At 62.8% G+C, this 57,671-nt stretch carries 46 protein-coding genes and 3 pseudogenes (1 of these 49 running past the window's edge); 34 read left to right on the top strand and 15 right to left on the bottom strand.

Annotated features, from left to right (window positions below; genetic code table 11):
- From P775_RS25940 to P775_RS25920, 5 genes and pseudogenes are all read right to left on the bottom strand, one after another.
- Positions 1-823 carry the 5' portion of a bifunctional alpha/beta hydrolase/OsmC family protein gene (locus P775_RS25940; protein WP_099913696.1) on the bottom strand. 389 nt of this gene lie to the left of the window's left edge, so only the first 823 of its 1,212 coding nucleotides appear in the window; the start codon lies at positions 821-823; its stop codon lies beyond the left edge, outside the window.
- Between the two features lie 236 nt (positions 824-1,059).
- A pseudogene (locus tag P775_RS25935) lies at positions 1,060-2,078 on the bottom strand (dihydropteroate synthase).
- Positions 2,079-2,132: 54 nt separating this feature from the next.
- On the bottom strand, positions 2,133-2,795 hold the full coding sequence (locus tag P775_RS25930) for an HAD family hydrolase (protein ID WP_099913695.1): 663 nt from the start codon (positions 2,793-2,795) through the stop codon (positions 2,133-2,135).
- Positions 2,796-2,822: 27 nt separating this feature from the next.
- On the bottom strand, positions 2,823-3,752 hold the full coding sequence (locus tag P775_RS25925) for a methylenetetrahydrofolate reductase (protein WP_099913826.1): 930 nt from the start codon (positions 3,750-3,752) through the stop codon (positions 2,823-2,825).
- A gap of 74 nt (positions 3,753-3,826) precedes the next feature.
- Positions 3,827-4,076, bottom strand: a pseudogene (locus P775_RS25920) (virulence factor).
- Positions 4,077-4,401: 325 nt separating this feature from the next.
- On the opposite strand from P775_RS25920, the gene P775_RS25915 reads away from it, so the two are divergent.
- The 3 genes from P775_RS25915 to P775_RS25905 all read left to right on the top strand — a co-directional run bounded on the left by P775_RS25915 (position 4,402) and on the right by P775_RS25905 (position 7,410).
- Positions 4,402-5,514 carry a Ppx/GppA phosphatase family protein gene (locus P775_RS25915; protein WP_099913825.1) on the top strand — a complete coding sequence of 371 codons (1,113 nt, stop codon included), beginning with the start codon at positions 4,402-4,404 and terminating at the stop codon, positions 5,512-5,514.
- A gap of 166 nt (positions 5,515-5,680) precedes the next feature.
- Positions 5,681-6,427: an RlmE family RNA methyltransferase gene (locus tag P775_RS25910; protein WP_099913694.1), complete on the top strand. Its 747-nt coding sequence runs from the start codon at positions 5,681-5,683 to the stop codon at positions 6,425-6,427.
- A 557-nt stretch (positions 6,428-6,984) separates the two neighbouring features.
- Entirely contained in the window at positions 6,985-7,410 is a 426-nt protein-coding gene (locus P775_RS25905; protein ID WP_099913693.1) for an OsmC family protein, read from the top strand.
- A gap of 78 nt (positions 7,411-7,488) precedes the next feature.
- On the opposite strand, the gene P775_RS25900 is transcribed toward P775_RS25905, so the two are convergent.
- From P775_RS25900 to P775_RS25885, 4 genes are all read right to left on the bottom strand, one after another.
- Entirely contained in the window at positions 7,489-8,418 is a 930-nt protein-coding gene (locus tag P775_RS25900) for an AEC family transporter (RefSeq protein WP_099913692.1), read from the bottom strand.
- Positions 8,419-8,506: 88 nt separating this feature from the next.
- Positions 8,507-9,307 (bottom strand): MBL fold metallo-hydrolase, encoded by an 801-nt coding sequence (locus tag P775_RS25895; RefSeq protein WP_099913691.1) that lies wholly within the window; start codon positions 9,305-9,307, stop codon positions 8,507-8,509.
- A complete protein-coding gene (locus tag P775_RS25890; RefSeq protein ID WP_099913690.1) occupies positions 9,304-10,107 on the bottom strand; it encodes a TatD family hydrolase in 804 nt (267 codons plus the stop codon). The genes P775_RS25895 and P775_RS25890 overlap by 4 nt, the downstream gene beginning before the upstream one ends.
- A 145-nt stretch (positions 10,108-10,252) precedes the next feature.
- Positions 10,253-11,458 carry an amidohydrolase family protein gene (locus P775_RS25885; RefSeq protein WP_099913689.1) on the bottom strand — a complete coding sequence of 402 codons (1,206 nt, stop codon included), beginning with the start codon at positions 11,456-11,458 and terminating at the stop codon, positions 10,253-10,255.
- Positions 11,459-11,617: 159 nt separating this feature from the next.
- Here P775_RS25885 and P775_RS25880 point away from each other — a divergent pair, with 159 nt between their 5' ends.
- From P775_RS25880 to P775_RS25850, 7 genes are all read left to right on the top strand, one after another.
- Complete coding sequence (locus P775_RS25880) at positions 11,618-12,427, top strand: ferredoxin--NADP reductase (RefSeq protein ID WP_099913824.1); 810 nt, start codon at positions 11,618-11,620, stop codon at positions 12,425-12,427.
- A 142-nt stretch (positions 12,428-12,569) separates the two neighbouring features.
- A complete protein-coding gene (locus tag P775_RS25875) occupies positions 12,570-13,415 on the top strand; it encodes an FAD binding domain-containing protein (RefSeq protein WP_099913688.1) in 846 nt (281 codons plus the stop codon).
- Entirely contained in the window at positions 13,408-16,152 is a 2,745-nt protein-coding gene (locus P775_RS25870; protein ID WP_099913687.1) for a molybdopterin-dependent oxidoreductase, read from the top strand. Before P775_RS25875 ends, P775_RS25870 begins: the two co-directional genes overlap by 8 nt.
- Positions 16,145-17,623 (top strand): 6-hydroxynicotinate reductase, encoded by a 1,479-nt coding sequence (locus tag P775_RS25865; protein WP_099913686.1) that lies wholly within the window; start codon positions 16,145-16,147, stop codon positions 17,621-17,623. The genes P775_RS25870 and P775_RS25865 overlap by 8 nt, the downstream gene beginning before the upstream one ends.
- On the top strand, positions 17,623-18,471 hold the full coding sequence (locus P775_RS25860; RefSeq protein WP_099913685.1) for a UPF0280 family protein: 849 nt from the start codon (positions 17,623-17,625) through the stop codon (positions 18,469-18,471). The genes P775_RS25865 and P775_RS25860 overlap by 1 nt, the downstream gene beginning before the upstream one ends.
- Positions 18,464-19,048 (top strand): amino acid synthesis family protein, encoded by a 585-nt coding sequence (locus P775_RS25855; RefSeq protein ID WP_099913684.1) that lies wholly within the window; start codon positions 18,464-18,466, stop codon positions 19,046-19,048. The genes P775_RS25860 and P775_RS25855 overlap by 8 nt, the downstream gene beginning before the upstream one ends.
- On the top strand, positions 19,045-19,629 hold the full coding sequence (locus P775_RS25850; RefSeq protein ID WP_099913683.1) for an amino acid synthesis family protein: 585 nt from the start codon (positions 19,045-19,047) through the stop codon (positions 19,627-19,629). Before P775_RS25855 ends, P775_RS25850 begins: the two co-directional genes overlap by 4 nt.
- Before the next feature lie 140 nt (positions 19,630-19,769).
- On the opposite strand, the gene P775_RS25845 is transcribed toward P775_RS25850, so the two are convergent.
- Positions 19,770-20,207 (bottom strand): MarR family winged helix-turn-helix transcriptional regulator, encoded by a 438-nt coding sequence (locus P775_RS25845; RefSeq protein ID WP_245875868.1) that lies wholly within the window; start codon positions 20,205-20,207, stop codon positions 19,770-19,772.
- Between the two features lie 248 nt (positions 20,208-20,455).
- On the opposite strand from P775_RS25845, the gene P775_RS25840 reads away from it, so the two are divergent.
- The 17 genes from P775_RS25840 to P775_RS25760 all read left to right on the top strand — a co-directional run bounded on the left by P775_RS25840 (position 20,456) and on the right by P775_RS25760 (position 39,922).
- Positions 20,456-21,523 (top strand): aromatic ring-hydroxylating dioxygenase subunit alpha, encoded by a 1,068-nt coding sequence (locus tag P775_RS25840; protein WP_099913682.1) that lies wholly within the window; start codon positions 20,456-20,458, stop codon positions 21,521-21,523.
- Between the two features lie 67 nt (positions 21,524-21,590).
- Positions 21,591-22,808 carry an ABC transporter substrate-binding protein gene (locus P775_RS25835; protein ID WP_099913681.1) on the top strand — a complete coding sequence of 406 codons (1,218 nt, stop codon included), beginning with the start codon at positions 21,591-21,593 and terminating at the stop codon, positions 22,806-22,808.
- Between the two features lie 179 nt (positions 22,809-22,987).
- Positions 22,988-24,850: an ABC transporter permease gene (locus P775_RS25830; RefSeq protein ID WP_099913680.1), complete on the top strand. Its 1,863-nt coding sequence runs from the start codon at positions 22,988-22,990 to the stop codon at positions 24,848-24,850.
- Entirely contained in the window at positions 24,847-25,626 is a 780-nt protein-coding gene (locus P775_RS25825) for an ABC transporter ATP-binding protein (RefSeq protein WP_099913679.1), read from the top strand. The genes P775_RS25830 and P775_RS25825 overlap by 4 nt, the downstream gene beginning before the upstream one ends.
- Positions 25,619-26,320: an ABC transporter ATP-binding protein gene (locus P775_RS25820; protein ID WP_099913678.1), complete on the top strand. Its 702-nt coding sequence runs from the start codon at positions 25,619-25,621 to the stop codon at positions 26,318-26,320. Before P775_RS25825 ends, P775_RS25820 begins: the two co-directional genes overlap by 8 nt.
- Positions 26,321-26,605: 285 nt before the next feature.
- Positions 26,606-27,652, top strand: coding sequence for a C4-dicarboxylate TRAP transporter substrate-binding protein (locus P775_RS25815; RefSeq protein WP_099913677.1), 1,047 nt, complete (start codon positions 26,606-26,608; stop codon positions 27,650-27,652).
- Positions 27,653-27,715: 63 nt separating this feature from the next.
- Positions 27,716-28,225, top strand: coding sequence for a TRAP transporter small permease (locus P775_RS25810; protein WP_099913676.1), 510 nt, complete (start codon positions 27,716-27,718; stop codon positions 28,223-28,225).
- 4 nt (positions 28,226-28,229) lie between these two features.
- A complete protein-coding gene (locus P775_RS25805; protein WP_099913675.1) occupies positions 28,230-29,567 on the top strand; it encodes a TRAP transporter large permease in 1,338 nt (445 codons plus the stop codon).
- Positions 29,568-29,597: 30 nt separating this feature from the next.
- Positions 29,598-30,398, top strand: coding sequence for an IclR family transcriptional regulator (locus tag P775_RS25800; RefSeq protein WP_099913822.1), 801 nt, complete (start codon positions 29,598-29,600; stop codon positions 30,396-30,398).
- An 89-nt stretch (positions 30,399-30,487) separates the two neighbouring features.
- A complete protein-coding gene (locus P775_RS25795; RefSeq protein WP_099913674.1) occupies positions 30,488-32,575 on the top strand; it encodes a 3-hydroxyacyl-CoA dehydrogenase NAD-binding domain-containing protein in 2,088 nt (695 codons plus the stop codon).
- 12 nt (positions 32,576-32,587) lie between these two features.
- A complete protein-coding gene (locus P775_RS25790) occupies positions 32,588-33,763 on the top strand; it encodes an acetyl-CoA C-acyltransferase (protein WP_099913673.1) in 1,176 nt (391 codons plus the stop codon).
- 70 nt (positions 33,764-33,833) lie between these two features.
- Positions 33,834-35,030 (top strand): acyl-CoA dehydrogenase family protein, encoded by a 1,197-nt coding sequence (locus P775_RS25785; protein ID WP_099913672.1) that lies wholly within the window; start codon positions 33,834-33,836, stop codon positions 35,028-35,030.
- Between the two features lie 3 nt (positions 35,031-35,033).
- Positions 35,034-36,152, top strand: a complete 1,119-nt coding sequence (locus P775_RS25780) for an acyl-CoA dehydrogenase family protein (protein WP_099913671.1) — start codon at positions 35,034-35,036, stop codon at positions 36,150-36,152.
- A 1-nt stretch (position 36,153) separates the two neighbouring features.
- Positions 36,154-36,579 carry a PaaI family thioesterase gene (locus tag P775_RS25775; protein WP_099913670.1) on the top strand — a complete coding sequence of 142 codons (426 nt, stop codon included), beginning with the start codon at positions 36,154-36,156 and terminating at the stop codon, positions 36,577-36,579.
- Positions 36,576-37,358, top strand: a complete 783-nt coding sequence (locus P775_RS25770) for an oxepin-CoA hydrolase, alternative type (protein ID WP_099913669.1) — start codon at positions 36,576-36,578, stop codon at positions 37,356-37,358. The genes P775_RS25775 and P775_RS25770 overlap by 4 nt, the downstream gene beginning before the upstream one ends.
- 10 nt (positions 37,359-37,368) lie before the next feature.
- A complete protein-coding gene (locus P775_RS25765) occupies positions 37,369-38,364 on the top strand; it encodes an NAD(P)H-dependent flavin oxidoreductase (RefSeq protein WP_099913668.1) in 996 nt (331 codons plus the stop codon).
- A gap of 22 nt (positions 38,365-38,386) precedes the next feature.
- Positions 38,387-39,922: a class I adenylate-forming enzyme family protein gene (locus P775_RS25760; RefSeq protein WP_099913667.1), complete on the top strand. Its 1,536-nt coding sequence runs from the start codon at positions 38,387-38,389 to the stop codon at positions 39,920-39,922.
- A 101-nt stretch (positions 39,923-40,023) separates the two neighbouring features.
- Here P775_RS25760 and P775_RS25755 read toward each other — a convergent pair whose 3' ends face one another.
- Positions 40,024-40,518 (bottom strand): nucleoside deaminase, encoded by a 495-nt coding sequence (locus tag P775_RS25755; protein WP_099913666.1) that lies wholly within the window; start codon positions 40,516-40,518, stop codon positions 40,024-40,026.
- Positions 40,519-40,747: 229 nt separating this feature from the next.
- On the opposite strand from P775_RS25755, the gene P775_RS25750 reads away from it, so the two are divergent.
- The 3 genes from P775_RS25750 to P775_RS25740 are packed head-to-tail and all read left to right on the top strand — an operon-like array spanning position 40,748 to position 47,382.
- Positions 40,748-44,095: a transglutaminase family protein gene (locus P775_RS25750; protein ID WP_099913665.1), complete on the top strand. Its 3,348-nt coding sequence runs from the start codon at positions 40,748-40,750 to the stop codon at positions 44,093-44,095.
- A gap of 4 nt (positions 44,096-44,099) precedes the next feature.
- Positions 44,100-46,496 (top strand): circularly permuted type 2 ATP-grasp protein, encoded by a 2,397-nt coding sequence (locus P775_RS25745; RefSeq protein WP_245875867.1) that lies wholly within the window; start codon positions 44,100-44,102, stop codon positions 46,494-46,496.
- A gap of 4 nt (positions 46,497-46,500) precedes the next feature.
- Positions 46,501-47,382 (top strand): transglutaminase family protein, encoded by an 882-nt coding sequence (locus tag P775_RS25740; RefSeq protein WP_099913663.1) that lies wholly within the window; start codon positions 46,501-46,503, stop codon positions 47,380-47,382.
- Positions 47,383-47,538: 156 nt separating this feature from the next.
- On the opposite strand, the gene P775_RS25735 is transcribed toward P775_RS25740, so the two are convergent.
- Entirely contained in the window at positions 47,539-48,336 is a 798-nt protein-coding gene (locus tag P775_RS25735) for an IclR family transcriptional regulator (protein WP_099913662.1), read from the bottom strand.
- A gap of 466 nt (positions 48,337-48,802) precedes the next feature.
- Between P775_RS25735 and P775_RS25730 the strand changes: the two are divergent.
- From P775_RS25730 to P775_RS25715, 4 genes and pseudogenes are all read left to right on the top strand, one after another.
- Positions 48,803-49,571: pseudogene (locus tag P775_RS25730) on the top strand (SDR family NAD(P)-dependent oxidoreductase).
- Positions 49,568-50,476 (top strand): 2-dehydro-3-deoxygalactonokinase, encoded by a 909-nt coding sequence (locus tag P775_RS25725; RefSeq protein WP_099913661.1) that lies wholly within the window; start codon positions 49,568-49,570, stop codon positions 50,474-50,476. The pseudogene P775_RS25730 and the gene P775_RS25725 overlap by 4 nt, the downstream one beginning before the upstream one ends.
- The gene (locus P775_RS25720) at positions 50,473-51,081 is read left to right on the top strand and encodes a 2-dehydro-3-deoxy-6-phosphogalactonate aldolase (RefSeq protein WP_099913660.1); all 609 of its coding nucleotides are present in this window, start codon (positions 50,473-50,475) and stop codon (positions 51,079-51,081) included. The genes P775_RS25725 and P775_RS25720 overlap by 4 nt, the downstream gene beginning before the upstream one ends.
- Positions 51,078-51,926: an SMP-30/gluconolactonase/LRE family protein gene (locus P775_RS25715; protein WP_099913659.1), complete on the top strand. Its 849-nt coding sequence runs from the start codon at positions 51,078-51,080 to the stop codon at positions 51,924-51,926. The genes P775_RS25720 and P775_RS25715 overlap by 4 nt, the downstream gene beginning before the upstream one ends.
- A 128-nt stretch (positions 51,927-52,054) precedes the next feature.
- Here the strand turns inward: P775_RS25715 and gghA are convergent, their stop codons facing one another.
- From gghA to malQ, 3 genes are all read right to left on the bottom strand, one after another.
- Positions 52,055-54,421, bottom strand: a complete 2,367-nt coding sequence (gene gghA / locus P775_RS25710; RefSeq protein ID WP_099913658.1) for a glucosylglycerol hydrolase — start codon at positions 54,419-54,421, stop codon at positions 52,055-52,057.
- Positions 54,422-54,440: 19 nt separating this feature from the next.
- Positions 54,441-56,072, bottom strand: a complete 1,632-nt coding sequence (locus tag P775_RS25705; RefSeq protein ID WP_099913657.1) for an alpha-D-glucose phosphate-specific phosphoglucomutase — start codon at positions 56,070-56,072, stop codon at positions 54,441-54,443.
- 12 nt (positions 56,073-56,084) lie between these two features.
- Positions 56,085-57,671, bottom strand: a 1,587-nt coding sequence (gene malQ / locus P775_RS25700; protein ID WP_099913656.1) for a 4-alpha-glucanotransferase, incomplete at its 5' end; no start/stop codon positions are given.

The raw sequence follows: 57,671 nt of genomic DNA, 5'->3' as shown, positions 1-57,671 counted from the left end.
CCGGATCTGCCTCCGAGATTCGTATTACGCCTTCGGGCGCGCCGATCGGCGGGGCTGGCGGCGTCAGTTGCAGGTAGCGCCCGGCCCAGGCGGCGATCACGGTGGCGGCGTATTCCGCATCCCCTGGGCGGCTGATCAGATGGTCAGCATCGTCCAGAGTGACAAAGCTCTTGGGATGTTTGGCGGCCTCGAAGATCCGGGAGGCGTTGGAGATGTCTACTCTTGCGTCGCGTGGGGCGTGCAGCACCAACAGCGCCTTTTTCAGATGTGCGAGGATGGGTTCAAGCTGAGCCGCCGCGACATCGCGCACAAAGGCGTCGGTTATGGTGAAGCTGCGACCGCCCAGATTGACCAGCGCGCTGCCGTCGGTGCGGATGGTGTCCAGGGAATCTGCAAAATTGTGGGTGACATGGCCGGGATCAAAGGGCGCACCGAGGGTCACTACGGCCTTGGCCGATGTGATGTCGGGTGCGGCGCGCAGGATCGCAGCCCCCCCCAACGAATGGCCGATCAGCAGGGTCGGAGCAATGCCACGCCGCGACAGATAGTCCGCAGCGGCCAGCAGATCCCCGACATTTGAGGTGAACGTGGTGTTGCCGAATTCGCCCTGAGAATGGCCAAGTCCGGTAAAATCAAAGCGCAAAACCGCGATCCCCATCGCTGCCAGCCGCTCAGAGATGCGGCGGGCTGCAGGGATGTCCTTGGAGCAGGTGAAGCAATGGGCGAAGAGTGCCGTTGCCAGATGCGGCCCGGCCGGAAGGTCGAGCCGCGCCGCCAGCAGATCACCCGAGTGACCCGGAAATGTAATTTGTTCGGTCGGCATGATGTGTCCTTGCGGAAGCTGTGCGGAGCAGCGTTCGACGATTGTTCTGTTACACCGGAACCTGTGCGTTCTGGGGGGCGACTGCAAGGAATGTGTCGTTGATGTCACCTGAAGGTGAGGCGCCCGGCGCGAAGGAAGAGCGCTTCGGGCACATCTAAAGGGCGGCGTATGATCCTGCCAGTTTGGTGCCCGCCAAGGCCAGATGTCCCTCATTTCCGCCTCAGGGGGGGGCGACTCTAGCCCCGGCGACGGCGTCCGCCTGCACCCACATCTGCGGCGGTGGGGGTGCGGTTGAAGGTGATCCATTGTGCGCCGGAGGGGTCATTGTTGGTGAGGAAGTTGGTGGCGCGGATTGCCTCCATTTCCTTGCCAGGGCGTAATATGGTGCTGCCGATGCCAAACGTCTGGCAGAAGGTTTCGTCATCCATATCGGGCGGCAGCAGGACACCGGCCGCTTCGACCGTTCTGCGCTTTTGCGCGATCTTGGACGCACCGATGGGCAGCCCGACCGGGTTCATGATGGCCGAAGCCATTCGCGCCCGATGGCCAGGGGCATTAAGGCGTTGTTGATGTCATGCCGGTCGGGCAGGCCGAAGCTGATGTTGGACGCGCCGCAGGTGGTGTTGACCCCCAGTTCCTCGCGCAGGCGGCGCACAAAGGTGAAGACCTGGAGGCCGGCGATGCCCATGGCGCCCATCGGCATGACCAGAGGGTCGACCACGATGTCATGTGCGGATATGCCGAAATCGGCGGCACGTTCGACGATCTTTTTGGCCACGGCAAAGCGGACATCGGGGTTTTCGGAAATGCCGGTGTCGTCATTGGAGATCGCGACGACCGGGACGTTGAATTTCTTGACCAGCGGCAGGACCAGTTTCAGACGCTATTCCTCGCCGGTGACGGAGTTCAGCAGCGGGCGGCCTTCGCAGGCCTCGAGCCCGGCGAGCAGGGCGCCTGGGACCGAGCTGTCGATGCAGAGCGGCACATCGACGACGGCCTGCACCCGGCGGATCAGTTCGGGCATCAGCATCGGTTCGACAAAGTTGTTGTCGGCGTAGCGTGGGTCTTCGGCCATCTTGTTCGAGAAGACGGCGCCCGAGTTCACATTGAGCATGGTCGCGCCACAGGCAACCTGCGCAATGGCATCGGCCTCGACGCGGCTGAAGTCGTCCTGTTCCAGTTCGGTGGCAAGGATCTTGCGGCGAGTGGAGTTGATACGCTCGCCGATCACACAGAACGGCTGATCAAAGCAGATGATGGCGGTCTTGGTCTTGAATCTTGGACTCGACGATGATGCGGGTCATGCAGGTCAGGTTCCTTGAATAGGGGGGTGCCGGGCCAGAATCTCTGGCAGGATAGGATCTGTGAAATCCGCAATTGTGATCTGGGCCCCGGCGTCGCGAAGGGCGGCGTCAGAGAGGGAAGAGCGGATGCCGACGGCAAAGACCCCGGAGGCGCGGGCGGCGCGCAGACCAGCCGGACTGTCCTCAAACGCGATGCTTTGATCCGGGGACACGCCAAGGCGGTTCATCGCGGCGATGTAGGGGGCGGGGTCGGGTTTACCGCGCACACATTCGTCGCCGATGATGCGCAGGGGCAAGCGGTCGGACAGGCCGATGGCGTTCAGCATCGCCGCGGCATTGTCGCGCGGGGCGTTGGTCACAACTGCCATGGGCCATCCTGCAGCCTCCGCGCGGTTTATCAGGGCCAGCAGGCCGGGCATTGGTTCGGCAGAAGTGCCAAGACGCTTGCGAAAGGCCGCTTCTTTGGCGTCGCTCATTGCCTGTCCGTCTTCACCCGGGAAGTGTTCGGCGAAGATGTCGAGGTTCTGCCGCCCGTGGATTTCGCGCAGGTAAAAGCCTTCGTCGAAGTCGCGGCCATGCTGTTGATACAGCTCGGCAAAAACAGCCTCATGCAGAGGATCGGTGTGCAAAAGCGTGCCGTCCAGATCAAAGAGAAGTGCCAGAGTCATCGTATTTCGTTCCGTGCTGTGGGGGCGTTAGCCGTTGCGAGCGGCAGGTATCCCGGTGGCGCCCCCATTGGCAACTGCCCATTCCGCATTGGTTGCGATCCCGCCCAGTGGAAAGAAATGCACCTGTGCGATGTTGCTGTCTGGATGGGTTGCCTTGTGCGCGGCCAGTTTCGCAAGAACCTTGGTCGGCTCATAGGGCAGCAGCAGCTTGGTCACATCCATCGCCCGTTTCTGCAACACCTTCATCGACGGTCCGACCCCGCAGGTGGCGGCGAATTTGATCAGGGTCTGCAGCTTGGCCGGACCTGCGATGCCGATATGGACGGGCAGGGTGATATTGGCAGCGTGCAGCGCGTCGGACCACGTAATGATTGGATTGGCGTCAAAACAGAACTGAGTGACCAGCGCCATCTTTGCATCGCTGCGCTCCGAGAAGGCCTGTTTCCAGCGCAGCGCAGTCATCACCGCGCGGTCGCCGCCGTCGGGGTCGATGTCGCGGCTGCCCTCGGGGTGGCCTGCCACATGCAGGCGGGTGAAGCCTCCGGCGTCGAAAAAGCCGGTTTCCAGCAGCTGCATGGAATTTTCAAAATCGCCATGAGGTGTTGCGACGCCACCGGCCAGCAGCAGGCCTTGTTTCACATTCGCCTCACCCTGATAGCGGGCGATCCAGTCGGCAAGCGTGGTGCGGTTCTTGATTATCCGCGCGGGGAAATGCGGCATGACGTTGAAGCCATCGGCGTTCAAGCGTTTCGCCGTCGCCACCATGTCGCTGATCGGGGTGCCGTCGATATGGGCGATGTAGACGCGGGTGCCGTTTGGCAGCAATTCGCGGAAATCCGCGACCTTGGCGGCGGTGCGCGGCATCACCTCGATCGAAAAGCCTTGCAAAAAGCCTTCGATCTGGCCGGTGGCTCGCTCGGCGTCCTGGTCGCGTTTCTTGAAGTTGAACAATGCCATCATGGCCTCCCTCAGTCGCAAGGCGCCTGGGCCCAGCCGTCGTTTGCGATCAGCGCCTTGATGTGGTCCTGATCTTATTCCGCCTCAATCTGTGCGGCCTCGGCCTTTTGCGATTTCCGCAGGTGTGCCCTCGACAGTATAGGCAGCAGCCTTGCGCCATTCTGCAAGCTAGTCACCGGTGCCTGCCGCGCCCGTCCTCATGGTGGCGCGGTCGATGGCCTGCTCGAACCGTTCGGGCAATTGCACCTTGGCGCCTGATCGGCAACGACCGACGATGACCTGTGCCGGGATGTCGCGCCAAAACATGATTGTGACGTCCGGCATGGATGATTTCCCCTTTTTGCGATGCTGCCTGTGTAGCGTCGGGAGGACGCAGGGCAGATACGAATTTCGACAGACATAATGCGTTGAGCGACTTTCGCGACCCTATGCAGATTGACACCCGCGCACCACAGCCGCGGAGTGGAAAAAGTCTCAGTGAAAAGATGAAGGACTTTCATGTCCTCCTGCTGCTCCGGTTCTGGCTTCAAGGGGTAAGGTGTCCGCTGAAAGTGACACTCCTTTGTGATCCGGATCGCCAAGAAACTTGCAGGTCTGTGCGCGCCTGCGTATCCTGATGGCAACTTGTATATCGGAAGGCGCAGAAATGATGGCGCCAGAGCGTCCCATGGGTGCGGGCGCATTCCCGAAACCGGTCGAGAGCCCCGCGCCCGACAAACCCGATTCAGCAGAGCTCTATGCCGCGCTGGACCTGGGAACGAACAGTTGCCGCATGTTGATTGCCCAGCCAAAGGGCAGCCAGTTTCATGTCGTTGACAGCTTTTCCAAATCTGTCCAGCTTGGGGCGGGTCTTGAGAAAAGCGGCCGCCTGAGCCGTGCCTCCATGGGGCGCACGGTGGCGGCCCTGAAGGTGTGTCAGCAGAAGATCCAGCGCCACAACGTGAAACGCATGCGTCTGGTCGCGACCGAGGCATGTCGGCGTGCGCTGAATTCGCGCGAATTCATACGCCAGGTGCAGCGCGAGGCCGGGCTGACACTCGAAATCATCCAGCCCGAGGAAGAGGCGCGTCTGGCGGTGATTTCCTGCGCGCCGCTGGTCTCGACCAAGACCGAACAGCTGCTTGTGGTGGATATCGGCGGCGGTTCGACCGAATTGGTGTGGATCGATCTGTCTTCGGTCCCCGGCCCAGAGCGCCCAAAGGCGATCATGCGGCTCCATGCCGGTTTCCATCAGCTCGACAGCCCGTTCCCGGCGGCCAAGGTGGTCGACTGGATTTCGGTCCCGCTGGGTGTGGCGACTTTGCGCGATCAGTTCTCTGATGTGGATGACGATGCGGCGCGCTACGCGCTGATGTCCTGGTTTTTTGAGGAGAATCTGGCCGAATTTGCACCGTACAAGGATGAACAGACCCGTGAGGGATTCCAGATCGTCGGCACCAGTGGCACGGTTACAACCGTCGCCGCGTCGCATCTGGGGCTGCGTCGCTATGATCGCACTAAGGTCGACGGTCTGCGTATGACCTCTGATCAAATCGAGACTGTAATCAACCGCTACCTCGAACTTGGCCCAGTCGGGCGACGGCGTGATCCGCGGATCGGGCAGGATCGTCAGGCGCTGATCATGTCGGGGGCTGCGATTTTGCAGGCGCTGCTGCGCTGCTGGCCCACCGACCGGCTATCGGTGGCGGATCGTGGCCTGCGTGAGGGGCTGCTCTATGCGCAGATGACAGCGGACGGCGTCCTTGAGGAGGGGCCATACTGAAGTTTTTCGCGTTCCACCTCTTTGATTCGAGGTGGCGATAAGGCGATTCATGTCGCTGCCGAAACGCAGTAGGCTTGCAGAGGGAACGTTAAGCGCCTAGCTGGACGTCTTGGCGCGGGCGACGGTGTCGCATTTGCGCATTTGGAAAGAGAAGAAGCGGTAGGATATGGCCAAGGAACCCACGGGTAAGAACACATCTGGACGCGGACAGCGCGAACTTAAGGTGAAGGTCAAGACCGCACGCGGGCGCAAGCTCAGCTCGACCCGGTGGTTGCAGCGCCAGCTGAACGACCCCTACGTCAAGCGCGCGCAGGCCGAAGGCTATCGCGGCCGGGCGGCGTTCAAGATCCTTGAGCTGGATGAAAAATACCGCTTTCTGGTGCCGGGGGCGCGCGTTGTTGACCTTGGCTGCGCGCCGGGAGGCTGGTGTCAGGTTGCCGCGAAGCGCGTCAATGCATTAGGTGAAAAAAGCGGCAAGGCCATTGGGACCGTTCTGGGCGTCGATCTGCAAGAGGTCGATCAAATCCCGGGCGCCGAGATGCATGTGCTGGATTTTCTGGCTGAAGGCGCGGATGATGCGGTCAAGGAGTGGCTGGGTGGCAAGGCGGATGTGGTGATGTCTGACATGGCTGCAGCCTCTTCTGGACATAAGCAGACCGACCACTTGCGCATCATCTCGCTGTGCGAGGCTGCGGCTTATTTTTCTTTCGATGTGCTTGAAGAGGGCGGCACCTTTGTCGCCAAGGTGCTGGCAGGCGGGGCCGAGGGTGAGCTTCAGAAGCTGCTTAAGCAGCGTTTCACCAAAGTTGCAAACGTAAAGCCGCCGGCCTCGCGGTCGGACAGTTCTGAAAAATTCGTTGTCGCCACAGGGTTTCGCGGAGCATTGAACGTGGAGGGCGCAGTGCCCGAATAGGGGCGAAGCGACTCGATTGCGTTCGCCTGCATCAGGCGGGCGAGAACGGGAGAGGGGACACGGTACTCCTCTTCCTCTTGGATATGCGACGCTTGAGCAACGGACTGGTGCACAGGGGCAAAGAACCGATGTTGTGCCGCCGTGCTGTCGTGTTCCACTGCGGGAACTGGACTATCTTGATATTTGCGCATTCCCCAGCCTTCCTGTCGGACTCATCGCTTCGCGCTCTCATGCCCCGGGAATGAGGCGGAATTGCATCCTGAGCAGAGCTTTGATGTGAAGATGCATCTCTGTCGCGGCGTCTGATTCATAAGATTCAATGCAGCGCTGAAAGGAAATTTCCGACCAGCTGTGATCGGTCACTGTTGTTTGCAAATCTTGAACTGGCTTGGCTGCCGCAGAATGTCGTTGTGCGACTTACGGCCCTGGCTGATAGGGATGTACGTGTGTTTTCTTTGCGGTGTCAGCAAAATGTCATGGAACACAGCACGCTCGAGCGGGTTTGTTCGTCAGCACACAGGGAGCCAATCGGTTTCCGAAGTACGAAAGGATATGACATGAAACGTTCCGGTTCCGCACATTGGACAGGTGATCTCAAATCCGGCAAAGGCACCGTCAGCACGCAGAGCGGCGTTCTCAAGGAAAATCCCTATGGTTTTAACACTCGCTTCGAGGATCAGCCTGGCACCAACCCCGAAGAGCTGATCGGGGCGGCGCATGCCAGCTGTTTCTCGATGGCGCTGTCGATGATTCTGGGGGATCACGATCTGACCGCTGACTCGATTGACACCAAGGCAGATGTGAAGCTGGAAAAGCTTGACGATGGCTTCGCAGTCACCGGCGTGCATCTTACGCTCAAGGCCAAGATCCCGGGCGCCACACAGGCGCAGTTTGAGGAAGCCACGAGCGCGGCCAAGACGGGCTGCCCGATTTCGAAGCTGCTGAAAGCCGAAATCACGTTGGATGCAGAGCTCGTCTCCTGAGACGATCCTCTGAGGTAAGCTGATATTCAAGGCGGCGGGCTGGTGATCCAGACCCGCCGCTTTCTGTTTCGGGTGGTCTTACTGCAGGATGGCGAGCCAGCCCCAGACGGTCACAACCGACAATGCGGTGGCGATCAGCACCGATGACGCCGCCACCCGTTTGGCCCGCCCGTACATGTTTGCAAAGACATAGGCATTGATCCCCGGCGCCATGGCGGCAGTGACAACTGCCGAGCGGAAGGCATCCTGTTGCAGGTTGAACGTCTTGCCCAAAGTCCAGGTGATTGCTGGGTGGAGGATCAGCACCACCGCACAAACAAAGGCGATGACGCGCAGGTCGCCTTCGGGGCGGTAACGGTAGAGCACGCCGCCCATGCCGAACAGTGCCACCGGCAGAGCGGTGCGGGTCATCATGTCGAGCGCATCGGTCATGGGGCCGGGCAGGGAAATGCCGGTCAGGTTGAACACCAGCCCCAGCGAGATCCCGATGACCAGAGCATTGCGGAACATCGCGCGCAGCACCTTGAACGGGAGTGTACGCAGGCTGGTGCCGCGCGCGCGGGCAATCTCCATCGCGGTGATGCCGAGGCCGTAGCAAAACGGCGAGTGCATGGCGATGATCGTGAAATTCGCCGACAGCTTGTCCGCGCCATAGGCGCGTTCGGTGATCGGCACGCCCAGCAGGAGCGAGTTGGCAAAAAGACAGCAGAACCCGATGGCGACCGAATCCTCCCATTCCCGCTTGAACACGTAATGCGCGACGGTGAGGCCGAGCACAAAGCCGGTGGCCGAGCCGGTGTAGAAGCTGACCAGCAGGAACGGATCAAAGCTCTGGCCCAGATCCAGTTTCCAGATCGCGCGGAACAGCAGGCAGGGGATCGCAAACTGCTGGGTAAAGGTCATCAGCCCGTCGACGGCGCTGTCGGGCATGAGTTTGCGCCAGCTCGCCAGATAGCCAAATCCGATGACGAGAAAAACCGGGAGGATGACGTCTAGAAGCGCTTGCATGCGGGCATTGTCCGGAACTGTCAGGCGCGGCGCTGTTTGCGGAGGCTGAGATTTGCGTATTTGGAAAGAGAAGAAGCGGAAGAAAGGGTCAGAGCGGCGAGCGGATCACCATGCCATCAAAGGCCGGCGTGATATGGTCGGGGGTTTCGGCGTCGAGTGTGTCGTAATCAAGGTCGATGTGCATGTTGGTGAGCACGGCGCGTTTGGCCTTCACGCGGGCGATCCATTCCAGTGACAAGGCCAGATGGGCATGGGTCGGATGCGGGGTGCGGCGCAGCGCGTCAAGGATCCAGCAGTCGAGGTTTTCGAGCAGGGGCCAGACCTCGTCGGGGATGTCCTTGACGTCGGGCAGATAGGCGGTGTCGCCAATGCGGAACCCCAGCGCGTCGATGCCGCCGTGATTGACAAGGAAGGGCGTCAGCGTGATGTCGCCCCCCGCGCCGGTCACGGTGAAGGGCCCGTCCATATGGTGCATGTCGAGGATCGGCGGATAGGAACTGCCCTCGGGCTGGATGAACGCATAGCCGAAGCGGTCGAGAAGGCTTTGCCGTGTGGGCGTGTCGGCCCAGACAGGCAGGCGGGCGCGCATGTTGAACACGATCATGCGCAGATCATCGATACCGTGCACGTGGTCCGCATGGGCATGGGTATAGGCCACGGCGTCGAGCGTGCCGATGTTTTCACCCAGCAGCTGCGCGCGCAGATCGGGCGATGTGTCGATCAACACGCGGGTGATGCCATCGGGTGTTTCGCGTTCGACCAGCAGGGAACACCGGCGGCGGGTGTTCTTGGGGTTGGCCGGGTCACAGTCCCCCCAGAGCCCGCCAAGACGCGGCACGCCGCCAGAGGAGCCGCAGCCAAGGATTGTGAAGCGCAGTTCCGATGTCATGTGGCGACCCTGTGGGCGGCGACCTTGGCAAAGAGGCGTTCAAAGTTCTGTTCGGTTTGTGCTGCGAAATCGGCGTAATCGAGGCCAAAGACTTCGGCCCCGCGCCGCGCAGTCAAAGCGGTGAAGGCGGGTTCGTTGCGCCGTCCGCGATGGGGCGGTGGCGCGAGGTAGGGGCTGTCGGTTTCCACGAGGATCCGGTCGAGCGGGGCGGTGGCGAAGATATCGCGCAGCTCCCGGCTTTTGGGGAAGGCAGTGATGCCAGACATCGACAGGTAAAAGCCCAGATCCAGCGCGGCCTTTGCCAGTTCGGCAGAGGACGAGAAGCAGTGCATGACGCAAGAATAGGGTTTGGCGCGGTAGGCGTCGCTCAGGATCTGCGCCATGTCGTCATCGGCGGCGCGGGCGTGGATCACCAGCGGCAGGCGGGTTTCCTGCGCGGCCTGAATGTGGATCTGCAGGCTTTGCTTCTGCAGCTCGGCGCTGTCGGCGGAATAGTGGTAATCCAGACCCGTCTCGCCGATGGCGACGAATTTGGGGTGCTGCGCGAGGGCTATCAGCTCGTCCACCGTGGCCATCGGTTCTTCGCCGGCACTCATCGGGTGGGTGCCGGCGGCGTAAAACACCTGTGGGTGCGCCTCGGCCAGGGTGCGGACTTGCGGTTCGTTCCGCAGCCGGGTGCAGATGGTCACCATGCGGTGGACACCGGCTTCGGCCGCGCGGGTGAGGATGTCGGGAAGCTGCCCGTCGAAATCCGGGAAATCGAGGTGGCAGTGGCTGTCTGTGATTTTGGGTTCGGTCATGCCGTTAGGGTTCCTTGGCCTGATGACTGCGGTATCTAGGATGCAGGCCGGAGGGTCAAGGCGGGGCGGCTGTCTGGTCGCGTCGCTGTGTGAATTTGCGGGGGCCGTTTCGTGATCTGCCCCCGCAAGTGGCATCAGGCGGTGGTCAGTGGCCGCCTGCACCGTTGGCAAGGCTACCCTTGACCAGTTCGGGCAGGCGCATGGCGGGCGGTGTGTTGCGCGAACGGCCCGAACGGGGCACGCCGTCGATCACCGTCATGCCGACGCCCGGCAGGTTGCCCTGTTGCACCGATTCAAGCATCGACTTGCCCGGCGCGTGCTGTGCCTGATCCATCAGCACAAAATCCGCCGCTTTGCCGACCTCGATGATGCCGGTGTCGAGTTCGCGCCGCCGCGAGGTGTTGCCGGTGCCAAAGCAAAAGGCGATCTCGGCCGGGACATTGCCAAAGGCGGACAGCATGGCGATCATTCGCAGGATGCCCAGCGGCTGTACGCCCGATCCGGCGGGGCCGTCGGTGCCCAGGATGATCTGGTCCAGCTTTTTCAGCTCGCGCGCGGTGTTCAGCGTGAGGACAGCCGAGCGTTCGTTGCCATTGTGCACGATCTCAAGCGCGGCAGTGCAGTTTTCACAAAGGCAGATGATCTGATCGTCGGGCAGGGCGGTGTGGCCGCCATTGATATGGCCGACCACATCGGTGCCGGTCTCAAGCACCATGTCGGCGTCGATCAGGCCAGAGCCGGGGATCGACGGCCCACCAGTGTGTATCGTTGACTGAATGCCGTATTTACGGGCCCAGTCGACCATCTGGCGGGCGGTCTTGCCATCCTTGACCGAGCCCAGACCGACCTCGCCCATCAGTTTCACACCGGCGTCGGCCAGTTCCTTGAAGTCATGTTCCTCGAGCCCGTGTTCGATGACCGGCGCGCCGGCATGGACTTTGACGCCCGAGGGGCGGAAATTTTCGTACCAGCGCTGCGAAGCGATCGCCATCGCCTTGAGGCCGACGATATCCTTGGGGCGGCCGGGCATATGAACCTCGCCGGCCGAGATCAGCGTGGTCACACCACCGTGCAGGGTCGAATCGATCCAGTTCAGCTGCTGCTGGCGCGGGGTGTAGTCGCCCACAACCGGGTGGATGTGGCTGTCGATCAGGCCGGGGCAGAGGGTGACGCCGTGGGCGTCGATCTCGACCGTGGCGCCTTCGGTGTCCATATCCGCCTCTTTGCCCCATTCGGCAATCTTGCCGTCAATGGCGATCAGGCAGTCGGCGTCCAGCACCGGCTCTTCCATCTTGCCTGACAGCATGAGGCCGATATTGCGGATGACCAGTTTGGCGGGCGTGTCAGTCATGGGATGGGGTCCTTTCGGGGAGGGTGCTTGAAATTTTGGCGATTTCATTTGAACGCTAACGGAAACTGCGGGCCGGTCAAGATCGTAGCCTCGAAGCGCTTGACAGAAAACTTGTTTGCATACTAACAAAATAAGCAAGTGATCAAACAGGAGGCAGACATGACATTCGATACCGCCCCCGCGGAGACCGCGTTTCCCATTCCCGCAGGCGTCTTTGCAGAAACCGTGACCGAGGTGCAGCATTACACCGACCGGCTGTTACGGTTCAGGATCACACGCCCTGCCGCGTTCCGGTTCCGGTCTGGTGAGTTTGTGATGATCGGCCTGCCCAATGCGGCAAAGCCGGTTTTTCGCGCCTATTCAATCGCCTCGCCAAGCTGGGACGAAGAGGTCGAGTTCTATTCGATCAAGGTGCCGGATGGTCCGCTGACCGAGCATCTGCAAAAGGTGAAGGTCGGCGATACGGTGTTGATGCGACGCAAGCCCACCGGAACACTGGTCAACGATGCGCTGCTGCCGGGCAAACGGCTTTGGATGTTCGCCACCGGCACCGGGATCGCGCCCTTTGCCAGCATCATCCGCGACCCTGAGACCTATGAGAAATTTGACCAACTGATCCTGTGTCACACATGCCGCGAGGCCGGAGAGCTGACCTATGGCCGCGAGCTGGTGGCGTCGCTCAAATCCGATCCGCTGATTGGCGAGATGGCGGAAAACCTGACGCTTTATGACACGCTGACACGTGAGGATTGGCCGCGCATAGGGCGGCAAACCGATCTGATGGCCAGCGGCAAGATGTTCGCCGATCTGGGCGTGCCGCCGATCAACCCGGCAGAGGATCGCGGCATGATCTGCGGGTCGATGGAGATGCTGCGCGACACCAAGGCGGCACTAGAGGGCTTTGGTCTGGAAGAAGGCGCAAACAACCGGCCCGCCACTTTTGTGGTCGAAAAGGCCTTTGTTGACTAAGGTTTCTAGAGGCCAATGCACGGTGCCGAGTGGAAATCATTTGACAGAACATCCGGCGCGATTTCTTATTCGTATGCGAACGAATTTTCGGGAGGACTTTGCCCCCGTGTCCGTTTCGAGTCCGCTGAAGTCAGGAGGCGACATGACCTATCTTACACCCACCACGCTGGACGCGGCCCTTGGTGCGCTGTTGGGCACGGGTCCGGTTTCGGTCATCGCGGGCGGGACCGACTGGTTTCCGGCCTTGGGTGAGCGGGCGTATGACGGCACGTTGCTGGACGTGACGCAGGTGGCGGGGATGCGCGGGATCACGGCTGAGGATGAAGGCTGGCGCATCGGTGCCGCGACAACTTGGAGCGATATCCTGCATGCGGATCTGCCTGCAGGTTTTGACGGGCTGAAGCTGGCCGCACGCGAGGTCGGGTCGATCCAGATCCAGAATGCCGGGACGGTGGCGGGCAATATCTGTAACGCCTCGCCCGCAGCGGACGGTGTGCCGCCCTTGCTGAGCCTCAATGCAGAGGTCGAGCTGACCTCGACGCGAGGCGCGAGGCGTTTGCCATTGGCCCAGTTCCTCCTGGGGGTGCGCAAGACGGCGCGGGCGGCGGATGAACTGGTGACCGCGCTTTATATCCCTGCGCTGGCTGAGGGCGCACGGGGCGGGTTCACCAAGATCGGCGGGCGCAAGTACCTTGTGATCTCGGTCGCGATGGTCGGCGCGGTGCTTGGCGTGTCGGATGGGCGGATTACCTTTGCTCAGGTGGCTGTAGGGTCGGCATCGCCGGTGGCGCTGCGCATGACGGATCTGGAGAAGGCGCTGATCGGGGCGGATCTGGCGGAGGCGCTGGAGCGCGTCACGCCCGACAAGCTATCTGCGCTCACGCCGATTTCTGACATACGCGGATCAGCAGAATATCGTGGTGAGGCGGTGATCGAGGCGATCCGCCGGACGCTGACAAAGATCATGCAGGGGCAGGCCAATGGATAAGGCGACAGCGACAGATCTGACGGCCTTCATGCTCAACAACGCACATGTGCAGGTCGAGGCGCGGGTGGGCGAACGTCTATCGCAGGCCCTGCGCGATCATCTGGGGGCGAAGGACGTCAAGATTGGCTGCAATGCCGGGGATTGCGGCGCCTGCACGGTGCTGGTGGATGGTGCGCCGGTCTGTGCCTGCCTCATGCCGGTACAGCAGGCGGCGGGACGTCGCGTTGAAACGCTGGCGGGGCTGGCGCAAACGGACCCGGATGCCCTGCGGCTGAAGGAGAGCTTTCAGCATCACCAAGCAGCGCAATGCGGGATCTGCACGCCGGGGATGATGGTGTCGGCCGTGGCCCTGCTGCGCGATGTGCCGCAGCCGGATGCGGCGCAGGTGCAGGATGCCCTGGGTGGTGTGCTGTGCCGCTGCACCGGCTATCGCAAGATTATCGACGCGGTGGTCGGCGCCCATGCGGCGGACGGTTTGCAGGAGGCCGGACAAGAGCTGGGCGCCCCGGCGCGGCGCTTTGACGGGCTGGCCAAGGTCGAGGGGCGGGATCTGTTCGGCGACGATGTGGCCCCGGCGGGTGCGCTGGTTGCCCGGGTCATCCGTTCACCCTATCCCCACGCGCGGTTCACTTTTGGCGACCTTGCTGCGTTTGAGGCGCGGCCGGACGTGGCGGCGGTGCTGACGGCGGCGGATGTGAAGGGGCTTAATGCCTTTGGCGTCATTCCCGGGTTCATCGACCAGCCGGTCTTTGCCGTCGATACGGTCTTGTTCCGGGGCGAGGCTGTGGCTTGCGTCGTGGGCGAGGCCGCGGCGATGCTGGCCTATGATCCCGCCGAGTTCCCCGTGACCTGGGAGCCGCTTGATGCGCTGATGACCGTGCCCGAAGCTTTGGTCGAGGGTGCAGAGCTGCTGCATTCCGGCCGCGCGGGCAACATCATGTGTGGTGGCTTTGTCGCCTGTGGCGATGCCGAGGCGGCGCTGGCCGAGGCGGATGTGGTGGTTGAAGGTTCCTACGAGACGAGCTTTGTCGAACACGCTTATATCGAACCCGAGGCAGGCTGGGCCGAGGTGGTCGATGGCCGCGTTGTCGTGCAGGCTTGCACACAGGCGACTGGCATGGACCGTGAGACGCTGGCGCAGGTGCTGGGCATGGACCGCACGGATATCCGCATCCTGCCGACCTCCGTGGGCGGTGGCTTTGGCTCCAAGATCGACGTGTCTGTGCAGCCGTTCCTCGCTTTGGCGGCGCTCAAGACCGGCAAGCCGGTGCGCATGTGTTACACTCGGGTCGAATCCATGCAGTCGACCACCAAACGCCACCCGGCGCAGATCGGCATCCGGGTCGGGGCCAAGGCGGACGGTACACTCACGGGGATGACCTTCCACGGTAATTTTAACACCGGGTCCTATGCGAGCTGGGGCCCGACCGTGGCCAACCGGGTGCCGGTGCATGCCTCTGGGCCCTATTTAATCCGCAACTACCACGCCAAAAGTCAGGCCGTGCATACCCATTGCCCGCCCTCGGGCGCCTTTCGCGGCTTTGGCGTTCCACAATCGGCGATTGCGCAGGAAACGGCGTTTGACGTGCTGGCCGACAAGCTGGGTATGGACCCGCTTGAGTTTCGTCTGAAAAACGCCCTGCGTGACGGGCAGCCAACGGTTTGCGGGCAGGTGTTTGAACAGGGTGTCGGAATTCAGGCCTGCCTTGAGGCGCTGAAACCGGCCTATGACAAGGCGAAACGCAACTGCGCGGCCTTCAATGCGCAGAATGACAGCGCGAAACGCGGCGTCGGCATTGCGGGCGGCTGGTATGGCTGCGGCAATACCTCGCTTCCCAACCCCTCGACCTTCAAGGCCGGGATAAAGGCGGACGGCACGCTGGTTCTGCATCAGGGCGCGATGGACATCGGGCAGGGGTCGAACACGGTGATCGTGCAGATCTTTGCGCATGCCTTCGGCGTCCCTGTCGCCGATGTCACCGTGCTGGGCGCGGATACGGATATCACGCCGGACGCGGGCAAAACATCGGCCTCGCGCCAGACATTCGTGTCGGGTAATGCGGCTCGGTTGGCAGGGCTGGCGCTGCGCGCACAGGTCTTGCAACAGGCGAATGCGTCAGAGACCGCGCAGATCACGCTTGAGGCGGGGCATCTGCATGTGGTTGATGCGGATCGCGTGCATCACGTGGATCTGTCCCGGCTTGAGGCGGACGGTGAGGGTTACGTGCTTAAGGCCGTGGAAACCTACGACCCGCCCATCGCGCCGATGGATGAAAACGGGCAGGGCATCCCCTATGCGCAGTTCGGCTATGCCGCGCATCTTTGTGTGGCCGAGGTGGATCTGAGACTGGGGCGTGTCACGCCATTGTCCTTCACCGCCGCTCATGACGTGGGCCGTGCCATCAACCCGCTGCTGGTCGAAGGCCAGGTGCAGGGCGGCATCGCGCAGGGTCTGGGTATGGCTCTGATGGAGGAGTTCATCCCGGGCCGAACCGAGAACCTGCATGACTACCTGATCCCGACCATCGGCGATGTGCCCCCGATCGACACGCTGATCATCGAGATTGAGGATGCCCATGGGCCGTACGGGGCCAAGGGTCTGGGCGAGCACGTGCTGATCCCCACAGCCCCGGCGATTTTTAACGCGGTCTATGATGCCACAAAGGTGCGCCTGTTCCGCGCCCCCGCCACGCCCGCCCGCGTCCGCGCGGCCCTGAAGGAGGCTGGATATGCCTGACGATCTGAAAACTGCGGAAAAGATCCGCTGCGATGCCTGCCCGGTGATGTGTTATATCGCCGATGGCAAATCCGGCGCCTGTGATCGTTATGCCAACCATGCGGGCGAGCTGGTGCGGCTCGACCCGCTGACCGTGATCCAGTCGGGTGCGCAGGCTGTGGCCTTTCTAGATCAGGGCAACAATACGCAGGACTGGGACGGGGATGTGTTTCAGGGGTCTCGCACCTTTGTCACTGCCGTGGGTGCGGGCACCACCTATCCCGATTACAAACCGGCACCGTTCATCGTCAGCCAGCAGGTCGAGGGTGTGGATATGGTTACAGTCGTGACCGAGGGCATCTTTTCCTATTGCGGCGTGAAGGTCAAAATCGACACCGACCGTCACATTGGCGAGGAGCGCGCCATCGTCCGTGTGGATGGCGAGGCGATTGGCCATGTGATGACCGCTGAATATGGCTCAAAGATGCTGTCACTCGGCGGGGTCGAGCATCTGACAGGCGGGTCCAAGAAAGAGGGCCGTGTGACCTGTGACGTGCTGATGCGGCTATGTAACCGCGAAGCGGTCGAGATGGTGATCGACGATGGGGTGACCATGGTCGTTCAGGCGGGGCATGCACCGGTCATCAACGGTGTGACCGAAAAACTGATGCGCGTCGGCTGTGGATCAGCCACCATCGGGATGTTCGCCAAGCAGTGGCATGGCCATGTGGACGAGGTCGTGGTGGTCGATGACCACATCACCGGCGTTCTGACCGAGCATGAGTCGGGCAAGGGTTTGGAAATGGCACCCTCGGGCATCAAGGTCAAAGGGCGGCGCTCGACTCCGGGGCGGTATTTTCAAGTGGCCGAGCCCGGCACTGGCTGGGGCGGCACGAACGTGCAGGATCCGCTGACCATTCTCAAACCTGCCGATCCCAAGATGGCGAAGCCCGGCCTGAGGTTGCTGATGATTTCGACTACGGGCGAGCAGTGGGCCTATTACATCCTTGATGATGACCTGATCCCGCAAACGGCCGAGATCACACCGCCGCTGCTGGCTGTCGCGGAACGGATCGCCGAAAACTGTGAACCTTCGCTCTGTTCAGTGCTGTTCATGGGGGGGGCAGGCGGGTCGCTGCGGGCAGGTGTTACGGAAAACCCGGTGCGCCTGACACGCTCGGTCAAGGATGCGCTGACCTATGTGTCCTGCGGCGGGGCAGAGGCTTATGTCTGGCCCGGTGGCGGGATCACCGTGATGGTTGATGTGATGGACATGCCGACGAACTCCTTTGGCTATGTGCCGACGCCGGCACTGGTCGCACCCATCGAATTTACACTGCGGCGCGAGGATTATGGCACGCTGGGCGGCCATATGAACCACATCCAGCCGGTCGAATCGGTGATCCGCAAGGACAACCGCCGCGTGCCGCAGATGGAAGGTCAGCCCGACCCGCAGGACAGCCGCAACTACCGCTGGACCAAAGGCGCCTGATGGGGCCGGTCGCCGCCCTTTTGCCCGGGGATCGGCTGCACCTGCAGCACGGTCCCATCGACCTGATCATCGGGGCGGATGGTGATTGGCACGCCGCCTTTGCCGCAGCGCGGGCACGCTTTGCCAGTGTGCTCGATGAGCTGGTGTCCGAGATGGATCTGTTGCGCCGTCCGGTTGCCGAGGTGCCCAGGGGCGCGATTGCGCGCTGCATGTCAGACGCTGTGCGCCCCCATGCGGACGGGATCGTCACGCCAATGGCCGCCGTCGCCGGATCGGTGGCGCAGACGGTGCTTGCGGCGATGGTCGCAGCCACGCCCCTGACCCGTGCCTATGTGAACAACGGTGGCGACATCGCGCTGCATCTGACGGGGGCCGAGACGTTTCGCCTGGCAGTGGCCGCGCCGGACGGCATGGATCTGGGCCGGATCGCCATCACGGCGCAGCACCCGGTCCGCGGTATCGCGACGAGCGGGCAGGGCGGGCGCAGCCTGTCGCTGGGCATTGCAGATGCGGTTACGGTTCTGGCGCGGAGCGCATCACAGGCCGATGTGGCCGCGACGCTGATCGGCAATGCGGTCGACCTGCCGGACCACGACGCCATCACGCGCACAAAAGCCCGCGAGGTCCAGCCGGATTCGGATCTGCGCGACCATCTGGTGGTGACGCGGGTCGGTACACTCCGCGCGCAGGAGGTTGACGCGGCGCTGGACCGGGGCCTGTCCGTGGCGCAGAACATGGCAGCGCGGGGCCTGATCCAGGGAGCCGCGCTGTTTCTGAGGGGGGCGGCGCGAATGACCGGGCTGCCGGAGAGCGAAATTTTACAAGGAAAGACACTGACACATGCCTGAAGTCGAGATCCGCAAGATCGTCACCTCTGTCGAGGATATCTTTCACGAAGGCGGGCCGCGCGCCAACACGCCCCACAAGCGCGGCGCGATCTTTGCCGTGATCAGGAACCCCTTTGCCGGGCGCTATGTCGAAGACATCCAGCCCTTCATGGAGGATCTGAAGCCGCTCGGCGTCGATCTGGCGCAGCGTCTTCTGGCGGCTCTGGGGGGTGATGCCAAGCGGATCGAAGGCTACGGTAAGGGCTCTATCGTCGGTGCCGCCGGAGAGCTTGAGCATGGCGCGCTCTGGCACGCGCCGGGTGGCTATGCCATGCGTGAGGTTCTGGGTGGGTCCAAAGCCATCGTGCCCTCGACCAAAAAGGTCGGCGGCGTGGGGGCGCGGCTCGACGTGCCGGTGACCCATCTGAATGCGTCTTACGTGCGCAGCCATTTTGATTCGATCGAGGTCGGCTGCAACGACAGCCCGCGCGCTGACGAGCTGCTGTTTGTGCTGGTGATGACCACCGGTGCCCGGGTGCACAGCCGCTCCGGTGGCCTTGAAGCGGCAGACATCAAAGGCGAGGATGGCCTGAAATGAGCGCAGATATTCGCAAACTTGCGGTCTGGGTCGAAGAGACCCATCGCGAAATCGGCAAGTCCATCACCCCGCCGACCCGCAAGGCGGTGGCCCTAGCAGTGATCGCCAACCCCTTTGCCGGCAGCTATACGGAAGATCTGAGCGCGCTGATGGAGATCGGTGCCGAACTCGGTGCCCTTCTGGGCGACAAATGCATTGCGGCCCTGGGCATCACGCCGGATCAGGCGCAGAGCTATGGCAAGGCGGCAATGGTCGGCGAGAATGGCGAGCTGGAACATGCCGCCGCGATCCTGCATCCCAAGTTGGGTGCACCGCTGCGCAAGGCCGTCGAAAAGGGTGCCGCCCTCGTGCCGTCATCAAAGAAGATGGGCGGCCCGGGTCATGTGCTCGACGTGCCGCTGGGCCACAAGGATGCGGCCTATGTCCGGTCGCATTTCGACGGGATTGAGGTGCGCCTGAACGATGCGCCCCGCGCGAATGAGATCATGGTGGCTGTGGCGGTCACAGATTCCGGCCGTCCGTTGCCCCGCGTTGGCGGGCTGACACACGAGGATGCTGTTGGCGAAGACGGGCTGCGCTGAGCCTGTTTCGCCGTGGCTGGGGGCGCTGCCCCCGTCCTGCGGACTCCCCCGGGATATTTATGGGCAGACGAAGCCGGGGCGTGGGTCTGTGCTTTTTCTCTTTTCAAAGAGGCAAAGCCGACCTTGCCTTCCGCGCTGCGTCAGAGCTTATCCAGCAGATCCTGCAGGCGTTCCACTTCGCGAGGGGTCAGATTGCTGACAGTCTGTCGCGAGATTTCAAGTGCGGTGACGACGGCGTCCTCAGCAAAGCTTCGCCCCTCATCTGTGAGCGAGATTTCAAGGCGGCGCATGTCGGTCTGCGACGGTGTGCTGTGGAGCAGACCCTTCTTGCGCAGCCGGTCCACCACACCCTTTGTCGTGGCCGCGTCCATGCCGACCAGCCGTCCGAGGTGGTTCTGGCTGATCGTGCCTTCGTCGCGCAGCTTGGCCACAACGGCGAACTGGGTCGGCGTTACGTCGGGCATCAGGCGGGCAAACACCTCTAAGTGTTTCTGGTTGGCCAGCCGCAGCTTGAAGCCGATCTGTTCTTCTAGCCGGTAGTCCGCCGCCTCATTTTGTGGAGTTAGGTCTTTCAGCACCTGATGTGTCCATTTTCTGCGGGATCAGGCTGCACATTGATACCGCCAGTCTCCGATCCATAATATGCGTCCGGCCCTTTGCAAACCGCACGAGAATTGTGCAGCATCTTTCCATGAAAAGCAGGCTGGGTCCACAGGTTCATTGATGTAAAATATTGTTTGACAACTAACAAGTTTATGAGGCCCCATGAGGCAAAGACAGCCACCTGTCCTGATGGGGGCTTTGAGAATGCAAAGGAGCGCAGATCATGTCCTTCGTGAAAAATGCCTGGTACGTGGCTGGATGGTCGTCTGATTTTGGTGAGGCACTGGTGCCGCTGACGATCCTGTCGCAGACGCTCGTCATGTTCCGCGCCTCGGACGGCCAAATAGCAGCACTTGAGGATCGCTGCCCGCACCGGCAACTGCCGCTGAGCCGCGGCAAGCGGATCGGCGATACGATCCAGTGTGGCTATCACGGCATGACTTTCAACGGTGCGGGCAAGTGCGTGCGCGTTCCGGGGCAGGACAATCTTCCGGCCTCGGCCTATGTGGATGCCTTTTCGGTGCACGAGGCGCATGGCATTGTCTGGGTCTGGATGGGCGATCCCGCGCAGGCAGATATCGCAAAGATCTTTCACCTTGAGGAGCTGGGCCATCCAGACTGGCATCTGCACCACGGCGACAAGCTGCATATCAAAGCCAACTATCTGAATGTGGCGGAAAATCTGGTCGATCCCGCGCATGTGAGTTTTGTGCATCCCACAACTTTGGGAAATGCCGCGTCGGAAAACGTGCCGGTGCACGTCAAGACCAGCGGCGAGGCGATTGTCGCCTGGCGCTGGATCCGCGACGCCGAGCCGATCGGGTTCTTCAAGGCCTTTGGCGGCTTCACAGGCAATGTGGACCGCTGGCATTACTATTACCTGCACCTGCCCTCGACCGCCGTGATCGATTTTGGCAGCGCGGATGCCGCAGCCAAGCTGGACGAAGACGACCGCAATCAGGGCGTGCGGATCTTTGCGCTGCATTTCGTGACGCCGGTTACTGAGGATTACACCATCGACCACTGGGCGCATCTGCGCAACACGGCTTTGGGGGACGAGGCGGCCTCGGCCCAGATGGACAAGATGTTCCGCATCGCTTTTGCCGAAGACAAGGAAATCCTTGAGGCGGTGCACGAAGAAGAGCAGCGTCCGCACAAGCGCAAGCCGATCCGTATTGCCATCGACAAGGGGCCGAATGTCTATCGCAAGCGCATCCGCGATCTGGTCGAAGTCGAGGCGACCGAAGATCTGGGCGAGCCGGTTCATCCGGTCTTCGTGCAGCACGACTGAAGATATCGCTTCCCATTAAAGCCCCACAAGCCAATAAAAAAGGGGCGTCTGACAGAGAGGAACCACTATGCAACGCAAGACTTTCCTGAAGAGCCTGATCGGGGCCGCGCTGCTGGCCAGCACCGCCCCCGCAGCCTTTGCGCAAGAGGGCGAGCCGATCAAGATCGGTGAGATCAACCATTACAAGCGCATGGCGGCCTTTGCCGAACCCTATAAAAAGGGCATCGAGCTGGCGCTGGAAGAAATCAATGCCGAGGGCGGCGTGCTGGGCCGTCCGCTGGAATTCATCTTCCGCGACGATCAGGGCGATCCCGGCGAGGCGATCAAGATCGCAGAAGAGCTGATGACCCGTGACGGTGCGGTCATGCTGACCGGGTCGATCCTGTCGAACGTCGGCCTTGCCATTTCGTCCGTTGCTGGTGAGAAAAAGTGGGTCTACCTCGCGGCCGAACCTCTGGCTGATGCGGTGACCTGGAGCGCGGGGAATGCCTATACCTTCCGGTTGCGCACCTCGACCTATATGCAGGCGGCGATGCTGGCCGAAGCGGCTGCCAAGACCGATGCGGTGAAATACGCCACCATTGCCCCGAACTATGCCTACGGCAAAGACGCCGTCGCGGCCTTCAAGGAAGTGCTGACCAAGCTGAAGCCCGATGTCGAATTCGTCGCCGAGCAGTGGCCCGCGCTGTTCAAGATCGATTCAGGTGCCGAGGTGCAGGCACTGGAACGTGCCAAGCCCGACGCGATCTATAACGTGACCTTTGGCACCGACCTTGCCAAGTTCGTGCGGGATGGCAACACCCGTGGTCTGTTTGACGGGCGTACCGTTTATGGCCTGCTGTCGGGCGAACCCGAGTACCTCGAACCGCTGGGTGGCGAAGCGCCCGAAGGCTGGGTTGTGACCGGCTATCCGTGGTATGATTTCACGGAAGCGGATGGCGCGAACAAGGTCTTTGTCGACGCCTATCAGGCCAAGTGGAACGAGACGCCCAAGATCGGCTCGCTTGTCGGCTACATGGCAGCAGAATCCATCGCGGCGGCCATCACCAAGGCCGGGTCGACCGAAACCGAGGCAATCCGCGCGGCCTTCGAAGGTCTGCCCGTTGAAACCCCGGTGGGTCAGATCACCTATCGTGAGATCGACAATCAGGCCACCATGGGTGCATTTGTTGGCAAGACCGCGCTGAAGGATGGTGCAGGGGTCATGGTCGACTGGACCTATCTGGATGGCGCCGACTACCTGCCCTCCGATGAAGAAGTCAAAAAGCTGCGTCCGGCAGACTGAGCTGACAGAGCGGCCCGGGCATCGCGCCCGGGCCGTTTCGCATTGAAATTTCCCCAAAGCGTTTCGGGAAATACCTGTACCATGTGTTCGCTGTCTTTTGCCGTTGTTTCAAAGGCGAAACGTGATTCCCGGTGTTTCAAGGTTTTCCAAAAACGCTGTAGCCTCACAGGAGACCTGCAATGGGTCTGTTTTTCGCGCAGCTTCTGACCGGGCTGGCCAATGCCGGTGCCTTGTTCATGGTCGCCTCTGGCCTGTCGCTGATCTTTGGTGTCACACGGATCGTGAATTTTGCCCATGGGTCGTTCTATATGCTGGGCGCTTATGTCGGCTATACGCTGATGCAGGTTCTGCCCGGTGTTGTGGGGTTCTGGGGCGCTGTGCTGCTGGCGGGGATCATCGTCGGGCTGATCGGCGTGATCGTCGAGATCTGCGTGCTGCGACCTGTTTATTCCGCGCCCGAGCTGTTCCAGCTTGTCGCGACCTTTGGCGTTATTCTGGTCATTCAGGATCTTACGCTGATGATCTGGGGGGCCGAGGATCTGCTGGGTCCGCGGGCGCCGGGCCTCAAGGGCATCGTGCGGATCATGGATGAACCTGTGCCGCAATACGACCTTGCGCTGATCGCCATCACACCCTTTGTCGCCTTTGCGCTGTGGTATCTGATCACCAAGACGCGCGTCGGTATCCTTGTCCGCGCCGCGACCCAGGACCGCGAGATGGTCGGGGCGCTCGGTGTCAATCAAAGCTGGCTGTTCACCGGTGTCTTTTTCCTTGGCTGCGCGCTGGCGGGGCTGGGCGGTGCGGTGCAACTGCCCAAGGGTGGCGCGGATCTGTTAATGGATTTCAATATCCTGACCTCGGTCTTTGTGGTCGTTGTTATCGGTGGCATGGGGTCGCTGCCGGGGGCCTACCTCGCAGCCGTCATAATCTCGGTCCTGAACGTCTTTGGTGTGTCCTACATGCCGAAATCGACGCTGGTGCTGATGTTCCTTGTCATGGTGGTTGTGCTGATGTTCCGCCCCTTCGGCCTGTTCGGCCGCGAAGAGGTCGCAGGCGAACACGGACAGGTGGGCGAACCCGAACGTCCGATCAAACCGGCTGGGCTGAAGATCCGCCTTCTTGTGGCGGCTGCCCTTGTGTTGCTGGGGTTGATCCCCGTGATGGGATCGAACTTTGCCGTGGTGCTGGTCACCGATATCCTGATCTTCTGCCTATTCGCCGCCTCCTTGCAGTTCATGCTGGGCATGGGCGGGCTGGTCAGTTTCGGCCATGCGGCGTTTTTCGGCGGCGGGGCTTATGTGGCGGCACTTTTCGTCACCTACGCCCATACACCGATGGAACTGGCGCTGATCCTCGCACCGCTCGGCGCGGGCCTTGCGGCGGTGTTGATCGGCTGGGTTTGCCTGCGCAGCACGGGCGTCTATTTCGCCATGCTCACGCTTGCCTTTGCGCAACTCCTTTGGAGCCTCGTGTTCCAGTGGGGGGACATTACTGGCGGGGATGACGGGTTGGTCAACATCTGGCCCTCGGCCTGGGCGTCGTCCAACATGGTGTTTTTCTACCTCACCTTGGTGATTTGCGCAGGCGGCATCCTTTTGCTACGCCACGCGGCGCATTCACCGTTTGGCTATGCTCTGCGCGCCGCCCGGGATTCGTCGCGGCAGGCCGAGGCGATGGGCATCAACACCAAACGCATCCAATGGGTTGCCTTCGCCTTTGCCGGGGCCATGGCCGGGGTCGCAGGCGGGCTGTTCGTGTTCTCCAAAGGCAGTGTGTTCCCGAACGAACTTGAAATCGCCCGCTCCTTTGACGCGCTGATCGTCGTCTTCCTGGGAGGTGTGAAAACCCTGTCGGGTGGCTGGGTTGGCGGTGCATCCTTCGAGGCGACAAAGGATTACCTCACCCGTTTCGAGTACTGGCGCCTTGCCCTGGGTTTGCTGATCATCGCAGTCGTCATCCTTGCCCCCGAAGGAATTGTGGGCAGCTTGCGCAAGCTGGGGGAACGCACCGGCATTCTGAACAATGCGGAGGACAAGCGATGAGCGCGGTTCTGACGGTCGAACATCTTTCCCGCTCCTTTGGTGCGATCAAGGCGGTGGATGATGTGAGCTTTGTCTTGCGGCAAGGCGAATTGCTGGCTCTGATCGGCCCGAATGGCGCGGGCAAGAGCACCTGTTTCAACATGCTCATGGGCCAGCTCAAGCCGACCAGCGGCGTGGTGAAGCTGAACGGAGAAAAGATCACCGGCCTTGCCCCGCGCCAGATCTGGCGCAAGGGGGTGGGGCGGACGTTCCAGATCACCGCGACCTATAGCTCTATGACGGTTATCGAGAATGTGCAGATGGCGCTGATCTCGTATCACCGGCGCATCTATTCCATGCTGCCCTATGCGCATCGCATGTATTGGGGGCGGGCATTGGAGCTGCTGGACACAGTCGGCATGGCCGATCAGGCCGACCGGCACTGCGCGGTGCTGGCGTATGGCGATCTCAAGCGGCTGGAGTTGGCCGTGGCGCTGGCGCATGATCCCAAGTTGTTGCTGATGGACGAGCCGACAGCCGGCATGGCCCCGCGCGAGCGCATCGCACTGATGCAGCTGACGGCAGATATCGTGCGCGATCAGGGCGTAAGCTGCCTGTTCACCGAACATGACATGGATGTCGTCTTTGCCCATGCGCACCGGATCATGGTGCTGAACCGCGGCCAGCTGATCGCGGGTGGCTCAGTTGACGAGATCCGCAACAACCCGCAGGTGCAAGAGGTGTATCTGGGCGGCGGCATGCTGTTCAACGCAGCAGAGGAGAAGGCCGATGCTTGAGCTGAAAACGGTCAACGCCTTTTACGGCAAGGCGCATGTGCTGAATGATCTGAGCTTTACTGTCGGGCACGGCAAGGTTGTCGCCCTGCTCGGCCGCAATGGCGCGGGCAAGACCACGACGATGAAGTCGATCATGCAGATGGTGCAGCCGCGCGGCGGCACGGTGTCCTATCAGGGGCAGGACATCACCGGCTGGGCGCCGCACAGGGTGGCAAAGGCCGGGCTGGGCTATGTGCCTGAAGAGAGGCGTATCTTTACCCAGCTGACAGTGCTTGAGAACCTTGAGGTCGGCCGCCAGCCACCGCGCGAGGGCTGCGTGACCTGGACCGAAGAGATGCTGTTCGAGCTGTTCCCGAACCTCGCCGAGCGGCGCGGCAACCGGGGCAAGGCGCTGTCGGGAGGCGAACAGCAGATGCTGACCATCGCGCGCACGCTGATGGGAAACCCGGCGCTGGTTCTGCTGGACGAGCCTAGCGAAGGCATCGCCCCGGTGATTGTCGAGCAGATGGCGCATGTGATCCTCAAGCTTAAGAACGAGGGGCTGACGGTGCTGTTGTCGGAACAGAACCTGCATTTTGCCCAAGCTGTGGCGGATCAGGTGGTGATCATCGAAAGCGGCACGCAGAAATTTGCAGGCTCACTGGCGGATCTGCAGGCGCACCCAGAAATCCGGGATGCCTATCTGTCGGTCTAGGCGTCAGCCTTGACCCAGAAAGCAAGGCGGTGGCGCTGCCCCCGTCACGCGCAAGCGCGCGACTCCCCCGGGATATTTTGGGACAGGTGAAGCAGGGGACAGTCCCCTGCTTTTTCGTCTTTGCAAGCGCGGCCTTCTTCAAGATTTCAAATAGGAGGTCGCGATCAGCAGGCGTTTCGTGGCTTGCCTCATTCATGTGCATGCCGTGCTTGATTTTCACAGAAGTTCCGGCTAGAAAATCGCATGTCAGAAATAAATTCTGCATAGTGGAAATGGGAGGGCACTATGAAGCGTTTTCTACTTAGCGCAACGGCATCCGTGTTGATCGCGATGACCGGCGCCGCACAGGCACAATCGTTGTTCGTTGGCGAAGCAGGCCCAAATCGCGGCGCGCGGGCTGAATCGCTGCAGTGGTTCGCAGATACAGCGACCGAGCTGTCCGGCGGCACGCTGGATCTTAACATCCAATGGGGTGGCGCGCTGTTCAAGGCGAATGCCGCAGTGAACGGCATCTCTGATGGCGTGGCGGATCTGGGCACGATCATCGCGGTCTATTTCCCCAAGGAAATGGTTGCATATGGCATCGCCGATCTGCCGGTACAGAACCCGGACGCCTGGGTGGGGATGAAGGCCACGGACGAATTGATGCGGGGAAACGACAGCATCAAGGCGAACCTTGCCGACATGAACCTGGTCTACCTGGGCACCTTCACCACATCTGCGGTGCATATCGGCTGCAACGGCAAGGCGATCCGCACTGTCGAGGATATTCAGGGTCTCAAGGTGCGCGGCGTGGGTGCCTATGGCGACACCTTCCGCGAATTTGGAGCGAATCTGGTACCAATGTCGATTTATGATGCCTATCAGGGCCTGGACACCGGGCTGATCGATTGTTCGCAGGGCTATTCCTATGCGATGGCTGCGCTGAAGCAGCAGGAAGTCATCAACAGCTATACCCTTTTGAACTGGGGGCAGGTGGGCGCGCTGGGGGTGTTCATGAACAAGCAGTCCTTTGATGCGCTGGACGCCCCGGCACAAGAGGCGCTGCTAAGCGCGGGCGAAGGCATGGCCGACAAGCTGGGCGAGTTGATCACTGCCGACAACGACAAGGCCATCGAGACGATGAAGGCCGCAGGGGTCGAGATAATCGAGTTGCCGGATGCAGAGCGTGCCAAGCTGGTCGAAGCCAGCGCGCAGTTTCTGGATCAGTGGGTTGACCTGGCCGCTCAGTCGGGGCTGGATGGTGCTGCGTTGCTGGAAGAGTATCGCGGCCTGATTGCGAAATATCAGACCATCCGTGACGAGCAGGGTTATCCTTGGACTCGCGGTTGATCTGAACGGGTCCGCAGCACATGCGGGCCCATCCCTTTTCATTTTGGTCTACCAGAGGTGTCCATGCTGCGACGCATTGAACAGTTTTTGCTTGATCTTGCCGTCGTGGCAGTGATCGGTCTGGGCGTGCTGATCACGACGACGGTTCTGCTGCGGGTTTTCTTGAACTCGGGCGTGCCGGATGCGATCGTGATGGTGCGCGAATTGATGGTGGCCGCCATCGTCCTGCCGCTGGCCGTCACCACAGCGCAGCGGTCGCATATTGCGGTTGAATTCATTTCTAACCGTCTTTCCGAAGGCGGGCAGAAGACGCTGGTTGTGCTGGGCTCGGTCTTTGGTTTGCTGGCGCTTGCACCGCTGATCTACGCGGGCTGGCGCGAGGCGGCGCATGCCATGAGTTCTGGCAGTTTTTTCTTTGGCGAACTTATGCTGCCCAAGTGGCCCGGGCGGGTGATCTTTCTGATCGGCATGTCCTTCTGCTGGCTGCGGCTGCTGCTGATGGTTGTGGGGGATGTGCAGGCAATGCGGCGCGGCGCGCCCTTGGCCGAAACCGCCTACGGAAAAGAGGGTTAAGATCATGGATGGAACTTTTGTCGGGCTCTGCGCCTTTGCCGCCGTGATCCTGTTGTTGGGTCTGCGCGTGCCGATTGCCTTTGCGCTTGCCGGTGTGGCGACCGTGGGCACCTTCGTGATGTTTGCGTTTCGCACGGGAACCTTCATGCCCGAAAGGGCGATGACACCCACCACTTCTCTGGTCTTCTCGAACTCTTTTGACCTGATCCATTCTTATGATCTCTCGATGATTCCGCTGTTCGTGGCGCTGGGGCATATCGCCTATCGCGCGGACATCACGACCAAGATATACCATGCCGCCCGTGTCTGGCTGGCACGTGTTCCCGGGGGGGTCGCCATTGCCTCGGTTGTGGGGTGTGGCGGGTTTTCCGCGATCACCGGGTCCAGCATCGCCTGTGCCTCTACCATGGGGCGGATCTGTTCGCCCGAGATGCTGCGCATGGGCTATGACAAGCGTCTGGCCACGGCGTCGGTCGCGGCCGGGGGCACGCTGGGGTCGCTGATCCCGCCGTCTGTGCTGTTCATCATTTACGGCATCTTCACCGAAACCTCGATTTCCTCGCTGTTCCTTGCGGGCATCCTGCCGGGACTGCTCTCGCTGCTGGGCTTTATCCTTGTTATTTACGTCTGGGTGCTGCGCGATCCGTCTGCGGCGCCTCGATTCACTGGCATCATCACAACGCGCGAGAAGTTCAGCGCAGCGGTTGAGGCCTGGCCCGCGATTGCGTTGTTCACGATCATCGTCGGCGGCATCTATGGCGGGTTCTTCACCGCGACCGAGGCGGCAGCTGTCTGTGTGGTGGCGGCCATCGCTATCGGGTTCGCGCAACGCAAGCTGACCGTAAAGGCGCTGATCGAGGCGCTGCGCGAGACCTGCGTGCAGACCACCGCGATTTTCCTGATCGCGGCGGGGGCCAAGATCTTTGTCGCCTTCATCGCGCTTACCGGTGTTGCCGGTGACATCGTGCAGACGGTGACGGATGCGCAACTGTCGCCCCTTATGCTGCTGGCGGCGATTGCCGCGATCTATCTGCTGCTGGGCATGTTTCTTGATCCGATCGGGATCATGGTGCTGACCCTGCCGCTGATGGTGCCGCTGGTGGAAACCTATGGCTTTGATCTGATCTGGTTCGGTGTGGTGGTGATCAAGCTGCTGGAAATCGGCCTGATCACGCCGCCTGTGGGTCTGAACGTCTTTGTCATCGCCGGTGTGGTGGGCAAAGAGGTGCCGATTGACCGCATCTTTGCCGGGATCCTGCGGTTCCTGACGGTGGATGTGATCGTGCTGATCCTGATCATGGCCTTTCCGATCATATCGCTTCTCATTCCGGGTTCGATGTAGATCATGGCCGCACCAGAACTGGAGGGGCGCATGGAAACCGAAACAGACCGCCGTTTTGCGACCACCTTGGCGCGGGGACTGGCTGTGCTGCGCGCCTTTCGCCCGTCGGATGACGGTTTGGGCAATGCCGAAATTTCGGAGCGTACCGGATTGCCGAAATCGACAGTTTCGCGGCTGACCTTCACGCTGCAATCGCTGGGGTATCTTAACCATGCGCGCCGACATGATCGCTATCGTCCCGGTCCGGCGCTGCTGGCGCTGGGGAATGTGGCGGCCTCGTCCATTTCCTTTGTGGATCTGTCGGGGGCGATCATGCAGCGGCTCGCGGATGAGACGGGTACGCTGACGCTTCTTCTGGTGCGCGATCAGAACCGAATGCTGATCGTCAAGACCTGGCGGCCGCACAATGTCTCATCGCTCTGGCTGGAGGTCGGGCACCGGCTGCCGTTCAATGGCTCTTCCTCGGGTCATGCGCTGCTGTCGGCTTTGTCCGAAGAGATGTTTGAACGCACCGTGGCTGAGGCGGCAGGCGACCGGGGGCTGACGGTGGAGCGCGCGCAAGAGATCCGGCGCAATGGCTACGCGCAGCTGATCGCGAAGGGGACGGTGATTGCCGATCCGTCTGAATACTTTACCTCGACCATCCACGCCGTCGCCAAGCCGTTTCATTCGCGCGACCTGAGCGAGCCTGTGATCTTTACCTGCGGTGCCATGCCTGCGGACCTCAGCCTTGATCGGATGCGCGACGAGGTGGCCCCTGCGCTGAACGACGCGGTGCGCGAGCTTGAGCGGATGATGGGGCAGGGGTCTGCTGTTGTGATGCGGGGCTGAGTTTGAATTTGGCCGCAGGCTGGGATGCTGTGCGGCATGTTGGAAATGAACCGGTCACACCGCCGGTCCGAGTTTGAAAAGAGGGTCTCATGACACATCCAGTGACATATGAGAGAGAGGGCCGCATCGGCCTGATCCGTATCGAAAATGGTCCGGTCAACGCGCTGGGGCATGCGGTTCGCGCCGGGATCACCGCCGCGATAGACGCCTTTGCCGCAGATGCCGAGGCCGGGATTGCCGTGGTTTACGGCGTCGGGCGGTTGTTCATCGGCGGGGCGGATATTTCGGAATTCGGCAAACCGCCGCAGGACCCGTGGCTGCCCGAGGTTGTAAACCATATCGAGGCTTGCCCGAAACCGGTGATTGCCGCGATCCATGGCGCGGCCCTGGGCGGTGGGCTTGAGGTGGCGCTCGGGTGCCACTATCGCCTTGCCATGCAGGGCACCAAGCTGGGCCTGCCCGAGGTGACGCTGGGCATTCTGCCAGGGGCCGGCGGCACCCAGCGCACGCCGCGTCTGACCGGACTGGCCACGGCGATGGAGATGATATCGTCTGGTGTGCCTGTGACGCCTGACGACGCGCTGTCTTCGGGGCTGATTGACCGCATCGGCACGGGCGACCTGCTGGCGGATGCCAAGGGGTATGCGACCGAGCTGCTGGACCAGAATGCCCCGGTGCGCCCGGTTTCCGCCATGCCGCGCCCCGCGCCCGATGCCGGGGCGAGTGCAGCGATCCGTGCGACGCTTGCGAAACGGGCCAAGGGCCTTGTGTCGCCTCTGGCGGCGGTTGAGGCGGTCGAGGCGTCCTGTTCGACGGATCTGACCGAGGGTCTGGCCTTTGAACGCGCGCGGTTCAACGAGGTGCTCGACACCCCGCAACGCGAGGGGCTGATCCATGCGTTCTTCATCGAACGCAAGGTTGCGCGCCTGCCCGAGATTGACGGCGTCGCGCCCCGGTCCTTTGCCCGGATCGGCGTGATTGGCGGCGGCACCATGGGTGCAGGTATTGCCACGGCGGCGCTGCTGCGCGGGTTGGCGGTGACGCTGATCGAACGCGATGCGGCGGCGGCCGACAAGGCGCGCGCCACCATCGACGGCAATCTGGCTGCTGCGGTGAAGCGGGGCAAGCTGAGCGAGGACAAGCGCGCCGCGATCCTGTCCGACGCACTGATTACCGCCACCGATTACGCCGCTCTGAGCGATGCCGATCTGGTGATCGAGGCGGTGTTCGAGAACATGGATGTGAAAAAACAGGTCTTTGCCGAGCTGGACCGCGTCTGCAAACCCGGCGCGGTTCTGGCGACGAACACCTCATACCTCGACATCAACGAGATCGCGGCCAGCATTTCGCGCCCCGCAGATGTGATCGGGCTGCACTTCTTCTCCCCGGCGCATGTGATGAAACTGCTTGAGGTCGTGGTGGCCGACAAGACCGCAAGCGACGTGACGGCGACCGCCTTTGCCTTGGCCAAGACCTTGGGCAAGGTTGCGGTGCGCGCCGGGGTTTGTGACGGCTTCATCGGCAACCGCATCCTGTCACACTATCGTGCGGCGGCGGATCGCATGGTTCTGGCCGGTGCCAGCCCGTTTGAAATTGACGATGCCCTGACCGATTTCGGCTTTGCCATGGGCCCCTATGCGGTCGCCGATCTGGCCGGGCTCGACATCGGGTACATGACCCGTCAGCGCAAGGCGACGACACGTGATCCGCAAGAGGTCGTGCCGACATGGGCGGATGAGCTGTATCATCTGGGCCGTCTTGGGCAGAAGACCGGGCGCGGCTACTATATCTATGAGGGTCGTCAGGGCACACCCGATCCAGAGGTCGAAGACCTGATCACGAAGGCCCGTATGGAGGCCGGTATCGCGCCGCGCGCGTTTACCAAGGACGAGATCGTGCGCCGCTACATGGCCGCGATGGTCAATGAATCTGCCCGCGTCGTGGAAGAAGGCATCGCGCAGCGCCCGCTGGATGTCGATGTGACGCTGCTGTCCGGCTATGGCTTTCCGCGCTATCGCGGCGGACCACTGAAATGGGCGGATATGCAGGGCCTCAGGGCGCTGCTTGCCGATATCGAGAGCTATGCGCAGGACGATCCGTTCTTCTGGAAACCCGCGCCGCTGCTGACGCGGCTCGCCGCCGAAGAACAGACATTTGACAGCCTGAATGCGGGCTGAAGGAGAAGACACATGAAAGATCCCGTAATCGTCTCGATCGCCCGCACGCCCATCGGCAAGGCCGGGCGCGGTGCCTTCAACATGACCCATGGCGCGGTCATGGCAGGCCATGCTGCGGCCGAGGCTGTGGCCCGTGCGGGTATTGATCCCGCGCTGATCGAGGACAGCATCTGGGGCTGCGGCTATCCGGAATATGTGACCGGCGGCAATATCGCCCGTCAGGCGGTGATCCGCGCGGGGCTGCCGGTGTCGATTGCCGCAACCACCGTGAATCGGTTCTGCGCCAGTGGCTTGCAGGCCATCGCGATGGGCGGTCACATGATCGCCCATGAAGGCGCCAAGGCGGTGCTGGTCGGCGGTGTCGAAAGCATCTCGATGGTGCAGCCGCCGGTGCGCACTTCCCGCGAGGCCTGGATCGAGGCGCACAAGCCCGAACTCTATATGGCGATGATCGACACGGCGGATGTGGTGGCTGACCGCTATGGCATCTCCCGCGCCGATCAGGACGCGCTGAGCCTGCAGAGCCAGCAGCGCACAGCCGCAGCGCAGGAGGCGGGGCGTTTCGATGCCGAGATCGCCCCGATCACTGTCACCAAGGCGGTCAAGGACAAGGAAACCGGTGAGGTGTCCGAGGTTGAGGTGACCCTGTCGCAAGACGAATGCAACCGTCCGTCAACCACGCTGGACGGCCTGCAAAAGCTGGCGCCGGTCATGGGGCCGGACAAATACATCACGGCCGGCAATGCCTCTCAGCTGTCAGATGGGGCGGCGGCGCTGGTGATGGTGGAGGCCGCGGAGGCCGCAAAGGCCGGTCTGGAACCGCTTGGCCGGTTCCGGGGTTTTGCCGTCGCAGGCTGTGAGCCGGACGAAATGGGCATCGGCCCGGTCTTTGCCATCCCGCGCCTGCTGGAACGGCAGGGGCTGACGGTGGATGACATCGACCTCTGGGAGCTGAACGAAGCCTTTGCATCGCAGGCTCTCTATTGCCGCGATTTCCTCGGCATCGACAATGACAAGCTGAACGTGGACGGCGGCTCAATCTCGGTCGGGCACCCTTTCGGGATGACCGGCGCGCGGATGACCGGGCACCTGCTGATCGAAGGCAAGCGGCGCGGTGCCAAGCTGGGTGTTGTGACCATGTGTATCGGCGGCGGGCAGGGTGCTGCCGGGTTGTTTGAAATCTTCTGAGCTTCACCAATTCGCGCGCAGCGACCGCGCTCAAGCAGTGCAGCGGTCGCGCATAGACAAGGAGGTCCGCATGGATCTGAACTATACAGACGAACAAAAGGCCTTTCGCGCTGAGGTACGGGCCTTTCTGGAGGACAAGCTGCCCAAGCGGCTGTCGGACAAGGTGGCGGGCGGCAAGCGTCTGACCAAAGCCGATTACGAGGAATGGCACGCGATCCTGAACGAACGCGGCTGGCTCGCGGGCAACTGGCCCAAGGAATTCGGCGGCGGCGCGCTGGATGCCGTTCAGCGTCATATCTTTGAAGAGGAAACCACGTCTGCCCATGCGCCCCGGATCGTGCCCTTTGGCATCGCGATGCTGGGCCCGGTGCTGCAGAAATTCGGCAATGACGCGCAAAAGGCGCATTACCTGCCGAGAATCCTGAACGGCGATGACTGGTGGTGTCAGGGCTATTCCGAACCGGGTGCGGGGTCTGACCTTGCCTCGGTCAAGACCTCTGCCGTGCGCGAGGGCGAGCACTATATCGTCAACGGGCAAAAGACCTGGACCACGCTGGGCCAGTACGCGAACATGATCTTTTGCCTTGTGCGCACGTCGAAAGCAGGCAAACCGCAGGAGGGGATTTCCTTTCTGCTGATCGACATGGACACGCCCGGGATCACGGTGCGCCCCATTGTCCTTCTGGACGGCGAACCCGAGGTGAACGAGGTCTTTTTTGACAACGTCAAAGTGCCTGCCGAGAACCTTGTGGGTGAGGAGAACAAGGGCTGGACCTATGCCAAGTTCCTGCTGACCCATGAACGCACCAACATCGCCGGTGTGGGTTTCGCCCGTGCGGGTCTTGCCAGCCTCAAGCGGATTGCCGGGCTGGAAAAGGATGGCGACCGCACTCTGATCCAGAACCCGCTGTTCGCGGCCAAGATGGCGCAGGTCGAGATTGACCTGATGGCGATGGCGACCACCAATCTGCGCATTCTGGCGGCGGCCGCTGCCGGTCAGGCACCGGGCGCAGAAAGCTCAATGCTCAAGATCAAGGGCACGCAGATCCGTCAGGAAATCAACGCGCTGACCCGGCAGGCCGTCGGCCCCTATGCGATGCCGTTTGTGTCCGAGGCGCTGGATGAGGGATCGAACGTGGAACCCGTCGGCCCGGATTACGCGATGCCCGCGACGCAGGCCTATTTCAACAACCGCAAGCTGTCGATCTACGGCGGGTCCTCTGAGGTCCAGCGCACGATCATCAGCAAAGCCATTCTGGAGCTTTGAGCCATGAATTTTGACCTCACAGACGAACGCCAGATGCTGCAGGACGGCTTGCGTCGTTACCTGCGCGAGACTGTGACACCGGATCTGCTGGCCTCGGCGACCGAATCCGAAACCGGGCAGTCCGAAGACCTTTGGACCGGCCTTGCCAAAATGGGCGTGATCGGCGCGCTGTTCACCGAGGATCAGGGCGGTTTCGGCGGCGCCGGGTTCGACCTCGCGCTGACCTTCGAAGAGCTGGGGCGCGCCGGAGTGTTCGAGCCGCTGCTGGAAATGGGTGTCCTGTCTGGCGGTCTGCTGGCCGAGCTTGGCGCGGCGGATCTGGTGGAAGAGATCATCGCGGGCAGCACCCGCGTCGCCTTTGCCCACGGCGAACCCGCGGGGCGCTATGAGCTGAGCCATGTCGCGACCACTGCCACCGCGACAGCGGACGGCTGGACGCTGCACGGGCGCAAGAGCATTGTGATGGCGCTGCCTTTTGCGAGCCATGTGCTTGTTTCGGCGCGAACCTCTGGCGATGTGCGCGACACATCGGGCATTTCTCTCTTCCTGCTGCCGGTCGAGGGGCTCAGCTTTCGTGACTACCCGCTGAACGGCGGCGGTCGTGCGGCAGAGCTGGATCTTGAGGGTGTGAGCGTTCCTAAGGACGCGCTGATCGGTCACGAAGGTGGTGCATGGGACGCTTTGGAACATTCCAATGCACGCGCCGTGGCCGCAATCAGTGCCGAGGCGCTGGGGCTGATGGAGAGCATCCGCGCGCTGACCACCGAATACCTGCAGACCCGCAAGCAGTTCGGCAAGCCGATCGGCAAGTTTCAGGCCCTGCAGCACCGTATGGCCGATGTGCTGATCGAGATCGAGCAGGCGCGCTCTGCCGTGATCAACCTTGCCGGCCATCTTGAGGGGGATCGCGTCACCCGCGAACGTCATGTCAGCGCCACCAAGAACCTGATCGGCCGCGTTGGCCGTCTGGTGGTCGAGGAAAGCATCCAGATGCACGGCGGCATCGGCATGACCGAGGAATATGCGCTGGGGCATCTGGCCAAGCGCCTGACCATGGTCGATCACCGCTTTGGCGATACGGATTACCATCTGGAACGGTTCATCCGTCTGTCGGCCGCCTGATATGGCGCTGATCGAGGGCGAAACCGGCACGCAGCGGTCGCTGGGCTATGTGCTGGACGTGGACCAGCCCGACGGATGTGCGCGCTGCTGGCTGGATCTGACCGAGGGGCATATGAACCGCCATCACGTGATGCACGGCGGCATCGGCGGTCTGCTGCTGGACAGCGCCATGGGGGCAACCGGCAGCCTTACGGTGGATGCCATGGGCCGCGCGCCGTTCTTGACCGTGTCGCTGACCACGCAGTTCCATGCGGGCGCAGGCGCCGGACAGCGCGTCACGGCGACCGGGCGGGTCACCGGCGGTGGGCGGTCGCTGCTGTTCATCGCGGGGGAACTGGTGGCCGAAGATGGCACGCTGATCGCCACGGCGACGGGTGTGTTCAAACGGGTGCCACAGGACAAGCTGCCACAGGAGCCGGGTCAGTGACAAAAAGAGCCTATGTCGAGGATCTGGGCGACCGTCTGCTGGTGGTGAATGCCTATCCGGAACGGCGCAATCCGCTGAGCGCCGATCTTTATGCCGCGATCCTGGACGCCACAGCGCAGGCCGGGGCAGCGGCGCGGATCACGTCCGTGACGCTCTGGGGGCGTGGCGGATTCTTTTGCGCGGGCGGGGACCTCAATACGCTGTCCGAGCGGCGGGAGATGAGCGAGGCAGAGCGGCGCGCGCGGATCGAAGAGCTGCACGCGGTGATCCGGTCGATCCGGGACTGCCCCAAGCCGGTGATCGCCGCCGTCGATGGCGGCGCTGCCGGGGCGGGGGTGTCTTTGGCCTTTGCCTGCGATTTCATTCTGGCGGCCGAGGATGCCAAATTCACGGCGGCCTATGTCAAGGCGGGGCTGGTGCCGGACGGCGGGCTGACCAGCACGCTGTCTGATGCCTTGCCGCGTGCGCTTGTGGCACAGATGACCCTGCTGGGGGAGCCTGTGACGGCGCAGCGCCTGTTTGATCTGGGCGCTGTGACCGGGCTGACGCCGCCGCTTGCCAGCCGCGAGGACGCGATGGATCTGGGCAACCGCATTGCCAGCGGTCCAGGTGGCACCATGACCGCGATCAAGGCGCTGCTGGGCACCGCGCGGCATGTGGACCTTGCCACGCAGATGGATCACGAGCGCAACGCCATGGCGGCGGCACTGGGATCAGCTGAGGCGGAGGAAGGCATGAACGCCTTTCTCAACAAGCGCCCCCCGATTTCAAAGCCCTGAGAGGTGGCGAATGACGCCCACTGATCCCGCCCTGCAAACGCCACTGACGCGGGCCTTTGATTTGCGCCTGCCTGTGGTGGCGGGCGGCCTCATGTGGCTGTCCGAGGCGGGGTATGTCGGCGCGGGCGCGCGGGCCGGGGTGTTGTCGTTTATCACGGCTGCGAGCTTTCCTGAGCCGGACGCCCTGCGGGCTGAAATCCGGCGGTGTCGGGATCTGGCCGGGAAACGGGTTTTTGGCGTCAATGTGTCGATGCTGCCCAAGCTGGTGCCGGGGGAAAAGACCGCCGATGTGTTCCGCCTGATCGCGGACGAAGGCATTCGGGTTGTGGAAACATCGGGCCGTAACCCCGAGGAATATCTGCCTATTCTGAAGGATGCCGGCATCACGGTGATCCACAAGGTGCCCAGCCTGCGTTTTGCCGAAAAGGCACAGAGCATCGGCGTCGATATGGTCACCATCGTTGGCGCGGAATGTGGCGGACACCCGGGCATGGATCTGGTGGGCACCATGGTCAATGTTGGTCTGGCCGAGCGGCGTCTGCATATTCCGTTCCTGCTCGGTGGTGGCTTTGGCGCGGGCAGTCAGATCGTGGCGGCACTGGCGGGTGGGGCTGCGGGTGTCGTGATGGGCACGCGGTTTCTGGCCGCGCAGGAGATTGCGGCCCATGATGGTTACAAGGCGGCGCTGGTCGCGGCGGGCGAACGTGACACCGCGCTGACCATGGGATCGGTGCGAAACACGATCCGTACGCTGAAGAACGAAACCACGGCGATTGTGGCCGCACTCGAGGCGGAAAACCCCGATATCGGGATCGAGGCGCTGATGCCGCATGTGGCGGGGGCCATCGGGCGGCGGGCCTATGAAACCGGCGATACCTCGCAGGGCATGTTGTCGGCGGGGCAGGCGCTGGGGCTTTTGGAACGTTCCGAACCGCTGGCAGATATCGTCAGACAATTGGAAGCCGAGGCGCTGCGGGCATTGTCCCGGCTGCGCTCTATGGCGTGACACATTCAAGGGAGGGGAAACCATGACATCTTTGGCAGCGTTCAACCGGATACATCAAGTGCTGGACCGCAATGTCGTGCAGCGTGGCGATCAACCGGCGGTCATCGATTGCGACGGCGGGCAGGTGAGCTGGGCTGAATATGGCGCGCTTTCAGAGGCTTATGAGGCCCTTTTCAGGCTGAACGGTGTTCGGCCCGGCGACCGCATTCTGATCGTGGCCGAGAACTGTCTGGCCGTGGCCGTGGCGCTGTTTGCGGCCAGCCGCATCGGGGCCTGGGCGGTGCCGGTGAATGCGCGCATGGCCGAACACGAGCTGGAGCGCATCGTCAAACATGCTGATCCGGCGCTGGTGATCTTGACCAGCCATGTGTCGAAAGAGGCGCTGGCCCATGCTGAGCGGTTGGAGGCTAAGCCTGTGCAGACCGGGGCCGGGCGGGTGCATCTTGTGCAGCGTTCTGGGACGGGGCCCGAGGTCATGGCCGAAGGGGCAGACGGCGTCGCGGTGCTGCTTTATACCACCGGCACGACGGGCGATCCCAAGGGGGTGATGCTGAGCCATGCCAACCTGCTGTTTGCGGCTAAAGCCTCGGCAGAGTTGAGAAATCTGGCGCCGGCGGACCGGGTTTACGGCGCGCTGCCCCTGACGCATGTGTTCGGGCTGGCGTCGATGCTGATGGCCTCGGCCCATGCGGGGGCGACGGTGCAGCTGGCGTCGCGGTTCAGCCCTGCGGCGCTCTATCAGGCGCTGCGCGAGGGGGTGACGGTGCTGCCTGCGGTGCCGCAGATGCATGCGGTGCTGATGGCCTATGCTGCTGAAAACGGTCATGAAAAGCTGGACAGTGACGTGCTGCGCTATGTGTCATCCGGTGCCGCGCCGCTGGATCCGGCGTGGAAGCGCAAGGCCGAAAGCTTTTACGGGATCGCGCTGCAGAACGGTTATGGCATGACCGAAAGCACGGCGGGGGTCACAGGAACCCGCAATCCCAAGGGCTTAGCGGATATCAGCGTGGGGCCGGTGTTGCCCGGTGTCGAGATCATGCTGGACGAAAGCATTGGCGGAGAGGCGGGCGTGGGCGAGGTTCTGACCCGGGGGCCGCATGTGATGCTGGGCTATTTCCGCAACCCGGCTGAGACCGCCAAAGCGGTCAGTGTCGATGGTTGGCTGCGGACCGGGGATCTGGGGAAAATTGATGAAAATCAATATCTTCACATCGTTGGGCGCTGCAAGGAACTGATCATCCGGGGGGGCTTTAACGTCTATCCGCCCGAGGTCGAGGCGGCGCTGAACGACCATCCGGCGGTGGTGCAGTCGGCGGTGATCGGGCGGTCAGGTGAGGGCGGGAACGAGGATGTTGTGGCCTTTGTGCAGGTAACAAAGCCCGATGCGGTGCAAGCCTCTGAACTCAAAGACTTTGTGGCGTCGCGCCTGTCGGGTTACAAACGCCCCAGCCGCATTCTGGTGGTGGATGCGCTGCCTGCGTCAGCGACGGGCAAGATCCTGAAACACAGGTTGCTGAGCCATTTTGCCGAGGCGCTGAACATCCCAGAAGAGGTCTGAAACCATCTGCTGGAAACCGTATGGAAAACGTATGGTTTTCGTATGGCTGCTGATATTGCGCAGCGCTCAGCCCCGATTGCGAGGGTGAGCGTATTTTGCGCCTACCAGAACCCTTCGTGTGCTGCGCGGGCTTCATCCTCGATCAGGGGGCCTATCACCGTGGTGGGATGGCCGGGGCAGGTGTTGAACACGTCGGTGCAGGGCATGTTCAGCACCATCGGGCTGGGGTTGGTCGGCGTCTGGCACATGGCGGTCAAATGCGATTCCTTTAATCCGTAAAGCACGGTGCGGATACCGGCCCAGAAGATCGCGCCAGCGCACATGGCGCAGGGTTCGGTGCTGGTGACAAGGATTGCGGCGCGGCGCTGATCCTCGGACAATTTGGCATAAGAGGCGCTGATCAGGTTGCGTTCGGCATGGCAGGTCACGTCGCTGTCGGTTTCGACGGTGTTTTGCGCCTCAATCAGGATCTGCCCTGAGTCGTCGGAGAGCAGCGCGCCGAACGGATGGTTGCCAGCCGCACGGGCGGATTTTGCCAGCGCAATGGCGCGGCGCATCAGGCGGGTCATGTCATCGGGGGAGAGGGGAGCAGCCATCGGAACGGTCCAATCATTTTTCTATCCGGCACAACAGGATAGGGCGTGCTGTCCCGGAGACAAAGGCGAGCGGCGCGATCCCGTCATCCGCAGGCGATCAAAAATATGGCAACTGTCAGACGCGTGGGCGAGGATCAGCCCAGAAAACCGGCACGCATCCACAATGAGGGGATGCAAATGTTAACTCTAAATGAAAGGATAGACCCAAAGTTCAGGGAAACCAAGCCACATGGCCATTTACGCAAGCATCCATCACCTCACCCATTACAAATACGACCGCAATGTCACGATGGGGCCGCAGATCATACGTCTGCGTCCTGCCCCCTATAGCCGGACACGGGTGATTTCGCATTCGCTCAGGGTGTCGCCGCAGCCGCATTTTGTGAATCACCAGCAGGATCCCTATGGCAACTGGCTGGCGCGGTTTGTGTTCCCTGAACCGGTGCGTGAGTTCAAGATCGAGGTGGATGTTGTGGCCGATATGTCGGTCTACAACCCGTTCGATTTCTTTGTCGAGGAATCGGCCGAGTTCTATCCGTTTGAGTATCCCGCCGAGCTGGTGGATGACCTGTCGATCTATCGCCGGGCCGATCCCGCGACGCCGATGCTGGCCGAGTTCATCAAACAGGTGCCCACCGACAAGACCCGGATCGTTGACTGGCTGGTGATGCTGAACGCCAAGGTGGCGGGCGATATCGAATACACCATCCGTATGGAAGCCGGTGTGCAGACGCCCGAAGAGACCCTGCAAAAGGCGCTGGGGTCGTGCCGGGATTCCAGCTGGCTGCTGGTCAATGTGCTGCGGCATCTGGGGTTGGCCGCGCGGTTTGTGTCGGGCTATCTGATTCAGCTGAAACCGGATCTGCAGGCGCTGGACGGCCCGTCGGGGACGGAGAATGACTTTACCGACCTGCATGCCTGGGTTGAGGTCTTTCTGCCGGGGGCGGGCTGGATCGGGCTGGACCCGACATCGGGTCTGTTCGCGGGGGAGTCGCATATTCCGCTGGCCGCGACGCCGCATTATCAGAACGCTGCGCCGATTTCCGGTGGCTATACCGCCGTGGGCACGCCGCAGGTCGAGTTTGAATTCGACATGACCGTGACCCGGGTGGCCGAGCATCCGCGCATCACCAAGCCGTTTTCCGAGGAAAGCTGGCAGCGGCTGAATGCGCTGGGCAAGCAGGTGGATACCGAGCTTGAGATCGGCGATGTGCGTCTGACAATGGGGGGCGAGCCGACCTTTGTGTCAATCGACGATTACGAGGCGGCAGAGTGGAACACCGCTGCGGTCGGCCCGACCAAGCGTGGGCTGGCAGATCAGCTGATCCGCCGGTTGCGGGATCGCTTTGCGCCGGGGGGATTCCTGCATTACGGGCAGGGCAAGTGGTATCCGGGGGAAACCCTGCCGCGCTGGACGTTTTCGCTTTACTGGCGCAAGGATGAAAAGCCGATCTGGTCGGATGCGGATCTGGTGGCGCTTGAGACGGCTGATACCGGGGCGACCGCCGAATCCGCCGGTCAGTTCATCGCGCAGTTTGCCGAAGAGCTGGGGATTGAGCCGGATATGGCTGTGCCCGCCTATGAGGACCCCGCCGAGTGGATCATCAAGGAGGGCAACCTGCCCGAGAATGTGACGCCGGAAAATTCCAAGCTGAAGGACCCCGAAGAACGCTATCGCATCGCGCGGGTGTTCGGGCGGGGGTTGACAGAGCCATCGGGCTTTGTGCTGCCGATCCAGCGCTGGCAGTCCAAGGCGACGGGGCGCAAGTGGCGGTCTGAAAAGTGGACGCTGCGGCGCGGGCATATTTACCTCGTGCCGGGGGATTCGCCGGTGGGCTATCGCATTCCGCTGGGCGCGCTGCCTTACGTTCCGCCTGCGGCCTACCCGTATACCTATATCACCGACCCAAGTGTGCACCGCGATCCGCTGCCCGATTACGATCAGGGTGCGGCGACGCCGGGTGTGTCGGCAGACCATACGCAGCCTGTGTCGGCCCCGACGGCGCAGGCGGCGGTGCAGGATGTGATCGAGCAGGAGCTGGGCGTTGTGGGCGGGGCTGTGCGCACCGCGATGACGGTCGAGCCGCGCGATGGCAAGCTGTGCGTGTTCATGCCCCCGGTCGAGGATGTGGAGGATTATCTGGATCTGATCGCTGCCGCCGAGCGGACGGCGAAGCGTATGGGGATGCCGATCCATATCGAAGGGTACGCGCCGCCGCATGATCCGCGCATCAACGTGATCCGTGTGGCCCCGGACCCCGGCGTGATCGAGGTGAACATTCACCCGGCGGACAACTGGGACGATGTGGTCGCCACAACCGAGGCCATTTACGAAGAGGCCCGCCAGTGCCGTCTGGGGGCCGACAAGTTCATGATCGACGGGCGCCACACCGGCACCGGTGGTGGCAACCATGTGGTTGTGGGCGGGGCGACTCCGAACGACAGCCCGTTCCTGCGCCGTCCCGATCTGCTGAAATCGCTGATCCTGACATGGCAGCGCCATCCGTCGCTGTCCTATCTGTTCTCGGGGCTGTTCATCGGGCCGACATCGCAGGCCCCCCGGATCGACGAGGCGCGGCATGATACGCTCTATGAGCTGGAAATCGCGCTGAGCCAGATCCCCGACCCTTCGAGCGGCACCCCGCCGCCGCCCTGGCTGGTGGACCGGTTGCTGCGCAACATGCTGACCGATGTGACCGGCAACACCCACCGGGCCGAGATCTGCATCGACAAGCTGTTTTCGCCCGATGGGCCGACGGGGCGGCTTGGGCTGGTTGAATTCCGTGGATTCGAGATGCCACCGGACCCCAAGATGTCGCTGGCGCAGCAGGTGCTGATCCGGGCGATCATCGCGCGATGCTGGAATGCGCCGATCAGCGGCAAGCCGGTGCGCTGGGGGACAGAGCTGCACGACCGCTATATGCTGCCGCATTTCCTGTGGCAGGATTTCATGGATCTGCTGCGCGATCTGGATCTGCATGGCTTCAAGCTCGACCCTGAATGGTTTGTGGCGCAGGAAGAATTCCGGTTCCCGTTCTGCGGACAGGTGGAATACGAGGGCACGCATCTTGAGATCCGCCAAGCGCTTGAGCCCTGGCATGTGCTGGGTGAGACCGGCGCGATTGGCGGCACTGTGCGCTATACGGATTCCTCGGTCGAACGGATGCAGGTCAAGCTGACCACGTCGAACCCGGAACGCTATGGCGTGACCTGCAATGGCCGCACCGTGCCGCTGCAAAAGACCGAAACCAGCGGGGTTTCGGTGGCGGGCGTGCGCTTTAAAGCCTGGCAGCCGGCCGAGGCGCTGCATCCGACGCTGCCGGTGGATGCGCCGCTGACCTTTGACATCTTTGACAAATGGTCGGGCCGTGCGCTGGGGGGCTGTGTCTATCATGTGGCGCATCCGGGCGGGCGGAACTATGAAACCTTCCCGGTCAATGGCAACGAGGCCGAGGCGCGGCGTCTGGCGCGGTTCGAGGCGCTGGGCCACAATCCGGGCGCCTACTGGCCGCCGCAGGATCAGACCCATCCCGAGTTCCCGATGACGCTGGATCTGCGTCGGGCTCCGGGGATCTGAGCCTTTGGCCGCAAGTACGATACGAGAGCAGGACCTTGTTGCAGCGCTGATCAAGAACTACCACGTCCCACCGGGCGTGGCGGACGAGATGATCGGCGCCGATGGTCAGGTGCGCCCGGTGTGGCGACCGTTTCTTCAGCGCTTTGCGGCGCTGAGCGCGGAGGATATCGCGCGGCGCTTTGATCGTGGTGACAGGTATCTGCGCGACGCCGGCGTGTTCTATCGCCAGTACCGCGAAGAAGGATCGACCGAACGCGACTGGCCGCTGAGCCATGTGCCGGTGCTGCTGGGCGAAGAGGAATGGCAGGAGATCAGCGCCGGGCTACGCCAGCGCGCGGATCTTCTGGAACAGGTGGTGCAGGATCTGTACGGCCCCGGTGATCTGGTCAAACAGGGTATGCTGCCCACCGCGCTGGTGGCGGGCAACCCGGCCTGGCTGCGCCCGATGGTGGGGATCACGCCGCCGTCGGGGCATTTCCTGAACTTTGTCGCCTTCGAGCTGGGCCGCAATCCGGACGGGTCGTGGTTTGTGCTGGGGGACCGGACAGAGGCGCCGTCGGGCGCGGGATTCGCGCTGGAAAACCGGGTCGCAACGATGCGCAGCTTTTCCGACCCGTTTCCCCATGGCAAGATCCATTGGTTGGGGGACTTCTTTCGCCATTTCCGCGAGGCGATGCAGGCGGGCGGCGATGCGCCTGATGGGCGCGCCGCGATCCTGACCGCCGGGCTTGGGACTGAAACCTATTTCGAACATGCCTATATCGCGCGCTACCTTGGCCTCATGCTGCTGGAGGGTGAGGATCTGGTGGTCGAAGAGGGCCGCACGATGGTGCGCACCGTGGCGGGCAACAAGCCGATTTCGGTGCTGTGGCGGCGGATGGATGCGGCCTTTGTCGATCCGCTGGAGCTGAACGACAAGAGCCAGATCGGCACGCCGGGGCTGGTCAATTCGATCCGGGCCGGGCATCTGTCCATGGTCAATGCGCTGGGCACCGGTGTCTTGCAGACGCGGGCCTTTCTGGCGTTTCTGCCGCGCATCGCGCGCGAGCTGCAGGGGGCGCCGCTGGCGATTCCCAATATCGCCACATGGTGGTGCGGCGCGCCCAAGGAGCGGGACTATGTGCAGTCCCATGCTGACCGGATGACGATCGGCAATGCGCTGGCGCAGGATCTGCCGTTCGAGGTTGAGGGCGACACGATCATCGCGGGAAGATTCCCTGACGGGCGCACGGCTGATGTGGCGCAGCGTCTGGCGGCAGAGGGCGCGGGCCTGGTGGGGCAGGAGGCGGTGAGCCTGTCGACAACGCCGGTCTACGAGGACGGCCAGCTTGTGCCGCGCCCCGTCATGCTGCGGGTGTTCGCGGCGCGCACGGCGCAGGGCTGGTCGATCATGCCCGGCGGCTATGCGCGTATTGGTGCCAGCGGTGATGCCACGGCGCTGGCACTGCGGCGGGGCGGATCGGTGGCCGATGTCTGGATCGTGTCGGACCGCAAGCTGCCGACGGATCGGGTCGCGGTGAACGAGAGGCCGTTCCAGCGCGCCACGCCCAGCCTGCTGCCCGCGCGGGCAGCCGACAACCTGTACTGGATGGGGCGCTATGTGGAACGGGCCGAGGGGCTGATCCGTCTGGTGCGGTCCTACCACATGCGTCTGGCCGAGGCGGGGGTGCCCGATGATCTGCGTGTGGCGCGGATTGCGCAGTATCTGGCCCGCAAGGGGGTGTCGCTGGAGGATCCGGTGCCGCTGGATATTCTGGACCAGCTTTCCCACGCGATCCGCTGCGCGGCCAAGGTGCGCGACCGGTTTTCCATTGATGGCTGGACCGCGCTGCGCTCGCTTGAACAGGAAATCGCGACGGCGGACAGGCCGCAGCCGGGGGACGAGGCGGCCCGCGCGCTGAGCCTGATGCTGCGCGGCACTGCCGGGTTCGGCGGGCTGGTGCATGACAACATGTACCGCTTTGTCGGCTGGCGGTTCCTGAGCCTGGGGCGTGCGCTGGAACGGGCACAGGCGATGACGCAGATCTTGGCGGATTTCGCCGCGCCCACCGCGCCAGAGGGCAGTTTCGACATCGCTATCGAACTTGGCGATTCCGTCATGACCCACCGGCGCCGCTATCTGATCCAGACCAACCGCAGCACGGTGATCGATCTGCTGGCGCTGGATCACCGCAACCCGCGTTCCGTGCGCTATCAGGTCAGCATGATCCGCCGTCTGGTCGCGGATCTGCCGGGCGCCGAGGTGAACGGCGAGCTGTCCGAACTGGCCCGCGCCGCACTGCGCGTCGAAACCCAGCTGGCGGTGGCGGATCCCGGCAGGCTGAGCACCGACAAGCTGCAGTCGATGGCGGCGGCGCTGGGGCGGCTGTCCGATCTGCTGACCCGCACCTATCTGACGTGATGCCATGATATATGATATAAAGCTGACCATCACCTATGATTATGCCGCGCCGTCAATGCAGGCGCGCAATGTGCTGCGGGTGCTGCCGCTGAACCGCGCGGGCGAACAGCGGCGCATCACCGGCGAGCTGAGCTTTGATCCCCGCCCGCAGGAGCGCATGGACTGGACCGACTTTTTCGGCAATGCGATGACTGAGATCGGATTTCTGAAACCGCTGACCAAGCTGACAGTCGAGTTGCGCGCGCGGGTGGAACGGATCGCGCGGCCGCCGCAGCTGGATCTGTCGCCAAACCGGGTGCGCCTGGCGCAGGAGCTTTCAGAGCTGACAAGCATTGGCGCGGACAGTCCGCACCACTTTCTGGCGCCGTCGCCGCGTGTTGGGTTCGATTCCGCGATCAGCGATTTCGTGGGCGGCATCCTGATCGAGGGCAGCACGGTTCTGGCGGCGGTGCGCGATGTGGGCCGCGCGCTGCATGGCGAGATGCGCTTTGACGCGCAGGCGACGGATGTGAACACCCCGCCGTCGGAATCTTTCCGCAACCGCCACGGCGTCTGTCAGGATTTCAGCCATGTGATGATCGCGGGGTTGCGCGCCCATGGCATTCCGGCGGGGTATGTCAGCGGCTTTTTGCGCACCGAACCGCCCGAGGGGCAGCCCCGGCTGGAAGGGGCGGATGCCATGCATGCCTGGGTGCGGATCTGGTGCGGGGCCGAGCTGGGATGGATCGAGTATGATCCGACCAACGATCTGATGGTCGGGGCGGATCACGTGGTTGTGGCCGTGGGGCGGGATTATTCCGACGTGGCGCCGGTCAAGGGCGCGGTGCGGTCTTCCGGTGGGCAGAAAAGCCGCCATACGGTGGATATGGTGCCGCTGACGGGGTGACGGGCGAGGCGTTGTCAAAAGAATCTATGCCTCCGGCGGGGATATTTAAGGGCAGATGAAGGCAGGCGCGGCGGCGATGCGGGCAGGGTTTGTCCCAAGCTGCGCGGATCTGCGAGGCGCCAGAGGAGGTGCGCGCGCCGTCAGGGGGCGTTTGCGTCAGTCGGTGGTGGGGGGCTGTGGAAAGGCCCAAGCCTCTGCCTCGTCCCCGATGGCGCGGGCGGTGGCCTGCAGCTGTGGTGCGCGCCGCGCAAGCTGGTCAAGGTCGCTGCGCGCGGTGGTTGTGGTGATCGACAGCGCCCCCAGAATCCGCCCGGCCCGGGTGAGCACCGGTGCCGCGATGCAGAGAATGCCCGGTTCATGTTCTTCGCGGTCATAGCCAAAGCCCCGGGCGCGGATCGCCTGCAGCTCGGCCCGCAGGCTGTCGGCGTCACACAGGGTCTGCGGGGTGAAGCGGTGCCAGGATTGCAGGTCGAGCGCGCGGGCCAGATCTGCGGGCGGCAGATGGGCCAGCATGACCTTGCCCACACCCGTGCAATAGGCCGGGCCGATCTTGCCCGCCTGGCTGAACATTTCGACCGGCTGCCGTGCGTTGCGTTTGTCCACATAGAGCACCTGCGCATGGTCGAACTGCGCCAGATGCACGGTTTCCCCGACCGAGGCGCTGAGCTGGTCCAGATGCAGGCGCGCGATCGGCGCCAGCGAGGATTGCGCCCAGGCGGTATGGGCCAGCCGCACCAGCCGCAGGCCGGGCACATAGGTGCCGCGGTCCGGATCAAACGCCAGCATGCGCTGATGGGTGAGAGTCTGCAGGAAGCGATAGAGCGTCGCCTTGGGGAAGGGGGTGTCTTGCAGCAGTTCGCCAAACCGCACCGGCCGCCCGTAGGAGGCCACATGGTCCAGCACCTCTAGCGCCTTGCCCACGGTGCCGTCGCCCGGCCGAGCTGTCTGCGCCATGTTTTGTGCCCCTTCTGCCGCACCCGGCCTGGGGCCGAGTGTTGACAGGGATATGCGCGCGGGGTTAAGTTTTCAATATACAAAACAAGGTTTCATATAATGGAACCTGTGCTGTGGGTGCGGCCCTGAAGGGCGCGGGGGGAGAAAGATTTGCACAGGGAGAATTTGCAGATTTCAGCTTTGCTGAAGGAAAAATTTGCAAACTTGCGTGCAGCAAACTGTCTGTTCGCCCCCTTGGAACACCTGCCTGGGTCAGGGGGCGCATCTGTTTCGCCTCTTCAAAAATACGCAAGGTGCCACCGCATCGTTGTGTGTTGTCGGGGGCGGACGTCTGTCCCACCGGGGGAGCCTTTTTGAGCGCCGCGAAACTGGCGGTGCGGGCAGGCGGGCCATCCGGCGCGGGGGCGCGGGATATTAAATTTCTGGCGGGGCAGAGCCCCCGCCGTGTCATGGGAGACGGTCACGGATGGACATGCCACTTTTTGCCGACCTCAAGGGCGCGTCGGTGTTCATCACCGGCGGCGGATCGGGGATCGGCGCGGCGCTGAGCGAAGGCTTTCTGGCGCAGGGCGCCCGGGTCGGGTTTGTGCAACGCTCGGACGCGACTGATTTTGTCGCGCAAATGCAGGCGAAATATGGCAGTGCGCCGCTGTTCGTGCCCTGCGATATCACCGATATCGAGGCGCTGCAGGGGGCCATTGCACAGGTGGCGCAGGTGCAGGGGCCGATCAGCGTGCTGGTGAACAATGCCGCCAACGACCAGCGGCACAAGACGCTTGAGGTGGATGAGGCCTATTGGGACTGGTCGCAGGCGATCAACCTCAAGGCGTATTTTTTTTGCCGCGCAGGCAGTGATCCCGGGGATGCAGGCCGCCGGGGGTGGGGCGATCGTGAACTTTTCCTCGATCAGCTACATGATGGGGAATGCAGGTTATGCGGGGTACACCACGGCCAATGGCGGCATCACGGCGATGACCCGGTCGCTGGCACGGGAGTTCGGTGCCGACCGCATCCGCGTCAATGCCATTGCCCCTGGATGGGTCATGACCGACAAGCAGCGCGACCTGTGGGTGACACCCGAGGGGCTGGCCGCGCATCTGGACCGCCAGTGTCTGAAGGAAGAAATCCTGCCCGCGGATATCGTGGCGGCGGCGCTGTTTCTGGCGTCGCAGGCAAGCCGGATGATGACCGGGCAATTGATGGCCGTCGATGGCGGCGTGGTGGTGACAGGATGAACGACACAGTGACATGGATTGCCGCCGATTGGGGCACCTCGCATCTGCGGGTCTGGCTGATGGATGGCGCGGGCGGGGTGATCGAACGCCGCGACAGTGCCGATGGCATGGGTCGGCTGACGCCTGAGGGGTTTGAGCCGGCGTTGCTGAAGCTGGTGGGGGATGCACTGCCCGACGGTGTTGCCACGCAAGTGGTGATCTGCGGCATGGCTGGTGCGCGGCAGGGCTGGGCCGAGGCGCCCTATGCCACAGTGCCCTGCAAGCCGCCCTCGGCCGTGCAGGCGCGGCTGGTGGGTACGCAGGATCCGCGCTTGCGGGTGCGCATCCTTACGGGGGTCAGCCAGGACCATCCGGCAGATGTGATGCGCGGGGAAGAGACGCAGATCGCGGGGTTCCTCGCGCTCAACCCCGGGTATGATGGCATCATCTGCCTGCCGGGGACGCATTCCAAATGGGCGCATATTTCGGCCGGGGAAATTGTGAGTTTCCGCACCTTCATGACAGGTGAGCTGTTTGCCCTGCTGTCGGGACAGTCGGTGCTGCGCCATTCGGTGGCGTCCGAGGGCTGGGACGATGCGGCCTTTGCCGAGGCGGTGGAGACTGTGATGTCGCGGCCCGAACGGCTGGCGGCGGATCTGTTCGGGTTGCGCGCCGGATCGCTGCTGCATGATCTGGACGGCGGCACGGCGCGCGCGCGCCTGTCGGGGATGCTGATCGGGGCGGAACTTGCGGCGGCAAAGCCCTATTGGCTGGGCCAGCAGGTGGCGCTGCTGGGCGCCAGTTCTGTGGCAGCCCCCTATCGCGCGGCGCTGATGGCGCAATCCGTGCCGGTGACGCTGGCCGATTCTGAACGGATGACGCTGGAAGGTCTGAAAGCCGCCCAAGCCACGAAGGACACGAAATGAGCCGCGAAATCATTGCCATCCTGCGGGGCATCACCCCGGCCGAGGTCACGGCCGTCACCGAGGCGCTGATTGGTGCCGGCATCACCAAGATCGAGGTGCCGCTGAATTCACCCGATCCCTATGACAGCATCAAGCTGATGCTGGACGGGTTCGCCTGGCAGGCAACCATCGGCGCGGGCACGGTGCTGGCCCCCGAAGAGGTGCTGCGTCTGGCGCAGATGGGTGCGCATATGATCGTCTCACCCGATTGCAATCAGCGGGTGATCATGGCGACCAAACGGGCGGGGCTGCTGTCTTATCCCGGCGTCATGACCCCGACGGAGGCATTCACCGCCCTGCGCACCGGCGCGGATGGGATCAAGCTGTTTCCGGGGTCCCTGATCGGGCCAGAGGGGCTGAAGGCCATTGGCGCGGTGCTGCCCAAGGGGACCAAGACCTATGCTGTGGGCGGGGTCAGCGCGGCGAACTTTGGTGCGTGGTTTGCGGCGGGGGCCACGGGGTTTGGCATTGGCACGGCGCTGTATGCGCCGGGGCGGTCTGCGGCGGATATCGCTGCGCGGGCGGCGGACCTGGTTGCCGCATATGATGCGGGAGCCAGAGCATGAGCCATCTGATCTACAGTGACAGCATCTGCCAGCTTGGGGAAGGCGCGCTCTGGCATCCTCAGACCCATATGCTGTATTGGTTCGATATTCTGGGAAAACGGCTTTACGCGCGCGACGGGCGGGGGCAGGTGCAGTGGGACTTTGACCGCATGTGTTCGGCCGCCGGGTGGATCGACGACACCACGCTGCTGATTGCGTCAGAGCGGGATCTGTTCACCTTTGACACCGTGACGGGGTCCGAGGCCATTCTTTGCCCGCTGGAGGTGGACAATGACGTAACCCGGTCCAACGATGGGCGTGCCGATCCCTGGGGCGGGTTCTGGATCGGCACCATGGGCAAGAAGGCCGAGGCGGGCGCCGGGGCGATCTATCGGTTCTACAAGGGCGAATTGCGGCTGCTTTATCCCGATATCACCATTTCCAACGCCATCTGCTTTGCCCCCGGTGGGGCCTATGCCTATTTCGCCGATACGACGACAGGCATGATCCGGCGGGTGATGCTGGACGGCGAGGGCTGGCCCGCGGGCGAACCAGAGCCATGGATCGACCTGCGCGCCGAGGGGCTGCACCCGGATGGGGCGGTCTGTGACAGTCAGGGCAATCTGTGGAACGCGCAATATGGCGCGGGGCGGGTGGCCTGCTATTCGCCCGAGGGGAAATTCATGACCGCGCTGGGGGTCGCTGCGGCGCAAAGCACCTGTCCGGCTTTTGGTGGTGCGGATCTGAGCACACTGTTTGTGACCTCTGCCGCCCATGGCGCCGCAGAGGATGACCGGCTGGCCGGCGTCACCTTTGCCCTGCCCACCGGGTTCAGGGGGCAGGCTGCGCACCGCGTGGTGTTATAGCGCCAGCTGGTCTGCGGGACGCAGGAGCCGCGACAGTTTAAGGCGGGTCGCTATAGACTTGCGGCTCGTCAACATGTGGAAAAGCCGCCCCGCGACATCGGGGCGGCGTCTGGTCATTCGCTGCCCCCTCAGCCCTTGCGGGTGAAGACCAGCGCCATGGAATCGCGCAGGATGATCGGGCCGCTGACGTAATCCAGACCGATCCCGGGCGAGCGCAGGGAACATTCCCATCCGAACCCTTCGGTGCCCGGCACACCCATGCGCAGCGGGTCGATGTCGCTGGTGGGCTTGCCTTCCATATGCAGCACGCTGAACACCTGTTCGCCGTCGGGGCCGTGGCGCAGTGAGGTAAAGACCGTGCGCCCGTTCAGCGGTTCGACATAGCCGAAGTGATCGCGTGGCCCGTAGTTGTCGCGCAGCCAAGGGCGGGCGGCGCGGAATTCGCGCAGGGCCAGCGTATAGGCAGACTGCACCGGGTCGAGACCGGGCAGGGAATGCGAGATGTTGCAGTAATCATGCATGTCATCCATCCAGGCGCGCGACACCTGTTTCAGCGTGGCCACGGTGTAATGCGGACCGGCCAGTTTGGGATCGGTGGCGTTCAGCAGGCGGGCGATATCCTCAAGATCATATTCTGTTACTTCAACCAGTGCAGGAAGAAACTCGCAGAAGCGGTTGAGATCGCTGCGGGTTTCAAATCCCAGCTCTTTCAGCCTGCGGAAGTTCGAGGGGATCGAATAGCTGTATTCATCCACCTGCCATTTGAGGCTGATCGCCTCTTCTGCCACGACCTTGACCCCGTATTTGTCATCCTGATTGCGGATGAACCCCCAGGAGCCGCGCGCCATGGCGTTGAGGAAATCCATCGGCACGCCGGGCAGGCCGACATAGGTCAGGGTGTGTACGGCGGGGTTGTCATAGGCCTTGTCCAAGATCTCCATCCGGGTGTGGCCCAGGCCGGTGTTGATGTTCATCTTGGGCGAAACCTGCGTGCCGCGGCGCAGGGTGTCGTGGTTCGAGGTGCCGGAAATCCAGTTGGAGCCGACGGAAACACATTCGCGGATGCGCCAGAACTTGCTGAGCCAGAAGGTATAAAGGAAGGGCGTGTTATGGGCGAATGTCAGCGGCCCCCACTGGAACACATCATCATCGCGCTGCTTTTCGATGACAGAGCGATAGGTCGAGCTGAGTTCCCAGTCTTCGTCCGGCCAGGGGCGACCATCCTCAAAGATGAACCAGGGGCGGTATTGGGTGCCGGCCACCTCTTGCACGATGTCGGCCATGCTTTGCAGATAGTCGTCGTCATGGACCATGACCTGTGCATGGGGGTCCCAGTATTTGAAATCCTGCGCGCCATCGACGCGGACGCCATCGGCGCCGAAATCCACCTTGCGGCGCTGCATTTCCAGCAGGATCGCGCGGACGGCGGCATTCTGGTAATCAAGGTTCTGGCCGTACATGTTCGGCCCGGCAAAGAAATGGTGGCTCAGCGCGTTCAGACCCTGATTGTCGGAATGGCCATAGACCACGTCGAAGACCAGCTTTTTCGGCTTGCCCGGAAAGTTGTGCAGCACACAGGCGAGATCGACAAGTTCATCCGGGCGGCCGGTTTCCAGCAGCACAGGGTTCACCGCCGCCATGCCGGAGATGACGATGTCATAGCCCCAGTTGGTGGTGTCCGGGCGGTAGAGCGAGACGGTGACGCCGGTTTCGGTGTCATCGGTTTCCTGCCAGAAATCCGGGCCGGTTTCATAGACGGTGGTGGGTTCGACCGGCAAGAGCTGGACGGAATCGTAGCCCATGAACAGCTGATCTGCAGGTTCCAGTGGCAGATCGCGTGACACGCGTTCCGACAGACGCTGAAACTGCCGGGTGAGCGAGGCGATGGTGCCGCCGGCGGTGGCCGAGGGCACGTGGATCTGCAGGATGTTGGAGGGCGGGCCGAACTTGTGCGGCGCGTCGCCCCTCACGTTTTCGAAATAGGCGGTGTCGGTGCGCCCGGCCTGCATGGCGGCGATATCATACAGCTCTGCCGGGGCCATGACGCCAAAGGGCAGGGACATGGCGAGCGGGTCGAGGATGCGGTGCCAGGCCCCTTCGCTGTCGCGCCAGGTGAGGGCGTAGAAATCGCCGATCTGGTCGCGATGCCCGGCGATCATGCCGCGCACGGCGGTAAAGCAGTGTTCGTCCAGACGGATGACCGGCACAAAGCTGCGTTCGAACGTGATGTCCTGATGCGCGACGGTCAGGTCGAGCGGCACGGTGGGGGCCAGAACCTCAAGAAACACATCGCCCGAAGGCACGCGGTTTTCCGCAAGTTCCGGCACCCAGAAGCCGAAGTGGGCAATGTCCCCGTCGATCTGTCCGCCCAGCTGCCGCGCGATTTGGGTTTCGGCATCAAAGCGGGTTTCCGCTGTCATCAGGGTCTGATGACAGCTGTCTGCGCGCGCCTGTGCGGCGGCTTCGTCAAAGGAGATGCGATCTTCGAGGGGCATGTGCCCTCCTGTCTTTACTTCAGGTTATGACGTCGGGCGCGGTGCGCCCGGTACGGTCCTTGATTCCGGCAAGCGCCTCTGCGGTGGCGATGATATCGGCCAGCGCCTCTTGCGGGTCGTCGTGCATTCTTGCGGGGTCGGTTTCGACCCGTTCGAGGTAAACGCGCAGGGTGGCCCCTTCGGTTCCTGTGCCAGACAGACGCAGCACGATCCGCCCGCCGCCTTCGAACGTGAAGCGCAGGCCCTGACCTTCGCTGCGCGAGCCGTCGACCGGATCATCGTAGGCAAATTCATCCGCCGCCTCAACCGTCTGGCCCGCGATGGTGGTGCCGGGCAGGTCTGCAAGCTGTCCGCGCAGGTCATCGACCAGTTTTTGGGCAGCCGTTGCATCAACCGCCTCGTAATCGTGCCGGGAATAGTAGTTGCGCCCGTAGGTCTTCCAATGTTCGGCCATCAGGTCGGCCACGGAAATCTTGCGCTGTGCCAGAACGTTGATCCAGAACAGCACGGCCCAGAGGCCATCCTTTTCGCGCACGTGGTCGGACCCGGTGCCGGCGCTTTCCTCGCCACAGATGGTGGCGCGGCCCGCATCAAGCAGGTTGCCGAAGAATTTCCAGCCGGTGGGCGTTTCATAGCAGTCGATGCCAAGGGCGGCTGCGACCTGATCCAGCGCGCGCGAGGTCGGCATGGAGCGCGCCACACCTTTGAGACCACCGGCATAAGCCTTAACATGGGTGGCGTTGGCAGCGATCGCGGCGAGGGAGTCCGAGGGCGTCACGTAGATGCCTTTGCCCACGATCATATTGCGGTCGCCGTCGCCGTCCGAGGCGGCGCCAAAATCGGGGGCATCGTCGGCGAACATCGTGTCCATCAGATCCTTGGCCCAGATCGGGTTCGGGTCGGGGTGACCTTCGCCGAAATCAGGCAGGGGGATGGCGTTGACCACGCTGCCCGGCGCGGCACCCAGAGTGTTTTCAAGGATCGCGGTGGCATAGGGGCCGGTGATGGCGTGCATGGCGTCAAATCGGACGCGGAAGCCAGAGGCAAACAGCGCCTTGATCGCCGGGAAATCAAAGAGCTGTTCCATCAGCTCCTGATAGTCGGCGACGGGATCCACCACCTCGATTTCCGTGTCGAGCAGGGTGGAGGTGCCGATGGCCGACAGGTCAATGTCCTGCGTTTCGGCGATCTTGTATTCGGTGATGACCTTGGTCGCGGCAAAGATCTTTTCCGTGACACCTTCGGGGGCGGGGCCGCCGTTGGCGACGTTGTATTTCACGCCAAAATCGCCATCTACGCCGCCGGGGTTGTGGCTGGCGGACAGGATGATGCCGCCATCGGCGCCGCGCTTGCGGATCAGGTTCGAGGCGGCGGGGGTGGAGAGCAGGGCGTTCTGACCGACGATGACCTTTGCCGCGCCACCGGCGGCGGCCATGCGGATCATCACCTGTGCGGCGCGGTCGTTGAAATAGCGCCCGTCGCCGCCCAGGATCAGGGTCTTGCCTGCGACACCGCCGATGCCGTCCCAGGTCGCCTGCAGGTAATTTTCAAGGTAATGCGGTGTCATGAAGACGCGGGTCTTTTTGCGCAGGCCAGAGGTGCCGGGCTTCTGGCCCTCAATCGGTTGGGTGGAAATGGTCAGAATGGTCACAAAACTCTCCTTTTAGCGCCCATGGCGCTTCATCACGGCGGCAGCTTCGGCCAGCCTTGGGTCTTTCAGCAGTTCATCGGCGCCCGCAGGCAGGCGCTGGCGCCAGTTGGGGTATGCGATGGTCGTGCCGGGTAAATTCGGTTGTTCGACGATGCGCAGGATATTCTCGATCTGCAGGGCTGCAACCCGAGAGTCGCTGCATCCGAGATGATTGTGCATCTTGCTGACGTCTGCGGCCCGCTCTGCGTCGGTGTTTGTCGTTGTGCCAGTCGCCGTATCTGTCGCCGTGTCCGTCGCTGTGGCGCGGTCGAGGGCGGCCACTTCGGCGTGGCGCCGGATCCGGGCAGAGGCGGCGACCTTTGGGTCGATCATGTCCAGATCATGACGCAGGGTAATGTCATGGCCCTGACGCCAGCCGTCCCAAGTGGGCAGGTCGTGGGTGGAAAAGCTTGCGATGCTGGCCTGAGGATAGGCGCGCGGGCTGCGAAAACGCGGCGTCTTGCGCCCGGTTTGTTCGAACAGGGTCAGACGACAGCCAAGGATGCCCGAGCGCGCCAGCGCCTTTTGCAGACCCTCAGGGGTGTTTCCCAGATCCTCGCCCACCACCACGGCCCCTGCGCGGGTGGCCTCGATGCGCAGGACGGCGAGCATGGCGTCGAGCGGCATCTGGACATAGGCGCCGGGCGCGCCGTCGGGCACCCAGAAGGCGCGGTCGAAGCCCAGGATATGGTCGATGCGCAGCATGCCCGCGACGCGGAACTGGCGGCGCAGGGTCTGGGCCAGCGCGGCGAACTGCCCGTCAATCAGCGCCTGCGGGCTGAACGGCGCAAGGTTCCAGTTCTGCCCGTCTTTGGCAAAGGCATCAGGCGGCGCGCCGAGTGTGGCGCCAAAGGCGAAACTGGCGCGATCCTCCCAGGTTTCCGCGCCATGGGGGTGGGTTCCGACGGCAAGGTCGAGGTAGAGGCCCAGCGCCATGCCCGCCTCGCGCGCGGCACGGGCGGCCTGACCCAGCTGATCTTCGGCCAGCCATTGCAGCCAGGCGTGAAAGCGGATGCGCGGGGCAAGGTCGCGCGCGGCCTGCCTGACCGCGTCGCTGGCGGGATCCTGCAGGGCCACTGGCCAGCGGTTCCAGTGGGCGCCGTGGATGTCCGACAGGGCCTGATGGGTGGCAAATGTCTGCAGGGGGGCCGCTTCGCGGATCAGATAGGCGTCGAACTGGGAGTGATCGACGGATTGCGTGAACGTTGCATAGGCATCTTCCAGCGCGGCCATGCGGGTGGGAATGTCGGTGGCATAGTCGATCAGTGGCGCGCCGGGCTGCGCGGTTTGCGGCACGCTGAGATGCAGGGTGGACAGGCGGCGGCGGTGGGACGGGGTATAGGGACTGAACCCGGCGGGATCGGTGGCAAAGCCCGCATGGACCGGGTTGATGCCCAGAAAGGCCGCGCCATGTGCCCCCAGACCAACGGCCATCTGGCCAAGGTCGGCGTAATCGCCGATGCCGCCGCGCGCGGCGGGGCGCAGACCGGCCAGCGGCACGATCAGCCCCCAGAGGCGGGGTGGCAGGGGCAGGCGGGCGGGGGCGACCAGAAGGGTGGT

Origin of the sequence: Puniceibacterium antarcticum, assembly GCF_002760615.1 — a bacterium.
In the GTDB taxonomy this organism is placed as follows: domain Bacteria; phylum Pseudomonadota; class Alphaproteobacteria; order Rhodobacterales; family Rhodobacteraceae; genus Puniceibacterium; species Puniceibacterium antarcticum.
Note: the sequence above shows the minus strand (reverse complement) of the source record. Positions and strands in the feature narration are given on the sequence as shown.

What these genes read in the sequence shown, in the direction of transcription:
- P775_RS25885 (WP_099913689.1), bottom strand. Translation starts at nt 11,458, where the DNA reads ATGACTGACACGCCCGCCAAACTGGTCATCCGCAATATCGGCCTCATG.
- P775_RS25815 (WP_099913677.1), top strand. Translation starts at nt 26,606, where the DNA reads ATGAAGCGTTTTCTACTTAGCGCAACGGCATCCGTGTTGATCGCGATG.
- P775_RS25765 (WP_099913668.1), top strand. Translation starts at nt 37,369, where the DNA reads ATGACGCCCACTGATCCCGCCCTGCAAACGCCACTGACGCGGGCCTTT.
- P775_RS25760 (WP_099913667.1), top strand. Translation starts at nt 38,387, where the DNA reads ATGACATCTTTGGCAGCGTTCAACCGGATACATCAAGTGCTGGACCGC.
- P775_RS25740 (WP_099913663.1), top strand. Translation starts at nt 46,501, where the DNA reads ATGATATATGATATAAAGCTGACCATCACCTATGATTATGCCGCGCCG.
- P775_RS25895 (WP_099913691.1), bottom strand. Translation starts at nt 9,307, where the DNA reads ATGACATCGGAACTGCGCTTCACAATCCTTGGCTGCGGCTCCTCTGGC.
- P775_RS25930 (WP_099913695.1), bottom strand. Translation starts at nt 2,795, where the DNA reads ATGACTCTGGCACTTCTCTTTGATCTGGACGGCACGCTTTTGCACACC.
- P775_RS25850 (WP_099913683.1), top strand. Translation starts at nt 19,045, where the DNA reads ATGAGCGCAGATATTCGCAAACTTGCGGTCTGGGTCGAAGAGACCCAT.
- P775_RS25795 (WP_099913674.1), top strand. Translation starts at nt 30,488, where the DNA reads ATGACACATCCAGTGACATATGAGAGAGAGGGCCGCATCGGCCTGATC.
- gghA (WP_099913658.1), bottom strand. Translation starts at nt 54,421, where the DNA reads ATGCCCCTCGAAGATCGCATCTCCTTTGACGAAGCCGCCGCACAGGCG.
- P775_RS25860 (WP_099913685.1), top strand. Translation starts at nt 17,623, where the DNA reads ATGGGGCCGGTCGCCGCCCTTTTGCCCGGGGATCGGCTGCACCTGCAG.
- P775_RS25720 (WP_099913660.1), top strand. Translation starts at nt 50,473, where the DNA reads ATGAGCCGCGAAATCATTGCCATCCTGCGGGGCATCACCCCGGCCGAG.
- P775_RS25840 (WP_099913682.1), top strand. Translation starts at nt 20,456, where the DNA reads ATGTCCTTCGTGAAAAATGCCTGGTACGTGGCTGGATGGTCGTCTGAT.
- P775_RS25915 (WP_099913825.1), top strand. Translation starts at nt 4,402, where the DNA reads ATGGCGCCAGAGCGTCCCATGGGTGCGGGCGCATTCCCGAAACCGGTC.
- P775_RS25780 (WP_099913671.1), top strand. Translation starts at nt 35,034, where the DNA reads ATGAATTTTGACCTCACAGACGAACGCCAGATGCTGCAGGACGGCTTG.
- P775_RS25805 (WP_099913675.1), top strand. Translation starts at nt 28,230, where the DNA reads ATGGATGGAACTTTTGTCGGGCTCTGCGCCTTTGCCGCCGTGATCCTG.
- P775_RS25790 (WP_099913673.1), top strand. Translation starts at nt 32,588, where the DNA reads ATGAAAGATCCCGTAATCGTCTCGATCGCCCGCACGCCCATCGGCAAG.
- P775_RS25925 (WP_099913826.1), bottom strand. Translation starts at nt 3,752, where the DNA reads ATGGCATTGTTCAACTTCAAGAAACGCGACCAGGACGCCGAGCGAGCC.
- P775_RS25865 (WP_099913686.1), top strand. Translation starts at nt 16,145, where the DNA reads ATGCCTGACGATCTGAAAACTGCGGAAAAGATCCGCTGCGATGCCTGC.
- P775_RS25820 (WP_099913678.1), top strand. Translation starts at nt 25,619, where the DNA reads ATGCTTGAGCTGAAAACGGTCAACGCCTTTTACGGCAAGGCGCATGTG.
- P775_RS25810 (WP_099913676.1), top strand. Translation starts at nt 27,716, where the DNA reads ATGCTGCGACGCATTGAACAGTTTTTGCTTGATCTTGCCGTCGTGGCA.
- P775_RS25905 (WP_099913693.1), top strand. Translation starts at nt 6,985, where the DNA reads ATGAAACGTTCCGGTTCCGCACATTGGACAGGTGATCTCAAATCCGGC.
- P775_RS25870 (WP_099913687.1), top strand. Translation starts at nt 13,408, where the DNA reads ATGGATAAGGCGACAGCGACAGATCTGACGGCCTTCATGCTCAACAAC.
- P775_RS25855 (WP_099913684.1), top strand. Translation starts at nt 18,464, where the DNA reads ATGCCTGAAGTCGAGATCCGCAAGATCGTCACCTCTGTCGAGGATATC.
- P775_RS25900 (WP_099913692.1), bottom strand. Translation starts at nt 8,418, where the DNA reads ATGCAAGCGCTTCTAGACGTCATCCTCCCGGTTTTTCTCGTCATCGGA.
- P775_RS25880 (WP_099913824.1), top strand. Translation starts at nt 11,618, where the DNA reads ATGACATTCGATACCGCCCCCGCGGAGACCGCGTTTCCCATTCCCGCA.
- P775_RS25800 (WP_099913822.1), top strand. Translation starts at nt 29,598, where the DNA reads ATGGAAACCGAAACAGACCGCCGTTTTGCGACCACCTTGGCGCGGGGA.
- P775_RS25725 (WP_099913661.1), top strand. Translation starts at nt 49,568, where the DNA reads ATGAACGACACAGTGACATGGATTGCCGCCGATTGGGGCACCTCGCAT.
- P775_RS25830 (WP_099913680.1), top strand. Translation starts at nt 22,988, where the DNA reads ATGGGTCTGTTTTTCGCGCAGCTTCTGACCGGGCTGGCCAATGCCGGT.
- P775_RS25755 (WP_099913666.1), bottom strand. Translation starts at nt 40,518, where the DNA reads ATGGCTGCTCCCCTCTCCCCCGATGACATGACCCGCCTGATGCGCCGC.
- P775_RS25835 (WP_099913681.1), top strand. Translation starts at nt 21,591, where the DNA reads ATGCAACGCAAGACTTTCCTGAAGAGCCTGATCGGGGCCGCGCTGCTG.
- P775_RS25910 (WP_099913694.1), top strand. Translation starts at nt 5,681, where the DNA reads ATGGCCAAGGAACCCACGGGTAAGAACACATCTGGACGCGGACAGCGC.
- P775_RS25825 (WP_099913679.1), top strand. Translation starts at nt 24,847, where the DNA reads ATGAGCGCGGTTCTGACGGTCGAACATCTTTCCCGCTCCTTTGGTGCG.
- P775_RS25875 (WP_099913688.1), top strand. Translation starts at nt 12,570, where the DNA reads ATGACCTATCTTACACCCACCACGCTGGACGCGGCCCTTGGTGCGCTG.
- P775_RS25785 (WP_099913672.1), top strand. Translation starts at nt 33,834, where the DNA reads ATGGATCTGAACTATACAGACGAACAAAAGGCCTTTCGCGCTGAGGTA.
- P775_RS25775 (WP_099913670.1), top strand. Translation starts at nt 36,154, where the DNA reads ATGGCGCTGATCGAGGGCGAAACCGGCACGCAGCGGTCGCTGGGCTAT.
- P775_RS25735 (WP_099913662.1), bottom strand. Translation starts at nt 48,336, where the DNA reads ATGGCGCAGACAGCTCGGCCGGGCGACGGCACCGTGGGCAAGGCGCTA.
- P775_RS25750 (WP_099913665.1), top strand. Translation starts at nt 40,748, where the DNA reads ATGGCCATTTACGCAAGCATCCATCACCTCACCCATTACAAATACGAC.
- P775_RS25715 (WP_099913659.1), top strand. Translation starts at nt 51,078, where the DNA reads ATGAGCCATCTGATCTACAGTGACAGCATCTGCCAGCTTGGGGAAGGC.
- P775_RS25890 (WP_099913690.1), bottom strand. Translation starts at nt 10,107, where the DNA reads ATGACCGAACCCAAAATCACAGACAGCCACTGCCACCTCGATTTCCCG.